Genomic DNA, 57,671 nt, shown 5'->3' with positions numbered 1-57,671 from the left:
CCAGTCCAAGCTGTTGATTAGAAGCTCCGATCGACTTCACATAAGGCGGCAAAACAGGCAACAAACTCGCCAAACTCGCCCAAAACAGCAGCCCCGCCGTAAACATCCCTCCCAGATTACGCTTGGTCTGCGTGCCGAGAGTTGCGATCGTATTCAATGCTCCAGTCCTTGTGATAGCTGCAAGAGTTTAGGATAACAAGTTTGGAGGGATGAAGGGTGAGGGATGAGGGATGAAAGGGTTTGGTTGTAGTTGTTCAGAAATTTACTCCCGATACATCGTGTTATCTTCGGGTTGCTGAACGATGTCATCAAATCACCTCTCAACTCCAGAAGCCTTCAGAAACACAACCAATCAACGATTCATCCCTCATCCCTCATCCCTCATCCCTCATCCCTCATCCCTACTTCCTACTTCCTACTTCCTCGACATGATCGCAGGCATCAACACGCCATCAATCACATGAATCGTTCCGTTGTGGCTGAGAATATCGGTTTGCAAAACTTTTGTGTCGTTGACGGTCACACCATTGTCGTCATGCTCGATCGCCACAATTGATCCTTCCATCGTTTCGGCTTCTTCGATTTGAACCAGGTCATCCGATCGCACGTCTCCAAACAAGATGTGATAGCCCACAATTTGCTTAAGCGTGTGCAAATCAAGTGATTCCAAAGTTCCTTCTGGCAATTTCTCAAACGCTTCGTCCGCGGGCGCTAACACCGTAAAAAACTCATCGCTTTCTAGCAGAGGCGCAAATCCTGTTTTTTCGACGGCTGCAACCAGCGTTTTGAACTTTCCAGCACTTTTAGCAGTCTCTAATAAATTAGGTAAATCAAGCATGGTGTGTTTCGTCCTGTGAATTCCTACTTTGTTAAGAAATAGAAGGAATGGGAGCGATCGCACATCATTCAAAGGAGAGAAGTCCAGATTGAAAGCAAGCCTATTAGCTGTCTTCAGCTACTTTGCAATCATCGATCGTACTGTACATGAGTTTCATTTCAAAATCTTCCTTAGAGATGACTTAATCGCCACACAGATCAAACTTGGCTTTGAGGAGATTCACGCCCAATTTGCTGTTGAAGGTGCCGGACTTCCTCAACTGATAAACCTGTTGAAGATGCAATGAGACTGATATCTACACCTCCTCGTAAAAGATTGCAAGCGATCTCCCTTATCTTTTCGTCTTGAATCGAACGGTAAATCACAGATTCTTGCATGACATCCCTCCGCACTAATCGATAAATTACATCCTTCTCCAATCGTAACCCAGCTAGAATCGCTGAAGCTGCCATCAGATTTGCTTGAGTCGTAGGTTCTTCAATCTGATCCACAATTTGAGTTGCCTGACGCAACATCTCTGCTGGATCAGCACTCTGCCCTAGTGCCGCAAAGGGAAGCAGTCCAGGATACTGAAGAAACCGTGAGACGGGTTGCTCCCACAGTCGAATTACCTGAAAATCGTGACGGGTGCTTTCTAGAGTAAAGCTAGTTTGATAGGCGAGTTCTGAGGCGGTGGACTTTAGATAGATCACCACTTGCTGCATGGTTTTGTCGTCATAGCGCCGATGTCCGCGAACGCGATAATCCAACATCCGAAATGGAATTTTTTTCTTTGGTAATGTTTGAAACTCGATGTGGAGGCTGGATTGATCGGACTGAAGCAGAATCATGGCATCTGCTCGAATGGGTTCGAGGGAGAGTTCAGAAGGTTTCAATTCTGCCATCGCAATAGGTTCTCCTAGCAGCCAACTAGCAAAATCGGTGGAAAAGTGTTCAGCAAGAAATCGGCAGGTGTCATCGTACATGGAGGAGATTTTACACCTGACTATGCCAATTTGATTTTGGAAAGAGTCCAAGTTTGATGGAGGCTCATTACGAGCGATCGCACATCATTCAAAGGAGAGAAGTCCAGTTCCAATTCAAACTACGCCATTTCCTCGGCTGACAGATCTTCCCATCGCTTCCGCAAAAGTTGCCACTCGATTTGGTGCCATTCTTTCTCGTGCATCCAATCTGCGCCTGGATGGGATTTGACTGCTACAAATCCATATCGACGTGCCAAGCGGGTTACTCGCACATTGGCATCGATAGAAAAGCCTACAATCTCTTGCAGCTCTAAATGACAGAAACCAAACTCAATCAAACGACTGGCAACTTCAATAGCATAACGATAACGTCCCCAATATTGGGGTGCTAACTCAATGCCCAATTCTGCTTTTGTCTCATCATCGCCCACCTGACGCAAACCACAGCAGCCAACTAACTCCTGCCGATTTTTGAGAGAAGCGATCGCAAGTTGATAATTACGGCGAGGTTGTTCTTCTGACCACTGAATAAACAGACGAAGTAACGCTCTTGTATAATCAGGTTCTACTTCTGTAGGCGCACAGAATTGTGCATACTGCGGATCAGCATGATAGGCGAGAAAGTTAGGCTCATCTTCTAGAGAAAAGTCACGTAACAGAAACCTTTTGGTGATGATTTCCATATTCAATAGAAAAGTTTATTAAAGAAGTAGATATCCAGGACTACCACTTCCTAATTTAATTATTGTCTCAATTTATTGTCTAACTACTTGAATGAATGCCTCTTTCTTTTAACTGCTGCACAAAGTATTCCTCTAACGAAGGCCGAGCTAAATGAATTGAAATTAACTGCGCCTTCATTAGTCGTAAACTAGCAATAAAATCTTGAGGTTCGCCGCGCAAATGCCCCACCCAGTTGCCTTCTTGAAATTCTAGATTTGCCAATCGCTGCTTGAGAATATCGGGATTTCCGCCTTTGACGACGACTTGGTAAGTATCAGCAGTTCCCAACAGATCTTGGAGTGACCCGATCGAGATCAATTCACCCTGAGCTAAAATCGCCACGCGATCGCACACCTTCTCAACATCCGACAGCACATGACTGTTAAAAAAAATCGTTTTGCCCTGCGCCTTGAGCGACAGAATAATTTCGCGAATTTGGTAGCGTCCGAGCGGATCGAGTCCTGACATTGGCTCATCCAAAAACACCAGTTCAGGATCATTAATCAACGCCTGCGCCATGCCAATTCGTTGCAGCATTCCTTTGGAATATTGACGGAGTTGCTTTTTTTTGGCGGCAGATTGCGCGAGTCCGACCAGATCCAGCAGTTCGGGAATGCGTTTTTTTTGAATCGATCGCGGCACTCCAAACAGTCCCGCCGTAAATTTGAGAATCTCCCATCCCGTCAAATAATCGTAGAAATAAGGATTTTCGGGCAGATAGCCCACTCGTTGTTTGACGGATCGATCGCCCAAAGGCGCGCCCAGCAAGGTGGCTCGTCCCGATGTCGGTCTAACAATCCCCAGCAGCGTTTTTAAGAGCGTGGTTTTTCCAGCCCCATTTTGACCGAGCAATCCAAACGTTTCGCCTTGATAGATTGTCAGACTCACTTTCTTGAGCGATCCGATCTTCTGGTTGAGCCAAAACCCTGTGCGATAGACCTTGCTCAACTCAAACGTCTGAATCACGATCGCCCGATCGTTTTCAGCAGGTTCGCTCAGTAAATCCACAGCAGTATCCATCGTCTCTCGTCTCATTGGCTAGGTGATATTAAAACACTTTATCGGATGTCCTTCTCACTAGATTTTGCAGTCTTTTTTGCAGTCTTCTAAGTTAGGAAACTGAGTTCTGAGCATTTACTCTGGTAGTTGGTTGGGGTCGATGCCCTGCGATCGCAGATAGTTCTCCAATCGCTCTTTCGCCTGACGTTCCTGGTCTGCTCGTTGACGTTCCTGGTCTGCTCGTTGACGTTCCTGGTCTGCCTGCTGGCGCTCTGCCTCTTCGGGCAGCGGAATCAAGTCCCCTTCTGCGGTGAACCAGCGCAACTTTTGGTCGTGAATACCCAGTTCTAATCCCAATTGCTCACTGGGCAGTCTGCCGCTCTCGGTCGGTACAATCGGGACATAAACCCCACCTAATAACTGAAATCCTGCAAATTCCATTGTCTGGGGATGAAACCAGTAATACTCTGGCACCCGCCACACGTCTTGATACAAGTCTTTCTTTTTGCCCCGATCGACCGTGGCCGTCGAACTCGACAATAGCTCAATCACCACATTCGGATACTTGCCGCCTTCTTCCCAGATTGCCCAACTGCGTCGATCGCGCTTCTCTGCTCCCAACACCACAAACACATCGGGGCCGCGAAAGTCTCGCTTTTTGAGCTGCTGTTCGTTGTAGTAGACCGTTAAGTTGCCAGAAATGTAGAAGTCGGAACGATCGCCCCACCAGAATTCTAATAGTCGAATCAGCAGGTCAATTTGGCGGCGGTGAAAGTCGGTTTCCAAGGGCGGCTCATCGCTGTAGAGGTTGGTAGGAGGAAAAGTAACATCGTCGGGCCAATCCATCTCCGCCTGAAGTTCAGGCGTGGTGTCCTCCAAAAGAGGCTGAGACATATCCTCGATAGGCGGTTGGATGGGAGTAGCATCGAGACGAACCATCGCGGTAGGCTCCAATAGCGCTGCTTTTAGTTTAGCGGTTGAGGGATGACGCATTTGTCTGGAATCTAAGTATCCAGTTCTTTGAGCAGTACACCCAGAAATGGCGCGAAAAATGGCGCGAAGTTCCTATCTCATCTCACAGGGGCGATCGTCTACTCTGGCAGTTGGTTGGGGTCGATGCCCTGCGATCGCAAATAGTTCTCCAATCGCTCTTTCGCCTGACGTTCCTGATCTGCTCGTTGTCCTTCTGCCTGTTCGGGCAGCGGAATCAAGTCTCCTTCTGCGGTGAACCAGCGCAACTTTTGGTCGTGAATGCCCAACTCTAATCCCAACTGTTCGCTTGGCAGTCTGCCGCTCTCGGTTGGAGTAATTTCCACATAAGTGCCGCCAAACAACCGAAACCCTGCAAACTCCATTGTCTGGGGATGAAACCAGTAATACTCTGGCACCCGCCACACGTCTTGATACAAGTCTTTCTTTTTGCCCCGATCGACCGTGGCCGTCGAACTCGACAATAGCTCAATCACCACATTCGGATACTTGCCGCCTTCTTCCCAGATTGCCCAACTGCGTCGATCGCGCTTCTCTGCTCCCAACACCACAAACACATCGGGGCCGCGAAAGTCTCGCTTTTTGAGCTGCTGTTCGTTGTAGTAGACCGTTAAGTTGCCAGAAATGTAGAAGTCGGAACGATCGCCCCACCAGAATTCTAATAGTCGAATCAGCAGGTCAATTTGGCGGCGGTGAAAGTCGGTTTCCAAGGGCGGCTCATCGCTGTAGAGGTTGGTAGGAGGAAAAGTAACATCGTCGGGCCAATCCATCTCCGCCTGAAGTTCAGGCGTGGTGTCCTCCAAAAGAGGCTGAGACATATCCTCGATAGGCGGTTGGATAGGAGTAGCATCGAGACGAACCATTGCGGTAGGCTCCAATAGTGCTGCTTTTAGTTTAGCGGTTGAGGTTACTTTAGCCGTTAATCTACAATCCATAAATCTGGATGCGCTGGCTCACTAATTTTGCTTAAACTTTGAGTGTTCCTTTTTTAGCAGTGACACCAATGGATCGATCGAAGTTTGTCGCCTATCTCACAGGGGCAATCGCCCTCTTTTTGGGAATCGGCTATCTCGTTCTCGTACAACTGCTCGATTTTCGCGGTGAAATGCTGCCTGCCCCGATCGTCGAACTAACGCCAATCGTCCACGGTTTCCTCAAAGGGTCGCTTGTACAATTCCTGAGCAACGGACTCAATCTCTAGCGGTCGTGGCTCGTCGTCAAGGTGGGCATCGAGTTGCAGCGGTCGAACCACTTTGGCGATCGCATCTTGCACAAATGATTTGATAAACTCATCCCGCCGATTGAGTTGAAACTGCCGCTGCACCACTTCAGTAATGCCCCCGTCGCCCCAGTCCTGATTTTGTCGAAAGTATTCAATAAAGCTTTTGCCCGCAATTCGCGTCAGATAAGCCGCACTCACACCCTGAATCGCCCGACCGACCAAAAAGCCGCCCACACTCAACTGCAACGCTCTGGAGACTAGCTCGATCGCCCCTCTCACCACACCCAAACTCACCAGCGTCTTTGCGAGAGAAAACGCCAACTCTCGTCCTCGCTCTAGATTAATTTCACAGCCATACACCTTGCCAATCTCGACCACCATCTGAGCATGAACGGCCGCCGTCGCCAACAAATCCACCACAGGTAACGGCGTGACGGCAACCACGCCCGCCCCAACCCACTGGAAGCGATCGACGATTTTGTCCGCCTGTTTTCGTCGTTGCTCATCGATAAGATCTCGTGCATCTTCTCCGAGACGCTGAGACTGCAAGAGGATGTTATCTGCTAACAGATCGTCGCCCTCCGATCGCAAAATCTCCGCCATCCGCCGAATCAACGGCATGATCTCCTGATCCATCTGCACCGTTTCCCCTGTCACCAGTCGGATCGGTTGAGGATTCGCAGCGATCGCCATTACATCCCTAGAAGGAACGATGCCTCGAACTCGCTCCCGCAACCGCGCCAAAATCGCTTCTAAATCCTCTTCAGGAAACAGATCTGCTTTATTCAAGACAATCATCGATCGCTTGCCAATCTCCGCCAACAACTTCAACGGATCGTATTCTGACTGACGCAAATCGTTGTCTAAAACAAACACTAACAAGTCGGCTTCAGCAGCCCAGCGACGGGCTAACTTTTCGCGATCGCTGCCTCCCGCCCCCGCTTCCAAAATTCCGGGTGTGTCAGTGATTAGGATCTCGCGATCGACTCCCTTCAAGGGCAATCGGTAAGTTTCGCCCACTTCGGTCGTCCCCATCGGTGCCCCAACTTTGCCCACTATTCGCCCGATCAGCGCATTCACCACCGACGTTTTGCCCGACGAACCTGTACCAAAAACCACAACTCTGATTTCGCCACGAGCCAGATTTTGTTCGATTTCTCGCGATCGACTCAGCAGTTCTCGCCGCACCACTTCGTCTTGAATCTGCTTTAACTGTCGCCGCACTGCTTTGAGATTTTCTTCTGCCGCCTCTGACTTGACGGGTGAAACGGTGGGAATGGGACGGCGACGCTTCTTTGCCTGTCTCGGTAGCCAAAAAAAGTAATAGACAAACGTACCAATCAAGACCGCCATCAGCACCGTGATCAAGAAGATCAACATCGGTCCCAAAAATGGGTAGTACGACAACTGCCAAGACAATCGAGACAGCGAATCAATCAGCCAAATCATCAGCCCCAAAATGAGCGTCAGACCAATAATCAAAGTCAAAAGACGAGGAAGTGGCATAGCGAAGAGGCGATAGAAATCTTTCTCTATTTTGCGTGATCGATCGCCATCAAAAAGACGCTGAGGAGTGAAATCGATCGTGGTTCAGTTGAAGGATGATTTTCTACGGGCGCTAATTTTTAGCTTCTTCGCTCTGATCAGTAGTTCGATCGCTCCGTTTAACTTAATTGGGTTGGTGAGACTTTAAAAGCTATCTGTTAGTCTTTATGGCAACTTGAAGTTGAAAGCCAAGACACTGAGCAGAAGTTATACTGAACCGAGTTGCTAAATTCGGAAGTATGTTACCTGACTCAAATAACTTTGTGACGATCGCAGATGATGGTCGAATTAATATTTCGGCTCAGTCACTAGCACAAGCCAAGATAGCGATCAAGGCGTTGAAGCTCAAGAAAAAAGAATATGCTTTAGTGAAAAGAGAATTGACTCAACAGCAAAAAGTGATCCGCGCAGAATACACTGACCAAGTGCGTCAACAAGGCTCTAAGGTCAGAGGTGGTGGTAGCATTGGTCGCTTTGTACGAACTGTTCAAACTATAAATCGTGATGCTGATCGCCGCGCTTTAGCTCAACAACTTGCACCTCTAGAAGAACAAAAGAATGTGGTTGATGGAATTATTATGGCAATTGACCAAGCAATTCTTCAACTTGAAAAATACATCATCGAAAACTCTTGAATAAATGCTGCTGTAATTTAATTACTGTATCTAGAGCCAAATTGAACCTCATTGGAAAAGGAAACCCTGAATGGGAAATATCGCGCATTACTTCCAAACCCTTGAGATTGAACCAGAAGCAACTCAAGCTGAAATTAAACAAGCATATAGAGACTTAATTCTAGTTTGGCATCCTGATCGTTTTTGCGACAATCCCAGGCTACAACAAAAAGCAGAAGTCAAAATCAAGAAGATTAATGCTGCCTATGAATTTCTAAAATCTCATCAACCTCAAGTCACTCAGGCTGAGGCAGCACCAGCGCCTAAGCATAAACAGCCTGTTGAACCACGTATAAATTGTGAAAAACTCCAGCAACTACTTGAATTAAAAAAATGGAAGGATGCTGACCTTGAGACAAAGCGACTTCTGCTTGAGTTGATGCATAGAGAAAAAGATGGGTGGTTGCAGCCAGATGATATCAAAAATCTATCTCCACAGTCTCTCCTTGCAATTGATAGATTATGGACTCAACATAGTGATGGCTATTTTGGGTTTAGTGTTCAGAGTAAGATTTGGCATAGTCTAGGTTGTAAGTCATCTCCAGAGGTATCTGTCCAGACAATGAGTGAGAATAGGTTTGGCAAAGCCGTGTACTGGTACGTCAATAATATGTGGTTGTCTCCGTGGGATGCTTTTAATTACGAGGCTCAAAATGTCAAAGGTAGCTTGCCCAGAGAATATATCTTTGCGTTGAGCGGCTGGCGAAGCTATACCAAGGGTTGGACTGGTTACATGCTGTGGAGATTTGACGAGATTTTTCTAAAACTCATCTAAGCTCAAATAATCTGGCAATAAATATCTAATATCTATGGGATTACGATGACTCCACAACTTGAAGCGGCAGTTGCTTTGCAGTTGCGCCTTGCGCTAATCGCTGCCATTCGATCGCTCTCACCCACAGAACGTGAACAACTGCTCCAAATCCTGACTCAAAACGATTCAGCTTCAAATTCTCTAACCCAGCGGTAAAGCAATGCAAACTAAACTTCTAGAACAACTTTCCTCCGGTGATGCTGAAGTGATCTTGGAACGCCTACCCGATCGTATTCGAGCTGCTCTAATCGATCGTGCTGCTGAAATTGAGTACCCGATCGAGGCAGTCATTGAGATGGCGATCGCCAGTTTCCTCGACACAGAAGCATTAGGGTTTGCGGACTGCCAGCCAGGACGTGGACAATAAAATTGTAGGGCAGTCAATTTCAAAGAAGTTGTAGCCATAGGCAAACAAAGTGCGATCACAGCAGTCTGTCGGATCGTTAAATGTATAGGAAGAGAGTAGAAGACAACCCGTTAATAACTTGATTAGAATTACTTCTGAATTCAAATAACCTAGAACTAGATTTTTACGATGACTCCACAACTTGAAGCGGCGGTTGCTTTGCAGTTGCGCCTTGCGCTAATCGCTGCCATCCGATCGCTCTCACCTACAGAACGTTAACAACTCCTCCAGATCCTGACTCAAAACGATTCAGCTTCAGATTCTCTAACCGACCTCAAAACGCTCAATGCTCAATTTCGGCAAGGCACTTCACTCAGCCAGCTACTGGTCACTCAAAACCCTACCACTGTGCATAACCTCAAAGATTTGACTCTTGAATTTTGGTCTGAAGAAGACTCAATTGAAGACTTTCTCACCTTCCTGCGGCAACAGCGTCAAGCAGTAATCTAACCAAACTGGTTAACCGCTTTGCCGGGAATAAATGTTAGTTTAGGACTGGTTGACCTTCCCCTAGAGTTATGTTCTATGACCCCTTTACTACCAGTTGTTCATAGCGATAGAGACATATTGGGAGGAACCCCTGTCTTTGTAGGGACTCGCGTGCCTGTTAAGAACTTGCTTGATTATCTTGAAGCAGGCGATTCTTTAGATCAATTTTTAGATCATTTTCCTAGCGTGAGCCGCCAACAGGCGATCGCAGCCCTAGAGTTAGCAAAAGAGATGCTAATTGCATATGCAAATTCTGCTGGATGAGTGCGTGCCAAGACCTCTCAAGCATGAACTGAGTGATTACGACATTCGCACAGTAGTAGAGATGGGATGGTCGGGTAAGAAAAACGGTGAGTTACTTCAATTGATGAACCAGGAAGGATTCACAGTTTTGCTCACGACAGACCAAAATCTACGATATCAGCAAAATCTACAACAAGCTGGAGTAGCAGTCGTCGTAATGGTTGCCTTAAAAAACCGCTTGCCTGAATTGATACCGTTGATTCCTGACGTTCGCCGAGTGTTGAATACAATTTCAGCAGGTGAAGTCATTGAGGTAATGAACTAAATAATTCTGTTGCAACTGTAAAGCATTGCAAGCTATTTAGAGTTCTCTGCTGAACGAAATTCCTATTCTCACTTGTTTTATACCTATAAAAGTGCAGTTCTGCGGCAGCTTCAACAGCAGACTCATTAAATCAACAGGTAGTTGACTTTAGAATACGAATTTCCTATCTTCTAGAGGTTAACAAGATGTCAGACTCAAATCTGAACGTCCTACCCTAGTTGAGACCAAGCGTATGAGCCTTTTTGACCAAATTTTGAGCGCTGTCAGCAACCCCCAGCAGCAAGCCAGCCCCGATCAGCTAGGCGGCATCCTCAACGTTGCCCAACAACTCGGTAGCGCTCACGGCATCGATCCCTCAATGACCCAAACCGTTCTGTCAGTCGTCGGTGGCTATGTACGATCGTCCCTTCAAGAAAAGCAATCGACAATGGGCGGCGACCAGGTACAGTCACTCGTCAATCAATTTAGTGGATTGGGCGGCAACCCTCAATCCGTGCAGGCGATCTTCTCTCCTGACCAGCAGCAACAAGTCACCAGCGACGTAGCCCAGAGAACCGGACTCAACGCTGGAACGATCCAGGCTATGCTGCCCGTGCTGATTCCGATCGTCCTCAATCTCCTGCAAAGCGGCGCAAACACACAAAACGCGCAAGCCGGAAACCCTGTCCTCAACGCCTTTCTAGACTCAAATCAAGACGGCAATTTGGATGTCGGTGACGTGATGGGTTTGGCTGGCAAGTTTCTCAGCCAGCGCTAACGATCGACCTGTGGGGAATCTTTCGTAACAGGCTTGATTCCCCAGACTGCAACCGACTTTAGTAACGAGCTTTTGTGAACGTCTTAGCAGGTGCCCCATTGCCGCTGCGGGGTTCACGAGGCTTTGCTTTATTGACCTTTAGCTCACGATCTAGCCATTCTGCGCCGTCTAGCTCTGCGATCGCTGCGTCTTCTTGGGCTTCGTCTTCCATTTCGACAAAGGCAAAGCCACGCTTTCTGCCTGTTTCTCGGTCAGTGGGAAGGCTGACTCGACTCACAGTGCCATACTCAGCAAACACTTCCCGAAGATCCTCTTCAGTCGCCTGAAAGGACAGGTTGCCTACGTAAATAGTCACGATTCTCTCCAAACCAGTTGTGAGGGCGAACTCGGTCAGGGCATCGAAGCGGTCAGTCATACCCTCCGGGGCAACTGTAACCGAACTCTTGTTCGCCAACGATTATAACTGAATCTTCCCAAAAATAGAAGCACAGCAAAGGCGTTTAGTCTAGCGATAAAAACAGGAATTCTTATCAGAAATGTGATGAAGTCTTATAAGCTCGCAACGGCTTTGCTGATGAGCAATATGAACTTTGACTTTGAGTCGATCGCTCTCCACAACAGCAGGTTAGACTTCACAAAAATTTATAGCTCTTTCTGTAAATAATTGCTCTAACACAGGTAATCAAAGAAACATGACCGTCCTTTAACCCGCTTACTTCTACAAATTTAGAAATTCTTTAGAATTAGGTGAAACGGTATCTGAGCGGTCGTTCTGGTTAAACAAAAATTAACTTCATCTCAATACTTACGTAGAGTAAGGTCGAGTTTTTGAACGTCTTAACCTGGTCTTTAAGGTCTAGGTGTACCCTGATGAGGTTATCTCTATAACTGTCTAGACTCTATGGATTTTTCCCTGAATGCAACTCGTTTGAGACGGTCTATCCCTGTGCTCGCCCTGGTCTTGGGTCTAGCGTCTTGCACCTCTCAAACTGCTACCACGCCTACCGCAACAGGTAGCCCAGCGGCAGGTGGTGCGAGTCCTGCGGCTCCTGCGGCAGCGGGTGGTGCATCGGTCTCGATTAGTGGAGCAGGCGCAACGGCTCCCAACCCGCTCTATCAGCGGTGGTTTCAAGAATATAACAAGATCAATCCGAATGTGCAGATCAGCTATGACTCTGTAGGAAGTGGCGCAGGGGTGAAGCGATTTCTTGATCAAACTGTTGACTTTGGCGCAACTGATGCCCCCCTCAAAGAAGAAGAGCGCAAGGCACTGCCTGCCGATCGCGGTCAAGCGATTCAACTTCCCACAACCGGTCTGTTTGTTGTATTTGCCTACAACTTAGATGGCGTAGACAACCTCAAGCTTTCTCGTGAATCATTCTGCGGCATCGTGGATGGGACAATCAAAGCCTGGAACGATCCTAAAATCGCTAAAGACAACGCAGGAGTCACCCTACCGAGTGATCCACTCACCTTTATTCACCGCTCCGATGGCAGCGGAACAACTGATATCTTCACCAAACACATTGCCAAAGCCTGCCCCAACTGGAAAGCTGGTTCTGGTAAGACCGTCGAATGGCCGACTGGAACAGGTGCCAAGGGTAACGAAGGAGTCAGCGCTCAGATTCAACAAACCAAGGGCGCGATCGGCTACACCGAATACTCTTACGCCAAAGAAACTAATTTGAAGACTGCAACCCTGGCGAACAAGTCAGGTGCATTTATCACACCGACTCCTGAATCGGCAGCAAAAGCACTCGAAGGGGCGACTGTCCCGGCTGATTTTGCGCTGCAAGTCTCTGATCCTGAAGGTAAAGACGCTTACCCGATGGTCAGCTTGACCTGGGTCTTGCTGTACGAAAATCCCAAAGATCCTGTCCAAGCCAAGGCGTTTTCAGAGTTCTTGCGCTGGGCATTGAAAGACGGTAGACAATACGCAAGCGAACTAGGTTATCTTCCGCTACCAGCGGATCTGGCAACAAAAGTGGTCGCAGCCTTAGATACTATCAAAGTAGCGGCAAAGTAGCGGCTAAATAACTTTTGTCCTTCGCGCTGGTATTGCTCCTCACCTCCACACTGCTTCCCTTTTGGTAGATTTTATGGCTCTGTCAACCAATCCTGCTTCGATGTCTACTGCCCGCTCTGGTTCGTCACGGCTCATTGACAATAGCTTTGTCTGGGTGACTGGCGTTTTTGCAGTTGGGGTCGGCTTAGTGTTGCTGGCGATCGCCTTCAATGTTGGCAAAGAAGCCATCCCAGCGATCCAGAAGTTTGGTTTGGGTTTTTTAGTCACCAGTCGTTGGAGCGTCAACGATGAAGTCTTTGGTGCATTCACCCAAATTTATGGCACGATCGTCACCTCCTTTATCGCCCTTCTGATTGCGATTCCGATCGGCGTTGGCGTGGCGCTATTTCTCAGCGAAGACTACCTGCCCGATCGCATCAAGCAGCCGATCGTGTTTTTGATCGAGTTGTTGGCAGCGATTCCCAGCGTGGTCTACGGGCTGTGGGGCATCTTCGTGCTGATTCCTCTACTCAGACCGTTTGGCATTTGGCTAAACAGCACGTTCGGCTGGTTTCCTCTCTTTAGCACCGCTCCCGCTGGGCCGGGCATTTATGCAGCAGGGATCATTCTATCAATTATGATTCTGCCGATCATCGCTGCAATCTCACGAGATGCTTTGGTCGCTGTGCCATCCGAGTTGCGTCAGGCCGCCTATGGATTAGGGGCGACGCGCTGGGAAGCAATTTTTCAAGTCATCCTTCCGGCCGCGTTTTCAGGGATTGTCGGAGGCATCATGCTGGCACTGGGTCGGGCAATGGGCGAAACAATGGCAGTGACGATGGTCATTGGGAATTCCAACACGGTCAACCCGTCCCTGCTGTCTCAAGGCTCAACCGTTTCCTCGCTGTTGGCCAACCAGTTTGCTGAAGCCAGCGGACTCCAGGTTTCTTCTCTGCTGTATGCCGCTTTGATTTTGTTTGGCTTGACCCTCGTCGTCAACGTTTTGGCAGAACTGATTGTGCGCCGCTTTAGTCTAAAGCTCTAGTCAGTCATGAAGATGCTTTGGTTTGCTGAATTGGATTGAGGAAAAAATTTAAGATGACAAGTCCAGAGTTTACAGGGTCTGTTCCCAGTATGAAGCGATCGCCGACCTCGCCTCGTACCTTATTTGCGTCGGCAATGACCATTCTCACCTTTGTTTGTGCGGCTCTGGCATTGATCCCTCTGGTCGCTGTCATCTCCTATGTTCTGATCAAAGGCACCTCTCGCCTCAACTTTGAAGCCTTTACCCAGTTGCCGCCTGCGCCCGGAAGATCCGGTGGAGGATTTGGCAACGCCCTTGTGGGCACCCTCTACACGGTGGGCATCGCCTCTCTGATCAGCATTCCCTTTGGCATCATGGCGGCAATTTCGCTGTCTGAGTTTTATCGAGATACTCGGCTGGCAAACTGGATCACCTTTCTCACCAACGTTCTCAGCGGCGTTCCGTCGATCGTCGTAGGTGCCTTTGCTTACTCGACCGTGGTGTTGGCAACCAAGAGCTTTTCCTCAGTAGCCGGGGGGATTGCACTGGCGGTGTTGATGTTGCCGACGATCGTTCGGACTGCGACAGAATCCCTAGAAGCGGTGCCCAGAGATTTTCGGCAAGCAGCGATCGGGCTAGGCGCAACTCGCATTCAAACGACTTTATTGGTGGTGCTGCCCGCTGCCATTCCAGCGATTATTACAGGCGTGATGCTGGCGATCGCTCGTGCGGCCGGAGAAACAGCCCCCGTTTTGTTTACGGCCTCTTACAGTGGATATTGGGTCAAGTCTCTCTGGGAGCCGACCGCCACCATGTCGCGATTGGTGTTTGACTTTGCGACAGCCCCCTATCCCAATCAACAAGAACTTGCCTGGACAGGCTCTCTCGTACTGGTCGCATTAGTGTTGATCACTAGCATTCTTTCTCGTTGGATCATCAAACGCAAGTAGCCTCGTCCAGAATGATTGGATTCTAGGCACCTCTCACAGTTTCAATCCTCTATCCCACCTGAATCTATGACCTCCGAACTTCAGAGCGCCCGCAAAACCGAAACGGTGTTTCGCACCGAAAATCTCAACATCTATTACGGCAGCTTTTTGGCGGTGAGAGATGTGTCGATCGAGATCCCCAAAAACCAAATTACCGCTTTTATCGGCCCGTCTGGCTGCGGCAAAAGTACCGTTCTGCGCTGCTTTAATCGGCTGAATGATCTGATCAAGAGCTTTCACATCGACGGCAAGATTTTCTATCATGATTCTGATCTCTACGCTGCGGACATTGATCCGGTAGTCGTCCGAAGACAGATTGGTATGGTGTTCCAAAAGCCCAATCCTTTCCCCAAGACAATTTACGACAACATTACCTTTGGGCCGCGTCTGCTGGGCTTTAAGGGAGACATGGACGAATTGGTGGAGCGCGCACTCAAGCAAGCCGCCCTCTGGGACGACGTGAAGGATAAGCTCAAAGCACTGGGCACTGACCTCTCTGGAGGACAACAGCAGCGTCTCTGTATTGCGCGTGCCGTCGCCGTCCAGCCTGACGTGATTTTGATGGACGAACCCTGTTCTGCGCTCGACCCAATTTCTACCCTCAAAGTTGAAGATTTACTACAAGAACTCAAAGAAAAGTACACGATCCTGATCGTGACTCACAACATGCAGCAAGCCTCTCGCACGGCCGATCGCACCGCTTTCTTTAACGTGATCGCCAACGAGAAAGGACAGCGAACCGGATATATCGAAGAGTACGATCAGACAGAAGTTATCTTTCAGGCTCCCAAGAAAAAGACGACTCAGGACTATGTAAGCGGTCGATTTGGTTAGTAGATCTTAGACCCTAGACCTTAGACCTTGAGTTCTGTCAAATTTGAGGTCTTTTGTCTTTTTGTCCAATGTCTTTTTGTCCCTCCCCGCTTCTTCATATAGACAGAAAAACCAAACGTGACATTTCCCAATGATCCCCTGGTCACCAATCACGGTACGATGAGGAAACTGTAATTTTTGTTCACTGCTGGAGCGGCTTATGAAGCGATATTTGTCCCGCCTGCTGGCTCTGGTGTTGGTAGTGGCGATCGGTCTAGCTGGTTGCAACGCTCCTTCGCCGGGCGGCATGACTGGAAACTACCGAGAAGACACCCTGGCCCTGATTTCCAGCCTCAGATCCGCTTTGGAGCTTCCTCAGGACGCGCCTGACAAAATTGCGATTCAGAAAGAAGCCCGCACCAAGATCAACGATTTTGCCTCTCGCTATCAGCGCGACACGTCTGTGATCAAGCTCAATTCGTTTACCACGATGCGGACTGCGCTAAATTCTCTGGCGGGTCACTACAGCTCTTATCCCAATCGGCCGGTTCCTGAGAAACTCAAAAACCGCGTTGAGCAAGAGTTTCAACAAATTGAGATTTCCTTAAAACGCGGCATCTAAGCACGTTAACGATCGACCGATTGAGCCTTCCACCTGTGAGTTTTCACTGATCGTAGAGCCTTCCCGCGCCCAAATTTTCGGCAACGGTTTCTACAGTTCAGCTAAAACCCCGCAGGTGGAATCTGTTTAGACGCTGGCTTCTGTTTTCATCAGGCGATTGAGCATTGAGGCCGGCCGCTGCTCGTAGTTCCAGGCAAACGCATGACGGAAAGCAGCATCTTGACAAGCTTGCAGTTCCTCAAACCCAATGATGTCGTGAGTCAGCAGACTCTCATATTCAAAGGGCAACCTCACATCATGCAAGCCAGCATTGTCGGTGCAGATGGCGATATCCACTCCCGCATCAAAGCAGCGATCGAACACGTCCTTGAGTTGCTGAATGTCCTGAAGCGTCCCCGTTTTGAGATAAGTTGTAGGACAGACTTCCAGACATTGCCCTCGTCGCGCCACTTCTTTAAGCAGATTGGGATGCAGCAAAGGAATTTGAATGCCATGTCCAATTCGCATCAGATAAGACAGCAGTTCGGGATAGCAGCCGTCTTTGGTTTCGTAGACATGCCCGGTGGTTTTGAGGTTGAGCGATCGCGCATAGGCATACAACTCGACCCACTCATCCAACCGCTCTGCATAGTGACTGTCGCCCCCCGCCACATCAACAGCGCACACATAATCAGACTGAGCCGCCAGATCGACGATCGCTCGATTCACTTCATAAGGCAGGCGCGAGTGCATACAGAGAATTTGGCTGCTGACGATCGGGTACTCAACAACCTGACTAGCTTTGCCCACAATTTCGACAATCTCAGCCATTTGATCAATTCGCTGGGTCTGAGTCAACGTATGATCGGTTCTCAGAAACGGCGTGTAGCGCAACTCTAGATACGCCAGATTCTCAAAGATGTAGGCCCCCCGCATTAAGCGATAAATGAAATAGGGTAAGGCTTTCGCCGTTTGTACCCCTTCTACCAGCGTGTGAAGCTCCAGATATTCGTCTAACGTATTGCGAGGGCGCGTGTAAAAGTCTTCAAATTCAGAATAGTCAGGAAAGCGATCGGCTAACTCTGACTGTTCGCGATGCAAGTACCGCCAAAGCACTCTGGGAACCACTGACCCGCCCAGGTGACGGTGAAGTTCTGCATATAAAGCCACAAGGCACCTCTTCTGATGATGTTCGTAATTCCTCCTATTCTGACGTTTGTCTCAAAAGTTGTCTGGCGCTCCACGATACCAATTGGGTGGCAATAGAGTCTAAACCTGTTTGGATGGGCAGTCGATCGCCGCTCTCTTCATCCTCAGATCAAAAAGCGGCGAAGGAACCTCCTACAATGGACATATTGATTTCAGACACCGCGCACCCGTGTCGCCAGGTAGAGAGGGAGAAAAATTTATGGATTTAGTCGCGCTGCAAGGCGTATTAGATAACGTTTCGTTTGCCGTCCTGTTTGCCACAATGCTGATTTATTGGACGGGCGCGGCATTTCCTCAGATTCCGGTCTTACCTGCTTTGGGGACGGCGGGAATGGCGATCGCCAACCTCTGTATCGCTACCCTTTTGGGCGCACGTTGGCTAGAAGCGGGCTACTTCCCGTTGAGCAACTTATATGAATCTCTGTTTTTCTTGACCTGGGGCATTACGGCCATTCACCTGTTCGCTGAAAATCGCAGCAGTAGCCGTCTGGTTGGGGTCGTGACCGCTCCCGTCGCGATGGCGATCACTGCGTTTGCAGCTTTGACGCTTCCTGATACGATGCAGGCTTCGGCCCCCCTGGTTCCCGCATTAAAGTCTAACTGGCTGATGATGCACGTTAGCGTCATGATGTTGAGCTATGCGACGCTGATGGTCGGGGCGCTGCTGGCGATCGCCTTTCTCATCGTCACTCGTGGTCAAAATGTTGAATTGCGCGGCAGTTCAGTGGGGACGGGTGGCTATCGCGACAAATCTTACCGACTCAATCGGGCGGAGGATTCTCAATCACCCACAATGGCACTGCAAACCGGGGGCACGGCTGTTTTAGAATCTGTTGCGACTCAAGCCGCTCCGCTCTCTCCTCAGCGTCTCAGTTTGGCAGATACGTTGGATAACATCAGCTACCGCGTGATTGGGCTGGGCTTTCCGCTGCTGACGATCGGCATCATCGCTGGTGCAGTTTGGGCAAACGAAGCCTGGGGGTCTTACTGGAGTTGGGACCCTAAAGAAACCTGGGCGATGATCACCTGGCTCGTCTTTGCGGCTTACCTTCACTCGCGCATTACCAAAGGTTGGCAGGGTCGTCGTCCCGCTCTTCTCGCCGCTACCGGATTTGTCGTTGTCTGGGTATGCTATCTGGGTGTTAACCTTCTAGGCAAGGGACTTCATAGCTACGGCTGGTTCCTCTAATCCCGCCTCGACCCTACTCTCCTTTCCACGATTAGAACCCACATGGATAACGGATACTCCCCCCTCAGAGATGATGAAGTGTTGTTTGTCGATCGCGGTCGCGTGTTGATGACCAATCCGACGTTCAAAGTCATCGAGTTTTTGGATGCGCTGGCTCAGGCTATTAGCGATCGCGAAGAAGACTGGTCAGAAGATAAAGAAGATTGGTTTGGTGACGGTCTAGCCTGCGAAGCCTTGCGCTTTGGAACGGGTGGCTGGCAGCGAGGCAGGGTGAGGATTCGATTAGAATTTATTCCTGAAAAAGTGCCCAACAAACTGCCTGAACGATCGTCCGCTTCCCGTCCTTCAGAACAGCCCCTAGAAAGAATTCGCGCCAAGCCGATCGAGACGTTTTACCAAGACCCTGAAGACGATCGCTACTAGATGACTCGCCTCCTCTGGACACCGCTCCACGCTCGACTACACCGCACGCTCAAAGAACGCAGGCTACTCACAAAAAATCAGTCTGTGCTGGTAGCGGTTTCTGGAGGTCAGGACTCGCTCTGTCTCATTAAGTTACTGCTGGATTTGCAGCCCAAATGGAATTGGAATTTGGCGATCGTTCACTGTGACCATCGCTGGCGCTCCGACTCCGAGGAGAATGCGGGCTTTGTGGAGAGACTGGCGCGATCGTGGCAACTTCCGTTCTTTCTGCAAACGGCGGAGCAAATTCCAAAGAGTGAGGCAGACGCGAGAGAATGGCGCTATCAGTGCTTTCAAGTGATCGCCCGTGAGAATTATGCTGCGATCGTCACCGGACATACTGCCAGCGATCGAGCCGAAACTCTGCTCTACAATTTGATTCGAGGCAGCGGTGCGGATGGGTTACAGGCATTGAGTTGGAAGCGAACCATCTCCCCCACGCTCAACCTTGTCCGTCCGCTGCTAGACACAACGCGCGCTGAAACTGCCCAATTTTGTCAAAATTCCCACCTTCAAATTTGGCAAGACAAAACCAATCAAGACTTAACCTACGCCCGAAATCGGATTCGTCAAGAGCTATTGCCTTATCTGCAAACCCACTTCAATCCGCAAGCAGAGCAAAATATTGCCCAAACTGCCGAACTCCTCACCGCCGAGGTTGAATATCTAGAAAAAACAGCCGCTGACCTGAGAGAAAAAGCTACGAATTCGTCAGGGCTAAATCGATCGCGCCTTCGATCCATTCCCCTCGCGCTACAGCGTCGCATCATTCGCCAACATCTTCAACAAACGCTGACAATTAACCCAAACTTTGAGCAAATTGAGAAATTCGCCGCACTGATCACGGCTCCCAATCGATCGCGTACTGATCCCTTTCCGGGCGGCGCGATCGCTGAAGTCCAAGACGACTGGATCGTGGTCAAAACTTAAGCAGCGATTATTACTCCCTCCAGAGCGTGTAGCATCTGCACAGAATGATGAGTCTTGAAGTCGTGACTGTCGCCTAGCCCCAAACTCCATCCCACCAAAAAGTTCTCATCTATTCTGGCGAAGATGGTTATTTTGTAGCTGAGGTGCCAAGTTTACAAGGCTCGCTCCATTTCAGAACTGTTTAACTGGTGGCAACTTAGCTGGTGGCAAACGCTGGTTTGTTGGTGAGGTTGGTGACAATTTGCTGGATTTCAGCGATCGCGCCATTCTGATTATTTTTTGCCTCGTGGACTTGGGCGATCGTTCCGTGTAGTCCTTCGATCTGATATCTCAAACCATCCACCGCATCCTGAATCGGTTGCAGCATCTCTTGGTAGAGATTGACTTTACCCATCATTTCCGCGGCAGTCGCTCTCTGGAATTTCAGCGTTTCTTCCAGGTGTTTTAGCTCGCTGCGGGTAGCTTCTTGCTCGGTCGATCGACCGTTCACCATCTGCTGGGTTTCCTGGATGCGACTGCGAATTTGCTCAAGCTCACGCTCGATCGTTTGTAGCTCATCTGCCTGTTGCTGCCGCAAGAAATCGAGCTGCTCAAACACCTGGCTCAAATCAAAGTTACCCTCGGCTGCTTCTGGGTCACTCTTGCCCTGTCTGCGAGCTAACACCGATCGATGCTGCCGCAAGGTTCCTTCCTTCTCCCTGAGACTGCGACGCTGACCCACCAAAGTTTCATTGAGAAATTGATAAGCGTCTTGTTCGTCAGCGAGTTCGGCTTCCAGAGCGATGCGCTCGTAGTCTCCAGCCTGCCCGATTTTAACTTTGAGTTCCTCAATTTCTCTCTGCTTAAACTCTAACTCTTCTTCTTGTCCGTTGACGAACCCAGAAGACATCTCAAAGTCGCGCAAAAATTCTTGAATCCGCCCTTGAAGCTCCTCGATCGACATCCTCTCCAACGCGCCGACATCGACAGAACTAATGTTTGCATCCATGCCTTCTGCAAGACGAAAAAGCTGCTGGTGCAAGTCTTCATGGTTTTGAATTTGCAGCCTTAATTTCTGAGCGTACTCTTCTTTAACCTGCAAAACTGCCTGCTGAAGTTTTACCTCGGCTTTCGCCTGCTCTAAAGCATCTTGTGCCTGATGCCACTCTTGCCAGCGACGATCGAGATCCTGAGCGCTGTGCTCGATCGCATCTTGAGACTGCTGAAGGGACGATCGCTGCTGCTCCAAATTTTGCCAGTGGTGGCTGAGAATAGCCTGCTTTTGGGTGACCAACTGTGCCACCTGATTAGCCTGTTCCTGCATTGCTTCTGACGAGAAAGCCTCGCCGTTCAAGCGATTTAGCAGATGTTGAATCGCCTGCGCCTGCTCATCATCCAAAATAGAGGCCGACTGCATTTCTGTCTGCCGCTCTTCAAACTGGCGCTTTTGCCCCTGTAGCTGCTCCCACGCGCCCTGCATCTCCTGACGATTGCGCTCTAGCTCCTCGTTTTGGCGCGTCACCTCATCGCGAGTGATCTCAAACTGCTGGCGCTGCTGCTCAAGCTGCTCAAAGTCTGCCTCAAGCTGCTCAAGCTGCTCACGACGGGCTTCCATCTCCATTTCTCGCCGATTTAACTCTTGACTCTGGTAGGTAAGAGACTGCTTCCATTGCTCGATCTCTTCTTCCTGAGTCTTAAATTTCTCTTGCAGACGAGAAAAGTTTTGCAAGATGCTAACCAGTGGCCGACCCGCTTCCTGGACACGCTGCACCTGCTTGCTGGCAGTCAAGTCCACTAACAAAAGCGTCCCAGAGGTAAAGCGACTGGCTTCCTCAGATTGAATCGATTCTTCACCAACAGCGCTCCAATTCTGCTCAGTACGCTGACAAGCAAGCAACTTGAGTTCAGACTTACCGCCGCCGATAATTCCGCCCTTTTTTTGAATGACTTCTGCTAGATACAGCACGCTGATAGCCCTCTTCCGTGTCTACGCCCAATCCTAAGATGTAAGTTGCCCCAATGAGACAAGTCCATCTCTATTCTTTTTTGCTTTGACAAATCTTCTGACAAATCTGGTGAACTGCGAAGGTTAATTCTGCTCAACTCACGTCTGCTTAAGCTGAATGTACTGATGTTGTTTGAACGGTTTCATCTGGCTAATGAGTGAATCATACTGAGAACGATCGAGCTTCGTCACACCCTAAATCCCTTATCTGTCCTTGAGTTTTAGGCTGCCCTAAGCACTCAAGCTGCATCAGTTTAATCAAACACCAGAGTCAGAAAAACCTCTGATTTACGCTTCATTGGGCAAACAGGCAGGCTCTAGCACAAGATGCTATCTCACTTGGATGCAGAAGTCACGTCATTCAATAAATTGCAGAGCGTTCCGCTTTGAGTGAGTTCCCTGCTCTATAATCTAGCACTGCCATCCGCGATCGCTCTGCCTTATCTTAGACAATAAAGCTTCCCGCAAAAGATGGAATCTTAACGTGGCGTGTTACTCCAGTTGAGTTAGTAGATACAATGTTTGCACACCAGACACTAGCTTGCTGTAAAAAGATTTGCCAGAGAAAAAATTGCTGTTTGAGCAAGCGAGACTTTGAAGTATTTGCGACCGCACCTTTGAAGTCACGCCGTTCTCTCTGACCCTAAAACTTGAAAGGATCGCCACACCCAAGGGCAGAATTGAACTGAGCGCACCGATCGTAGCCGAGGAGAGGGTTGATGCAGGGACAGTTGAGTGAAATAGACATCCGCAGCATCCTGCAACTGATCGAACTCGGTCAGCGCACAGGCGAGCTTTTTGTCGAAGCGTATCCTTCATATCTATCTGTGCAAGAGTCTCGTGTTCCAAAATCCTTGAGCGGTCAGTCGTGGTTCGTCTTTTTTCTCAACGGTCAAATCGTCTACGCTGGAGAAACCGAAGGCAATCTGTCTCGACTACGCGACTATCTACATCGTTACAAAGCAGAAGATTCGCTAGAAGGGGTGGCTCTGCCGTCGATCGCCGCTTTTAATGCTCCAGAATACGGCTACCTGTGGGCACTGCTCGAAAATCACATTCTCACCCCAGCCCAAGGGCGCACCATCATTGAGAGTATGGTTCACGAAACTTTGTTTGACCTACTGAGTTTGCATCAAGGCTCGTTTATTTTTGAGATTGGCACCCCCTTGTCACCGCAGTTGATGACGATGGAAATCGCCCCACTTATGGCTAAGACCATCAAGCAAGTGCAGGAATGGAAGCAGCTTCATACTCATTTACACTCACCGGATCAGTGTCCGATCGTGGCCAATTCGGCGGCTCTCAAAGAAGCCCTACCCGAAGCCACGTTTAGCACACTCGATCGCTACGCAGACGGCAAGACCTCACTTCGACAAATCGCCCGCTATCTGAATCGCGATATTTTCACGGTGGCCAGAGCGATTTATCCCTACGTGCAAAAAGGCTGGCTACACCTCGCTCAACCCTACACCGAGGAAACGGCAACCTCAAAAATTCGACTCCGAGACTTGGGGCTGTGGCAGCCGACCAAAACCCCCAGAGTCGTGTGTATCGAAGACAGTGCTACTGTTCGCAAGACCGTCGAGTATATTTTGAACCAGCACGGTTACCAAGTGACGGCGATCGATAACCCCCTCAAAGCCCTCAGCCTCGTCTTTCAACTCAAGCCAGACCTGATTCTCTGCGACATCGCCATGCCCGAACTGGACGGTTACGAAATTTGTGCCATGCTTCGCAAATCGACCGCCTTTCGGCAAACTCCGATCGTCATGCTCACAGGTAAAGATGGATTTATCGATCGCGTCAAAGCTCGAATGGTCGGCTCGACAGATTACTTAACAAAACCCTTTGGAGAAAGTGAGCTATTAATGTTGCTAGAGAAATATGTCGGTTTGGGGCAGCCAGACCAACTCAAGCCAGACACGTTGTTAGCAGATGCCCTCGCGGATGGATTAGAAAGTAACCGCACCTAAACCCGCTATTTTTAACGAGAGTCTGATTATTTCAATGATTGAGGGTACTTTAGTTAATACATGGTTTAAGGTAAACAGCGTGGGTTTTTCCCGTCAATGGTTAAGCCAGCAAGCAGGTAGGGGGTTATGAGTACAGTTCTGGTCGTCGAAGACAGCGTTACTCAACGGGAAATGATTACGGATCTCCTCAAGGGGAGTGGGCTGAGTGTCACCGTCGCCAGTGATGGGGTCGAAGCGTTAGAGCAGATTCAGGGTCACTGTCCTGACCTGGTAGTGCTGGATATTGTCATGCCCCGCATGAATGGATACGAGGTCTGCCGCAGACTTAAAGCTGATCCAAAAACGCAAAAGGTTCCTGTTGTGATGTGTTCTTCAAAAGGTGAGGAGTTCGATCGCTATTGGGGGATGAAGCAAGGGGCAGATGCGTACATCGCAAAACCGTTTCAGCCGACTGAGCTGGTGGGGACGGTCAAACAACTGTTGAGAGGCTAGGAATTGATGTAATGGTAGGGAATCCAGATTTTTTAACAGGGCGGGGGCAAGACCAGGCACCTGAGTTCCAAGAGCTAGAAAGCCCTGAAGGTGAGTTGCATTTGCGGTTCTATATCTCTTCGGGGAATGAATTCGCGCTGCCTGCAACTGGGATTCGAGAGGTGCTTTCGCCATCGCCCGATCGGATTACCCCAGTTCCCAATGTTTCTCCGCTGCTGTTGGGGACGCTCAATGTGCGCGGTCGCGTCGTTTGGGTGGCAGATTTAGGACAATTTCTGGGAGATTCTGTACCCCTCAACACAGACAAGCCCGAAATATCAGTGATAGCCGTGGAAGACCAAGACATTATGTTGGGGCTGGCAGTTGAGCGAATCGTTGGCATGGAATGGCTAGACGTTGAGCATGTCCAGATGCCCACAGCCATCCCAGACAGCGTTGCCCCGTTTCTACGCGGAGAGTGGGTGTTAGACGACTCAGAGAAGCAATTCTTAAGACTGCTCGACCAGGTAGCCATTCTACGATCGGCACGGTGGGCAGCATAATGAATGATCTAAATCTGGTAACACTCTGTACAATCAATGCCATGAAGCGACATTTAACGGAGCGATCGAGAAGCACTTTTGCCTTCCCGACAAGCATTGATCTCAATCAAGTGTATTATTCTCACTTTACACCGACTGCTCACTTTTTTCTAAGTTTAAGATCAGACAATCAGAGCAGATCTTCTAGCGCACACACGCACTTGCAGGAGAAGGCACATGGCACGCGGGACTGATTTCGCCCAAGAATATCAACAGGCTGAAAGAGCCTACATGCAGGGCAAGTATGATGAAGCTGCTGGAATTGTCGATCGCCTAGTCAACGAGTACCCACAAGACCCCAGCGCTCGACTCTTGCGAGGTCACATCTATTGCTATGGTTTGCAGCAGTATGACATTGCTCAGGAGCAGTATCAGACCGTTCTCAACCTGACTTCTGATGCAGAATTTGTAGACTACGCCAATAGCGGGCTTGCTTATGCCAGTCAGTTTGCTGGAGAATCTGACGGGGGAATTGGCAACACCGAAGACTTGTCGCTAGAAAGCAGTCCTGACGACCTTGGTTTTAGCCACCAACCCGTAACGCAGCAGCAGCCTGATCTAGACTTTCCGGCGGATGATTTTTTGCTGGACGACATGGCTCTGGAGGTCAATGAGCCTGCTGCTTCACGTCGAATTGATGCCTATGCCGACCCGTTTGAAATGAACGACTCCAACGGGGGGGCACACGACCCCAATGCGGCGACCTTTGCAGCAGACCAGTTTGCGTTTGATGAGCCGATCGAGCCTCGCAACTCTGGATTTGCCGCCAACAGCCTGGATGAATTTCCAGCTGCGATGGACGACTTCGACAGCGTTTTCTCCAACTCAGACTTTACCGACAGCAACGACTACCCACCCGCAGAGTTAGACGATCCCGATCGTTTCCCTGCATTCCCGACTGAGCCAGAGTTACCCACCAACAATCACGAAGATACAGTCCGCCCCAGCTTCAATAATCGCGTCATGGGCGAAGATACGCTGTTTATGGGTGGCCCCGATCTCTATCAGTCAGATGCTGAGTTTGCACCACCGCCTGAGCAAACTCAGTTTGATGCGCTCTACAACAGTTCTGCTCCGCCGCCTGATATGAATTCCTCATCCTCTAGCAGTCAAAGCAGCGTCGATTTTCTGGATGACTTTGAAGACTTTGACGATCTGGGCAATTTATCCGACTTTGACTTATCTGAGGACTCTGCGGGGTTTACCAGTCCCTCGGTCGGGAGTGCCTTTGGGCTGACGGGCAATAGCATGGCCACCGCCTCCGATCGCTCCTCCGCGATTGAGTTTAACGACGATCGCTCGACCATTCGAGAAGACGAACTGTTCAGCATCTCCAGTGCCTCTGAGCAAGTTCCCACCTTTACCCAGCTAGACAATCCGCCAGAAGAAGCGACCCCGACGATCGAGCAGGGAATGCTGGCTCCCCTCGAAAACTCGACCCTTCCAACCAAGCAGCTAATTGTGGCTGGGGTCGCTGGAATCGCTTCAGCAGTCGCCGTTGCTCTGGTCAGCTTTGTTTCTTCTAACCTAGCGGCCCAGCAAAAAAGCCCTGAAGTCGTTTCAGAGGTTCGCAATGTAGGCTGGTTGATGACCGGAGCTGCCCTGCTTGCCGGGACAGGAGCCAGTTTTGCGGTTGGGCAAGTGGTTGCAAAGCAGATGAAGCGATCGACCGATGACCTGCAAGCTCAGTTTGATGCGGTTTGTCAGGGTAACCTGAGCGCTCGTGCCACCGTTCATTCTGCTGACGAACTGGGTCAATTGTCTTCCAGCTTTAACCAGATGTCACGGGTGATTTTGACGACGACGAGCGAAGCGCAGCGCAAGGCCGAGGAGCAAGAGCAGGCCAAAGAAGACCTCCAGCGTCAGGTGATTCGTCTCCTGGACGACGTGGAAGGCGCGGCAAGAGGCGATTTGACCGTGCAGGCCGAAGTGACAGCAGACGTATTGGGAGCGGTGGCTGACTCCTTTAACCTGACAATTCAAAACCTGCGAGAAATTGTGCAGCAGGTTAAGACGGCGGCTCGTCAAGTCAGCACAGGCTCGACCGAAAACGAAATGTTTGCCCGCAGCTTGTCTTCTGACGCACTCCGTCAGGCTGAGGAACTTGCAGTGACCCTCAATTCAGTCCAGGTGATGACTGACTCGATTCAACGGGTAGCCGAAAGTGCTCGTGAGGCTGAGGAAGTTGCCCGTTCTGCATCGGCAACTGCTCTCAAGGGAGGGGAAGCCGTAGAGCGGACGGTAGCCGGGATTTTAGAAATTCGCGAAACGGTGGCTGAGACAACCCGCAAGGTCAAGCGTCTCGCCGAATCGTCTCAAGAAATTTCTAAGATTGTCGCCTTGATTTCTCAAATCGCCTCTCGAACCAACCTGCTGGCTCTCAACGCCAGTATCGAAGCAGCAAGGGCTGGAGAAGCTGGAAGAGGATTTGCGATCGTCGCCGATGAAGTCCGTCAACTCGCCGATCGCGCCGCCAAAGCCTCCAAAGAAATTGAGCAAATTGTGCTGCAAATTCAGAGTGAAACTGGCTCGGTCATGACTGCAATGGAGGAAGGCACCCAGCAGGTGATCGAAGGAACTCGACTGGCAGAACAAGCCAAGCGATCGCTCGAAGACATTATTCAGGTGTCTAATCGCATCGATACGCTGGTTCGCTCAATCACAGCAGACACGGTAGAACAAACCGAAACCTCGCGCGCGGTGGCTCAGGTGATGCAGTCCGTCGAACTCACTGCCCAAGAAACTTCTCAAGAGGCCCAACGAGTCTCTGGTTCACTGCAAAATCTGGTGGGTGTTGCACGAAACTTGTTGACTTCGGTAGAACGGTTCCGCGTGGAGACTGTCGAGCGCAAATAGCTAAAATTTTCTAAAGACCGCGGACAGCAGGCAGGGTTCATTAAAGCATCTACTCAGGACAGGCACCACGATCGACGATTCACTCATCACTTCAGATAAGTTACACATCTTCTCAAAGACTTAATCCCAGCCAAGCGTCTTGCCGGAGATCACTCTATTAAGGAAAGGGACATTGCGATGCAGCCGGAACAACAGCAGCGAATCATGGGCTACTTCATTGAGGAGGCCAAAGACCACCTTAATACGATTGAGCAGGGTTTGCTGAATCTGCAAGGCACGATCGACGACCCAGAAATGGTCAACGAAGTCTTTCGGGCAGCTCACTCAGTCAAGGGCGGGGCTGCCATGTTGGGGTTGAGCAGCATTCAGAAAACGTCTCACCGCCTGGAAGATTTCTTTAAGATCCTCAAGGAAACTCCTGGCATCCGACCCGACCAAAAGCTAGAATCGCTGCTGCTACAGGTTTTTGATACCCTTCAGGAGCTACTAGAGCAGCTACAGGGCCCCTTTGGTTTGACCGAAGAGGCAGCCAATGCAACGATGACGGGAGTCGAGCCTGTCTTTGAAGAACTCAAACAGCACATGACCGTGCTAGAAGGGCAAGGAGCGGCCGTTGTGGCCGCGAATTCGAGGGGCAAAGCTGCACCCGTACCTCAGCCTATCAACGCATCGCAAGACAGTGCTCTACTGCTAATCTTCCAAAACGACGTGCCTGCTCAACTGCGAGAAATGCTGCAACTATTTCGTCAGGCAGAGGCGCTTTCAGATGGGCGCGATCGACTCCAAGAAGTCTGTCGTGGCTTGAAAGGACTGGGAGAAGCCTTTGATCTGACCCAATGGTGTGAATTGGTTGAAACAGCCAGTCGGGCGATCGCCGATTCCAATAATTCCTACCGATCCCTGGCTCCGATCATCATTAAAGACCTCAAGCAAGGACAGGAATCCATTCTTGCCGGGCGAGCAGCCGACGTTGGGCCGAGTGAACAACTGCAAGCGCTGGTTCCTGTGGAAGTGCTACCCGACTTGGCAGTAGATGGCGACCTGGCAGACTTCTTTGCAATCGCGGACGAGCCTGACCCGACTGAGCCACTCGACCTGAGCGGATTCGACCTTGCAACATCCGACCCTGGGCTAGACTCACTAGATTTGAGCGATTTGGAGTTGAGTGATCTGAGCTTTGAGACTGCTTTATTTGAGTCTGAAAACAGTCTAGCTGGGGAAAACGAGCGAGTTGGGGCGATCGATCTCAACAAGATTTCTGCTGAAGCAGACCGCAATGGCCCTGAAGTTGGCATGGCAGAACTCAACAGTCTAGCTGATCTGTTTGAAGGTGAAATGCCCGATCTAGGTTCCACCTGGCAAGAAGAAGAAGTCATCAACCAGACGACCTCAACGTCTAGCCTGGATGGACTATTTGACGCAGAAGACAGCAGCGATTTCTCAGACTTGTTGTTTGAAGCATCCAACTCTATCTCTACGGATAGCACGGTTGATTTCAATGGCTTGTCGGGGGGTAGTCTACCAGGCGACGCTTCCGGGGCTGTGGAGGCAGAAGCTGACGATTTTGGCTTACCTGACTTTGATGCCAACCTTTCTGAACTGCCAGACGCTTCTATCCCAGGGTTAACGGCTGCTGACCCCTTTGCTGACCTCAACTTGGAAGACCTGGCAGACCTTGACACCGCATCTGTGGATAGTCTGTTCGATCGCACTGCTGAGTCCTCAAATGCCCCACTGGATGACCTGGGCGAACTGTTCGCAGGGTTGGATGAAACCGACCTAAACTTTACGCAGTTTTCAACCGCCTCGACAGATGCCCTGGATGCACGATCGTCAGCGTCTCCGTTTGAGGGTTTTGACCTTGATGCCAGTCTGGAGACTGCAACCGTCCCCGAATCTCTCGCTGACGAACCTTGGGGCGATCTGGGTGACTCTCTCTCAGCGTCCGAGGCAGAACAAGCGCAAACTGGATCAGGTGACTCGACAGAAGACGCTCTGTTTGACCTGGCCGACTTGACCGATACAACCCCAAGCCTTTTGGATGAGCCAATTCAATCACCCGAATCTATTTTGTCGATCGAAGAAGTGGGTGACCCTTGGGGAGAACTGGAAGCCTCTGCAACCTCAAGATTGGAGACCGATCTAAACCTTGAATTGCCTGATCTCATGTTTTCAGAGGAGTCTGTTGAGCCTCTGGATGATCTGTTTGCCGAGACTGACAACCCAGCAGACCCCATCTCAGCGGATGCCGCCCTGTTTGGCTTTGAATCTTCGTTAGAGAGCGAAGATCGCAGCTTTGACGATCTCCTCAACCAGGATTTGTCTCAACCGATTGAGTTTGCTGAACTGGGAGAAACCTTAGCGATCGATCCTTCCGTGGTCTCTACGCCATCCGACGAATCATTAGAGCGGCTGGATTCTTCTTTCGACCTCTCCTCAAGTGAGCAATCTGATCCTGACGAGCTTTTAGAAACTGAGTCTAGTCAAAATGACCTGAACCTGGAGCTAGACTCCCTTGAGGCAGACTTCCTGAACCTGGAAGAGACTGAAGAAAGTTTGGATAGTCTCCTGGAAAACGTCACCTCAACAGACTTAGAAACAAACTCCACGTCAGGTTTTGAGGCAAATTTAGGAGATATGGCTGGACTCTTTGAGTCTGAAAACTCCCTAAATTTTGACCTGAGCGAGACTGCGGACGTTGAGCTAGACAACCTGTTTGAGGAACCCACTGATCTATTAAATCTATTTGCTGAAGAGGCAACTCTGAGCCTTGACCTGCTAGAGGAATCGAAGGTTGCAGAAGTTGAAGTTGAAGAGTTGATCGCTGCTTCAAGTCCTGACGATTTTGATCTCGACTTTGGCGACAGTGAAACTTCCACAGACGATCTGGATAGCCTTCTAGATTTGAATGCTGACGACGAACCAGCTTTTGACCTGGATCAAGCATTCTCAAGCAGTGCGACAACGGATGACCTGAATGGGTTCACACCACAAACCCCAGAATTGGCTGCCCTCTTGAGCGAAGATCTGACGCTAGAACTGGAAGAAACCCCAACGTCTGAAGCTGCCTTCAGCCTAGAAGACGAACTGTTTGGCTTCTCCACAACTGAAGAACCTGCCCTTGGTCTGGATGAGGCATTCTCAAGCAGTGCGGACACCCCTGACCTCGATGATTTACTCAACCTGGACTCGCTAGAAACTTCAGAATCTAGTGTTCTCTCAAGCGAAGACCTGACGCTAGAACCGGAAGAAACCCCAACGTCTGAAGCGAGTCTGAATTTAGAGGACGAATTGTTTGGCTTCTCCACAATTGAGGACACCGAAACCCCTGACAGCCTAAACGGACTTGCCCCGCAGGAAGAAGCGATCGAGGAATCTCTAGACTTTTTCCTCACCGATTCGCTTGACCTTGAGACGGCTTCTCTGTTTGAAGAAAACGAACCCGTCACAGACGATTGCTCCAATAGTCTTGACTTCGCCGCAGAGGGTGAATCTGAGCCAGCGATCTCTTCGAGTTACATCCAGGGGGTCGCCGATTCTGATGACTTTGATTTGTCCTTTGCTGACCTCGACACGCCCACTTCAGAGACAGCCGACGACGCGCTGTTTGAGGGGTTAAACCTGGATGACGATGAAGAACCCGCCCAACCGATCGCCGATTCAGAGTTTGGCCTCGATTTTGGTCTTGCAGAGTCTCCAGATGACATCCTTCTAAACGAGCTAGACCTGCCTGAAGTTACCGACTCTGATGCAGCCTCTGATTTTGACCTGGCATTCTCTGATCTGGAAGCTGAGAGCGATTTAGATGATTTAGCGAGTGTTGACCCCTCTAATTCTTCAGAAGGTGGTGGATTTGACCCTCTGTTGGGTGCAGGAATTGCGGCAGCATCCCTGGGAGCGGGCTTGTTTGCAGCCTCTCGCGGAGACGATCGCTCATCGGTTGAACGTAGTGTTGAGAACGAAGATGACGATCTCGACCTGCTCTTTGGCAGCGACTCTCCTGACCTTGCAGACAGCCCTTCCCAACTTGACGACTTGGATGACTTGCTGGGAACGGACTCACCCTCAACCTTCACCAGAGCCAACGAATTTAGCGATCTCGACGCACTGTTTGGCGAAGACTCCACAGAAACCCTATCCGACCCTTCAAGCAATCTTCTACAAGAACCCGCCGATCAAGCAGCCTCCGATGAATTTGACAATCTAAGTAGTCTGCTTGGTGAAGAACCTAACTTCTCACAACAAGCCCCAATCGGTGAAAACTTCGACGATCTAGAGTCCTTATTAGCAGACGCTCCCGGAGCCGACTCTCAAAATGCTTTCTCTACCGGGGACGCAGACACTGAGTTTGACGATCTAGAGAAGATGCTGGAGGATGCCGATAAAACGATGGGAGGTACTCCGTCTGTCAAGAGTCTGGGTGTCACTCAAACAGGACGTAGAGCCAACCGTCCCGGAAAAGTCTTCAGCGAACAGACAATGCGGGTGCCCGTCAAACATCTGGACAACCTCAGCAACCTGGTCGGGGAACTTGTCGTTAATCGCAACAGCCTTGAACAAGATCAGGAAAGACTGCGACAGTCGCTAGACAACCTGCTTTATCAAGTTCAGCAACTCAGCGACGTGGGACAACGGATGCAAGACCTGTACGAGCGATCGCTCCTCGAAAGTTCTTTGCTGGCCAGCCGTCAACACCACCGGACTCCTACTAACTTGGGCAGCTTGGCACGGGACAACCACGCCACTTCTACGAGCAGCAACTCAATGGAGTACGATCCTCTAGAAATGGATCGCTTCACAGGCTTTCACTCGCTCTCGCAGGAGATGATCGAGCTAATTGTCCGAGTCCGGGAGTCTGCGTCTGACATTGAGTTCATCGTGGATGAAACGGATCAAGTGACGCGAATGTTCCGGCAGGTGACGACCCAACTTCAGGAAGGGCTGACGCGATCGCGCATGGTGCCCTTTGCTCAGACAGCCGATCGAATGCCTCGTGCCGTCCGAGATATTGCCATGAAGTGTGGCAAACAAGCAGAACTTGTGATCGAGGGTCGTGACACGCTGATCGACAAAATGATCCTGGAGCATTTGTACGATCCGATGACTCATCTGGTTAACAATGCGATCACCCACGGGATTGAAACTCCAGATGTGCGGCGGGCAACAGGTAAGTCTCCAACAGGTCGCATTACCATTCGCGCTTTTCATCAAGGGAACCAGACAGTGATTTCGGTTTCAGATGATGGGGCAGGGGTGGATGTCGATCGCGTCAAGGCAAAGGCGATCGAGAAAGGCTTGGTCACGCCCGCCGAAGCCAGAACGATGACTCGCTTAGACATTTACGATCTGCTCTTTCATCCAGGGTTTACTACCAAAGATCAGGCAGACGACTTTTCGGGTCGTGGGGTCGGCATGGATGTGGTTCGCACCAGCTTGAGTGAGATTCGAGGCGCAATTACAACCGATTCTGCGTCTACGAAAGGAACGACGTTTACGATTCGCTTGCCTCTGACGCTGAGTATTTCTAAGGCGCTGTGCTGTATTAGCGATCGAGCGCGGATTGCTTTTCCGATGGATGGGGTCGAAGATATGTTCGACGTTCCCAAGGAGCGGATTCAGACCAACGCCGAGGGGCAAGCCTGTCTGTCTTGGCGCGATGCGCTACTACCCTTGCGACCTCTCACTGAGCTGCTAGGATACAATCGCCACTTGAGTCGAGGCAACGTCTACGGCGGCAATCAGGAAGACGATATGGTTTCAGTCGTCGTGCTGCGGAGTGCGGGCAACTTTTTGGCGCTGCAAGTCGATCAGGTGTTGGGCGAGCAAGAAATTGTAATCAAACAGCTAGAAGGCCCCGTTCCCAAACCAGTGGGTGTAGCAGGTGCGACCGTGCTGGGAGATGGGCGAATCATGCCGATCGCCGATGTGTTAGAACTGATCGACCTCTCAATGGGTCGGATTCGTCGCGACGTTGGCACAATGTGGGATCAGGGCGCATCTCAGAATCCTAACGAAACGCTCACCGTCAAAACTGAGCCAACCGTATTGATTGTGGACGACTCGATCACAGTGCGCGAACTGCTTTCAATGACCTTCAACAAAGTGGGGTATCGAGTTGAGCAAGCTCGCGATGGTCAAGAAGCCTGGGAAAAACTGCGGGCGGGGCTGCCTTGCGATATTGTCTTCTGTGACATTGAGATGCCTCGGATGGATGGGTTAGAGTTGCTGTCTCGCATTCAAAAAGATCCCAATCTCAGCAACTTGCCGATCGCCATGCTGACTTCTCGTGGAGCCGATCGTCACAGACAAATGGCGGTTTCTCTTGGCGCAAGTGGCTACTTCACAAAGCCTTATCTAGAGGAGGCCCTTCTGGATGCCGCTCAGAGAATGCTGAAGGGTGAGGTCTTGATTGCGGGTGGTGGGAATTAGAGGGATGAGGGAGAACTTCGATGATCTGTTCCCCCTCTGGGGGTAATCCGCTGCGCGAGGAGGGAGAAGGGATGAAAAAATCCGTTGATTCTTGAGTCCCAAAGTCCCTTAGTTTGTTTTGACTGATGATAGAGGGTAGAAAGCTCAACGTTACAAGGTGACTCGATCGCGCAATTTCTCAAGCAGTTTGGGGCCGACTCCGGAGACGCGATCGAGGTCGTCTAGTGAAGAAAAGGCTTTTTGTTGGCGAGCGGCGATGATGCGGGTTGCAAGTCCGGGCCCAACTCCAGGTAAGGCTTCAAGTTCTGCTTGTGTGGCGGTGTTGAGGTTGACCTGTTGACCAGAAGAAGCCGAGGGTTTGGGAGTCGGAATGGATTCCTTGCGGGTAGCTTGAAGCGACCCCTTGCGGCTAACTCGAAGAGATCGTCCCTTGTCTTGTCCCTTGTCTTGTCCCTTGTCTTGTCCCTTGTCTTGAACAGAGGCAGTTGGTGGAGGAAGCGCAGCAGCAAGTTGAGGACACTTTTGGCGCTGTTCTTTGATCTTGCGACGAACGGCAGGCGGAACACCCAACACGGCATCCCCGTAGAGTCGCTCAAATTCTCGCTGAAAATGGGCAGCAACCAAAGGACTGGAAATGACTAGCAGCGTTTCATCATTGCCCTGATTAGCGGCAGTTGTCCAGTTGTGGGAGCCTGTGATCACGGTTTCTCCATCGACGATGCCAAATTTGTGATGGAGCAGATCGCCCGGAGGAAGCCGAGGAATGCCAACCGTGGAGATCGGATCTGACCAGGGACGATTATTGGGTTCAGATTTGCAGTCGTCACTAAGAGCAACGCCCAACATATCCAGACCTTCGCTATAGGAACGGTAGATAAAACCAGGATCGATCAGGGCGCGAATTTGCCGTCCTTGCTGATGTTGAGGTTCGAGTAAATTGACCAACGGCTGATCAGAAAATACAAAAAGCGCCAGGTCGATCGACTGTTTTGCCTGACTCAAGGCTTTGCCGATCAATCCGTTGGTCGTTTGCGTCCAGGGAATGGAGGCGGAGGAAGGGGAAAACTGCACCTCGATCGTCACCTCGCCCACATTTACCTGTTGAGAAGGACGATGAGGTTTTTTCGTCCCAAAACGGCTGTCTTGTTTGCCTCCGGCCCCATCGCCCCACATCAGGTTAAATTCTTGGGTAAACAGCGCGGCTAATTCTGGACTGTCAATTTTGAGCAAATTGTTAGCATTGCCTCGACTGCTAGGGGACTTGAGATCGCCATGAACGTCTGACAATGTGAAGTTAGCCGACGTGACAATCAGCGATCGCCCATCCACAATCACAAATTTATGGTGCATCAAGTGGCTACCACGGGAGCCGTCAGCGGTGTCGTCAATGCGAGGAATTTTGGCGTTATCCAGCATCACCAGGGCATCGCGTTGATTGATTTCGGTGGGGCTGAGTTGTCCGTCGCCGTCTTGATCGATCAGTTTGCGAGATTCATTGAGGCGATCACGCTCCCGTTCGACCAGTTTCTCGATTTCGTCAGGCGTAAAGCTGCTAAACGGACGCGAATAAGTGTTTTCTAAAATGACGCGCACTTTGACCCCTGCTTTTTGGCGATCGCTCAACGCCTGAGCAATTTTGGGCAATCGAAATTCTTGTACGGCCACATCAACGCTGGTCTGGGCAGACGCGATCGCATCCACTATGATCTGTTCGAGGTCGTCGCCCGATCGAGTCTGCTGGCGATAAGATTCCGTATACTCTGCCGCTGGGTTGTGGTTGGTATAAACCTGAACGGCGGTTTCTTGAGGAAGCGAAGCGGGGCGAGAAGGCTGGGGTTGGGCTTGCTGACAGGCGGCTAAACATAGCGCTAGCGCAGTTCCAGTCAGCGTAAATTTGAGAAAAGGAAGAGGTTGCACCGCAGATTAAGAGAAAGCTTTGCCTCGGTAGAATTCCCAAATGCGCTACTCTATCTCCGTCTCTTTCTTCCCAAGTTGAGACTTTTGTCAGGTTTCACCCGCTTTGAGCCGTCTAAGCTGAAAATAGAAAGGGCAGTCCGCAATTTTCTCGCTGACCGAATCGTATGCAAATTTATCTCGACTACAGTGCTACCACCCCGACGCGACCAGAAGCGATCGCCCTGATGCAGCAAGTTCTCACCGAGCAGTGGGGCAACCCTTCGAGCCTACACGCCTGGGGACAGCGAGCCGCCACTCTACTAGAACGGGCCAGAGTCCAGGTGGCGCGGTTGGTCAATGCTCCGTCGGAGGCGATCGTCTTTACGTCGGGGGGCACTGAGTCGGATAACTTGGCGGTTATGGGGGTCGCCCAGCAGTACACCAGTCCGCAGCATGTGATCATTTCCAGCGTTGAGCATTCTGCGATCGTTGAGCCAGTCCGGTTACTCGAACAGTGGGGCTGGCAGGTAACAAGGCTTGCGGTCAATGCAGCGGGACAGGTGCGTTTGCAGGATCTTCAAGCGGCACTGCAACCGAATACGGTGTTGGTGTCAGTTATTTACGGTCAGAGCGAAGTGGGAACCATTCAGCCGATCGCTGCTCTAGGTGAGATCGTGCGCGCTCATGGTGCTTTGTTTCATACCGATGCCGTTCAAGTGGCGGGTCGGCTGCCGTTGGATGTGCAAAAGCTGCCCGTCGATTTGCTGTCACTGTCTAGCCACAAGCTTTATGGGCCGCAGGGAGCCGGGGCGCTGTACATTCGTCCGGGGGTTGAATTGGTGCCGCTGTTGGGTGGAGGCGGTCAGGAATCAAAAGTACGATCGGGCACTCAGGCGCTTCCTGTAATTGCGGGGTTTGGTCTCGCAGCAGAATTGATGGCTGAAGAAATGGCGATCGAGACTCCGCGCTTAATCCAACTTCGAGAACGGCTGTTTGATCGGTTGTCAGAGGTGGCGGGGTTGGTGCCGACGGGCGATCGCTGGAATCGGTTGCCTCACCATGCCAGCTTTTGTCTGGAGTACGCAGATGGAGAAATCCTCAGCGGCAAAACGCTGGTGCGCCAGATGAATTTAGCCGGAATCGGCATCAGTGCGGGGTCTGCCTGTCATAGCGGCAAGCTGGTTCCCAGTCCGATTTTGACAGCAATGGGATACGGCGATCGTTTAGCAAAATCAGGAATTCGCTTAACGTTTGGACGCGACACCACAGAAGAAGATATCGACTGGACAGCAATGGTTCTCAAGCAGATTCTCTGTCGTCTGTCTCCAGAGCCTGTTTTAACCAAAGTTTGAGCCATTAAATCTGAAAGTTATTCTCAGGCTCGAAAATTAGACCACTCCTCATTCTGGCTGGCGGTTCAAACCGCGCCTACAAGAACGAAGCCTGCCTTCGCAGACTAGAAAAATGTCTTAACCTGTGAAGCCAGCAGCATCCGTCAGTTTTATTAATCCTTTCGGCATTGCTGATTGGAGAGATGAATCTGTGGGAAGTGTCCATCTTTTCGCCCCCTAAATCCCCCAATTTTGGGGGACTTTGAACCTTGGGGTTCCCGCCGCTTTGGGGCACACCCCCTGATTCAGCAACGCCATCTTTTCTTAACTAATGGCTCCAGCGGGTTCTAGCCCCAGTTCTGCAAGCAGACGATCGCAGTCAAAATATTCTTTGATCATCTGGCAAACGTACTGATATTTGATCGGCTCATGTAACCGAACCTGACCAAAGGCGCGATCGACAATTTCCACCGTCGTCAAGGTATCGAGGTCAACAGACAGAATGGGAATTTCTAGATCTTCAGCCCGACTGATAATCGCTTTGGAGGGAGGAATGTGTCCCGTTAGAATCAGACATTGAGTAGAGGTTTCTAAAGCGGCAAGCTGCAAATCAGTGCGATCGCCCCCCGTGACCACCGCCATATTTTGTCGCGCCCGAAAGTATTTGAGTGCAGAGTTGACATTCATTGCGCCGATCGTCAGGCTTTCGACCATTAGATCAAGGCGATCGGGACGACACAACACCTCGGCTTTGAGTTGTTTGACCAATTCACCCACGCTGACACTGCGAAGAAGCTTACTGCTGGGCAAAATTCCAAACAGTTTGATGTCGTGTTTTTCAAGAAACGGTCGGACTAGCGTCTCGATCGTCTCAACTTGGTCAGACGGCACATCATTGATCACCACGCCGATCAGATGGTTTTGTAGCTGCTCTTTGGCGGCAATCAGCCCATCTAATAGCAAGAGCGAGTGAAACCGCGCCACCAGCAAGACCGACGCTTGAATTGTGTGTGTAATCTGGTGTAGAGACAAATCAAACAGCTTGCCCTCCTCCAGCGTTCCTGACCCTTCGAGAATCACGAGATCGCCGCTCTGCTGTTGGCTTTGTTCAAAAAGCTGTTGACGATAATCTGTCGTGTCTTCTCCCAAAAGCCGCTTTTGCACCGTGTCGTTGTCTAAAGTCAGCAGCGTTGATTGAAGGCGATCGTCTGCAAGCCCTAACGTCTGGGCGACAAACTGCATGTCTCCATCATTGTCATCCATCTGAGATTGACCCCAGCCGCCTGCTAGAGGCTTACCATAGGCAATATCTAACCCTTTGGCTTTGAGTTGATGAGCGATTCCTAAAATGGTCGCCGACTTGCCGCTATAGGCTTCGAGCGATCCAATCAACAGATACTTTGGGGACTTGGGCACGTCCTCACTCCGGTTAAGTGCTTGATTTGGGCGATTGTCTAGGTCAAGAAACTGCAAATTGCGCGTTTCTGCTGTTGAGTGTCTGACCTGGTTACTATTCTAGGGGGATGTAGATACCTCTAGCGGTAAAAAATAGTCACAACGCAGTTTAATTTCAGCGATCGAACGTTTGTGAAGCAGTCATCGTGCGATTGGTCACAATACAGATCGGTAGGATTCTAAGAAGTGCGAGATAATTAACCCAGAAAATCCGATCAAAAATCCGATCAATATCAAGGCAGTTTTTGGATCACGCTTCACTCAAAAATGGTTGCCTTTGACCGCTCACAACGATCGCTAAACTTCTGCAACTGGATTAATCCCGCCATGAGCAAACCCGTTGTCATTTGTGTAGATGACGATTCGACGATTTTGGAAAGTCTCAAGATCGAGTTAAAGCAGCTATTAGGCAAAGATTGTCTCGTCGAGACCGCAGAAGGGGGTGAGGAAGCGCTAGAGCTATTTGATGACCTTCAGCGAGACAAATGTGAAGTGGCTCTGGTTTTGGCGGACTACATTATGCCCGGTCTCAAAGGAGATGAATTGCTCAAGCGGGTTCATGAATGTTCACCTAAGACGTTGAATATCATGATTAGCGGACAAGCGGATCTAGAAGCCGTGAGCAAAACGATTCGAGAAGCCAAGCTCTATCGATATATCAGCAAGCCGTGGCAGCCCGAAGATTTGAATATGGTTGTGTTGGAGGCGATTCAAAGCTATCTCAAAGATCGCAAACTAGAGATGCAGTCTCTTCAGCTACAACACGCGCACACAGAACTGACGCAGCTTTACCAAAAAGTCGAACAACTCAACGTTAATTTAGAACATCAAGTTCAGGAACGCACGCTGCAACTTCAGCAAAAAATGCAGGAGTTAGAAACGCTCAGTCAGGTCAAGGAAGATTTTCTCTATGCAGTTTCTCACGATTTGAGAACGCCGCTGATGGGGATGTTGTTGGTGTTAAAAAAGCTGCAAACTAAGCCTGGAGAAGTCCTTCCACTCCCGCGGCCTGTCTTGAATCGGATGACTGAGAGTAGCGATCGCCAGCTACAAATGCTCGATTCTCTATTAGAAGCCCATTCCAGCGACCTAGTGGGACTGAGCCTGCACCGTCAGTCGATCGACTTAAAAAAACTGGTATCTGCGATCGTTCAAGAACTCGAACCCTGGATCAGTGAACATGGGGCAACGCTGGTTGATCGCTGTCAGGTCAAAATTCCGCTAGTCCAGGCTGACCCAACCCAACTCAGGCGCGTCTACGAAAATCTGATTGTCAACGCGATCAAACACAATCCCCCTGGCATCTGTCTGACGCTGAATATCGAACTAGAGCCTTTGGAAGTGCGCTGTACGATTCAAGATGATGGAATTGGCATGACCAAAGCGGACTGTGACGGGCTGTTTGATCGCTATGTGCAGGGCAATCGGTCTCCAGAAAATCGGTCTCGTCGATCGCTAGGTCTGGGGTTGGGGCTATATCTTTGTCGGCAGATTATCACGGCCCACGGGGGACAAATTGGGGTGAGCAGCCAGATTGATCAGGGAGCGACGTTTTGGTTTACGTTGCCGATCGGGGCAGGGATGGGGGAGAACTTTGTTCCGCTGGGCGTGAGGGATGAGGGATGAGGGATGAGGGATGAGGGATGAGGGATGAGGGATGAGGGATGAGAAGGGTTGAGTTGGGCGTTTTGCTTTAGGTTCTTATTTGCCCTATGAGTTCTAAAATTTCGCTTCAGGTTGCGATCGTGGTGCCGCTGGTGATTCAGATGGTGGGGGCGGTGGGGGCAGTGGGATATTTTTCGTTTCGCAATGGGCAGCGGGCGATCGATGATTTGGCGCATCAGTTGATGGATAACGTCAGCGATCGCATTACTCAACAACTGACTCACCATTTGGAAACGCCACGGGTGATTAATCAGTTAAACACGGACACGATCGCGCTGGGGCAAGCCGATCCGCAAGATGTCAGCAGTCTGACTCGATCGTTTTGGAAGCAACGGTTTTTGTTTGACTCGATGAGTGTCTCGGCCCTGTATTTTGGCAGCACTCAAGGCGATTTTGTGGGATTAGGATTTCAGTCGAACGGCAATTGGGAAGTGGGACGATCGGATCGCTCTACAAATCGTCGATTTCAAAGCTATGCGATCGATGCTGAGGGCAATCCTACAACGCTGCTGGCGACCAAGAAGCCCTACGACCCGCGCCAGCGCCCCTGGTATCAAGCCGCAGTCACTGCAAAACAGCCGATCTGGAGTCCGATTTATCTTGATTTTGCAGAACAACGACCCAAAATTACGCTGGCTCAACCGCTGTATAAATCAGGCAAACTGCGCGGTGTGATTGGCACTGACTTTGTGTTGTCGCATGTGGGCGAGTTTCTCAAGCGACTGGAAGTAGGGCGAACGGGCAAAACCTTTGTCATAGAAAGATCTGGCGCATTGGTGGCGAGTTCGGCTGATCGTCAAACGCTGCTGGATGGGCAAAAAAAACGACTGGCTGCTTCTGAAAGTGACGATCGCTTGATTCGATCGACGGCTCAACATTTGCAACAACAGTTTGGCACCGTGGCGGACATCGATAGCAGTCAACAACTCAGTTTTCGGCTTGATGATCAGCGTCAATTGGTGAAGGTTGCTCCGTTTGCCGATCGCTTTGGCTTAGATTGGCTGATTGTCGTCGTCGTGCCGGAGTCTGATTTTATGGCAACCATCAACGCCAATACTCAGAAAACGCTCTGGCTCTGTTTGATTGCGTTGGGCATTGCGATCGGGTTGGGAATTTTGGCGGCGCGATCGCTGACTCGTCCCATTCTCAGATTGGTTGCGTCGAGCCAAAAAATTGCTCAGGGTGAATTTGACAAACCGATCAAAATTGGCGGCATTCAAGAACTCAACGTGCTGGCCACTTCTTTTAACCACATGAGCGGTGAGATTCAACAATCTCGGTTACGGCTAGAAGACTACGCCCGATCGCTCGAACAGAAAGTCTACGATCGCACACAAGCCTTAGAAAAAGAAGTCCAGGAACGCCAGCAAGCTGAGGAAATCGCTAACCAGTCCAATGCTGAAATGCAGGCGTTGTTTAAGGCGATGGATCAATTGATTTTTGTATACGATCGCCACGGCCGCCATCTCAAAATTCCCTCAACGGGTCGCAAAACGCTGATGTATCGCCCGTCAGGAATTCGGCTAGGCAAAGCGCTGCATGAGATCTTTCCGTCTGAGATTGCCGATCGCTTTTCGGGCTACATTCTGCAAACCCTGGAGACACAAACGACGCTGGATGTCGAGTACAAACTGACCATCAACGGGCAAGAAATTTGGTCAGATGCCAGCATTTCTCCCATTGACGAAAACTCTGTCGTCTGGGTGGCGCGTAATGTCACCGATCGCAAGCTTGCCGAACAAGAACTCAAACAGGCAAAACTGACCGCCGATGCCGCGAGTCGAGCCAAAAGCGAATTTTTGGCCAACATGAGTCACGAACTGCGATCGCCCCTCAACGCCATTTTAGGATTTGCCCAACTGATGCAGCGCAGTACTCGATCGCCCGACGAGCTAGAAAATCTAGACATCATCACCCGCAGCGGCGAACATTTGTTGGCGTTAATCAACAGCGTCCTCGACCTCTCCAAAATCGAAGCCGGACAAACCACCCTCACCCCCACCGACTTTGATCTCGACTACTTTTTAGACGATCTGAGCGCCATGTTTCATCTACGAGCCGTGCAAAAAAATCTGCGGATGGTCGTCGATCGTGCCCCCAACACTCCCCGCTTTCTCCGAGCTGACCAAACCAAACTCCGCCAAATCCTCATCAACCTCCTCAGCAACGCCATCAAATTCACCACCCACGGCACCATCACCCTAAGCGTTAGCTCACCTCTTCACTGCTCACGCCTCACGCCTCACGCCTCACTCTCCTTCGAGGTCAAAGACACCGGGGCGGGCATTCCTCCTATCGAACTCGACACCATCTTTCAGGCCTTTGTCCAGACCGAAATTGGCAAAGCGGCGAGAGAAGGCACCGGATTAGGACTGTCTATTAGCCAAAAATTTGTGCAGCTAATGGGCGGCGAGATCACCGTACAGTCTGAGGTCAACAAGGGCACCTGCTTTGCGTTTCACATTCCTGTCTCTGTGGTGGAAGCGGCCCAGGTCAAATCACAACAGCCGCCGCAGCGAGTCGTCGCCCTTCAAGCTAATCAACCGTTATACCGAATTCTGGTGGTAGATGATGCAGTGATCAACCGTCGGCTATTGGTCAAACTGCTAGTTCCCCTGGGGTTTGAGGTCAGAGAAGCCAGCGATGGACAAGCCGCGATCGCCCTCTCTCACCAATGGGAACCCCACCTGATCTGGATGGATATGCGAATGCCAATTTTAGACGGCTATGAAGCCACCAGACAGATCAAATCAACCACCCAAGGACAAGCGATCGCCATCATTGCACTCACGGCCAGCGTGTTAGAAGAAGAGCGATCGGTGATCCTTTCGGCGGGATGTGATGATTTCGTTCGCAAACCCTTTCGAGAATCTGACATCTTCGCCATCATGCAAAAACATCTCGGTGTGGAATATATCTATGCAGATACCGTTTCTGATCAGGTTTATCACTCCATCCAAGAAGTGTTGACGATCGAGAGTTTTAGTCTACTTCCGTCAGAATGGATTTTGGATCTCAAACAAGCTTTGTTAAACGTTGACTTAGAGTTAGCTGCAAGAGCGATCGACCAGATCAAAACGCAGAATCCTGACTTAGCCTTTGCCATTCAAGCTTGTATTGACCGATTTGATTATGAGCAGGTATTAGGAGTGATTCCATGACTGATTCTCTTCCCAATCTTTTGGTCGTTGATGACACCCCTGATAACCTGCGTCTCTTAGTTGGACTGTTGACTCAGCAAGGGTATAAAGTGCGTCCTGTCACCAGTGGAAAGCTAGCTCTGACGGCGGCTCATGGGTTTCCGCCTGATCTAATTTTGCTCGACATCAATATGCCCGACATGGACGGATACGAAGTGTGTCGGCGATTAAAGCAGAGCGATCGGACTCGTGAGATTCCGGTTATTTTTTTGAGTGCGTTGACGGATGTATTTGATAAAGTCAAAGCCTTCTCGGTGGGTGGAGTTGATTACATCACAAAGCCGTTTCAAGTCGAAGAAGTGATCGCAAGAATTCGCACTCATTTGGCACTGCGATCGCTCCAATCTAACCTACAACAAAAAAATCAAGACTTAGCAGAAACACTAGAAGAATTACGGTCTACACAGGCCCAGTTAATTCAGTCCGAAAAGATGGCCGCTTTGGGTCAATTGGTTGCAGGTGTTGCTCACGAATTAAACACGCCTTTGGGAGCGATTCGATCGTCAGCCGACAATATGACCCATGTTCTCAAACAAGATCTACCAGAACTGCCACAATTTCTACAAACCCTTTGCCCAGAGCGACAGCAAGACTTTTTTGCTCTAATTGCCCAATCATCAGAAGTCAACGCTCCCCTATCGACGCGAGAAAAACGTCAATGTAAGCGATCGCTGATCGAGCAATTACAAACTCACAATATTGACAACGCTGACGTGATTGCTGACACACTGACTGACATGGGACTTTACACCCCGCTACCTAGATTTCTAGAACTGCTACAAGACGCTCACAGCCCAGAAATTTTGAATGTCGCCGATCGACTAACCTGTTTACAAAGAAGCATTCGCACTCTGGTAAGTGCTAGCGATCGAGCCGCCAAAGTAGTGATTGCGCTCAAAAGTTACGCTCATCAGCAGTCACAAAGTTATCTTGTCGAAGCAGACATTCTTGAAGGCATCGAAACCGCTCTGACGCTCTATCACAGCCAAATCAAAACTGGAGTTGAGGTGATTCGTCACTATGCCGATTTGCCGCCAATTCTCTGTTACCCCGATGAACTTAACCAAGTCTGGACGAATTTGATTCAAAACGCGCTGCAAGCGATGAACTATCGAGGAACACTGGTGATATCGGTTGGTGTGTGCGATCGTGAACTCAAAGTAAGCATCTGCGACAACGGGCCGGGGATTCCTTTGGACATACAAAACAGACTATTTGAACCCTTTTTTACCACCAAACCGAGAGGCGAAGGCAACGGACTGGGATTAAGTATTGTCAAAAAGATTATCGAAAAACACGAAGGAACGTTAGAAGTAGACAGCCATCCGGGTCAGACAATTTTTACGGTATCCATACCGATTCGAGGAGAGGCTTCTGTTTAATATGTATCAATTGCCTCGATCAGTTCGTCTATGGGGAATGGCTTGTCACTTGTCAGCGATCGTTTGTGCCCCGTGTAATTGTGTGTTGATTCCTTTCGTCAGTTTGATTGTGCCTTATCTAGTCTGGATGGGCGGTCGTGACCAGCATCCTTTTGTCGATGATCAAGGGAGAGAGTCGCTCAACTTTCAGATTTCAATGGCTATCTATACAATTTCTATTGGCATTCTATTCATTTTTCTATTTTTAATGACCTGTGGAATTATATTGACTTCGCCGAGTTCTAGTAATTCTATATGGACTGTTTTTAACTGGCTATTGGTGCTGCTCATCTCTATAGTCGCGTTGTTCGGATTCTTTCAAATCGCGGTGATTGTTTTAGCTGCGGTCAAAGCCTACAATGGTCAGTCTTATCGATATCCATTCACGCTGCGATTTTTGCAATAGGACGTTGGACATTGGACGTTGGACATTGGACATTGGACAAAGACCGAAGACTTTAAATGCTGCTCCGTCTCTTGTCTAACGTCTCCTGTCTAAAGTCCCCTGATATTAAACCCTAACCTCAAGCTTTTTTCTTATGGTTTTTTCTTCACAGTCTCCAATTGGTGTAGCGATCGTGGGTACGGGCTTCGGTCAAAAAGTTCATATTCCCGGCTTTCAAGAACATCCGCGCACAGAAATTGTCGCTGTCTATCATCGCGATTTGCAGAAAGCTCAAGAGATTGCCAAAACTCACAATATTCCTCACGCCTGCACGACTGTAGAAGAAATCGTCTCCCTGCCAAATGTCCACGCTGTCAGCATTTCAACGCCGCCGTTCTTACACTTTGAGATGGCCAAAACAGTGCTGAATGCTAGAAAACATTTGCTTTTAGAAAAACCCACAGCCCTCTGCGTTTCAGAAGCCAAACAGCTACAAACTCTGGCGCTCCAGCAAGGTGTTGTGACCACGATGAACTTTGAGTTTCGCTTTGTCCCCGCGTGGCAGCGACTAGCCGAATTGCTTTCAGAAAACTACGTCGGGCAAAAACGCTTGATCAAAATTGACTGGCTCGTATCGAGTCGAGCCGATGCCTCCCGTCCGTGGAACTGGTATGCTCGCAAAGAGCAAGGCGGCGGAGCACTGGGCGCGATCGGTTCCCATGCGTTCGATTACATTAACTGGCTGTTTGGCTCCGTCGATCGATTGTCCGCCCGCTTACACGTCACCATTCCCCAACGCCCCGATCCGCAAACTGGCGTGTTAAAACCCGTCGATGCCGATGACGTAGGCACCATCATGCTCGAACTGGCCGATAGCACGCCCTGCCAATTTTGTCTAAGTGCCGCCACCTATCAAGGACGGGGCCACTGGGTCGAAGTCTACGGCGATCGAGGCACTCTAATTCTCGGCAGCGACAACCCAAAAGACTACGTTCACGGCTTCAAACTTTGGGGCAGTCAAACGGGCGAAGCCTTGTCAGAATTAGAAATTCCCAAACGGCTGGCTTTTTCCCAAGTTTACGCAGACGGCAGAATTGCCCCCTTCATTCGAGTCGTCGATCAGTTTGTACGAGGCATCGATCGCCACGAATCCCTCTCCCCCTCTCTACAAGAAGGCATCGCCTCACAGCAACTCATGGATCTGTGCCACGAATCCAACGAAACCGGAACTTGGGTGAATGTACCCGATCGCTAACTTTCACAGAAGACAGAAGCGTTAAGCTGCATTCCCGTCTGAAGTCCAAAGTCCAGAATCTAACGTCCAGAATCCACACCTCATCCCCTGCAATGCCCGACCTGATTTACAAATATCCCCCTCTCTACCCTGGCATCTTGCTCAAACGCTACAAGCGATTTTTTGCCGACATTGAGTTAGCTTCGGGCGAAGTGATTACCGCCCACTGTCCCAATACCGGCCCAATGACGGGTGTGTGTATTCCCGGTAACCCCGTCCAAGTGTCTCGCAGCGACAACCCCACTCGAAAACTGGCTTATACCTGGGAAACGATCGCCGTCAGCGACAATGGCTCCCCCGTCTGGACAGGCATCAACACCGCCCTCCCCAATCGAGTCATCAAACTGGCGCTAGAGAAATATTTGTTTCCTGAATTGGGAAAGTACAGCACGATCGCCTCCGAAGTCCCCTACGGTCAAGAAAAAAGCCGCATCGATTTCAGGCTCACAGGCGGCGAATTAGAGCGCCCTCTCTACCTCGAAGTCAAAAACACGACCTGGACAAACCAGACGATCGCTGCGAGAGATTTGCAAGGAGTCGCCCTCTTTCCAGACACCGTGACCACCCGTGGACAAAAACACCTGCGCGAACTGGCTGCCCTGCTACCTCAACACCGAGCCGTGATGCTCTACTTTATCAATCGAGGCGACTGTGACCAATTTTCGCCCGGAGACACAGCCGATCCGCTGTATGGTCAATTATTGCGCGAAGCGACCCCTTGCGGGTAACTCGAAGAGATCGCCCTCGGTTTAGAAGTGCTGCCCTGTCGATTTGAGGTAACTACTGAGGGACTTAGCTACCTGGGATTGGCGAAGCTCGTGGTTTAGACGGAGAAAGCGATCGTTCTTAATTGTTCTTATATGAAGATTCTGCAAAGCAACCGTGTTCTAACGAGCATTGAGAGAATGTTGAGTCAGGAAAATTTCCGGCTCACACAGGACTTTTGTGCTTAAATGAGCCTTAGCATTTGTCCAAAGAAATTCTGTCGTTCACAACTCCTACTTCTTGTGCATTTACAGAAATTCACCCGTTTTCTCCTGAAAAATCTATGTCGAGGAGTGAAGGAATGAATCACCTCAAATCGTTGCGGACTCTGGCTAGCTCTACCTTTGTAAAGCGACTGCTCATCATCACACTCGGTATTGCAACCGCGATTACCGTTAGCTTGAGTCAGACTGTCGCAGCCGTAGAGCCAGGCTCAACCGAGATCGCAACGGGCACTTGGCAAGGGGCTTCCTTCCCAGTCGAAAACTTTCAGGGCTACACCTCTCCTTTTGGCTACCGTCAATCGCCCGATGGCTCCTACAATCAGGAATTTCACCGAGGGCTAGATATGGCGGCTCCCGAAGGCAGCTACATTCGCAGTTGGTGGACGGGTCGAGTTGTTGAAGTGTCTGATCACTCCGCTTGTGGCACGTCTATTGTGATCGAGTCGGGCAACTGGGAACACGTCTACTGTCACATGCAAGGTCACGTCGAGAAAGATGGAAACGGGCAATATTTGAGCGATCGCTCCGGTGGTCTGCAAATCTACGAAGGTCAAGCCATCCCCGCAGGTGCCCGAATTGGTCGCGTCGGCATGACAGGTCGCACAACCGGCCCACACCTTCATTGGGGTCTCAAGTATTCCAGACAATGGGTTGACCCTGCCTTGGTGCTGAGAGCCATGTACGCAGAACAATCAGGTGGACGATCGGTGTCTAGTAGACCTGCCAACTAGAGAAACAGAATATTTAGGGTGTTCATTGGGTAGTTAATTCGGGTTAGTCAATTCGATGAAGCTTTTTCCGCTGTGATATTTTGCCCTTGTCCCTCAGTGATAGGAAATTCAGGGGCGGGTTGGATTGATAACCGCAGCGCAAGATTTCACTGAATTCACATTAGACTAAATAATCTCAATAATAAAAGTTCCTCCGTGTCTACCCTAAATCTTGGGCTACGGAGGAACTTTTTCTGCATTTAGCTTTAGTACCGCTCCCTTAAGAGTCTTTAGCAATGGCAACAGAATCTTTGACTCCAGACATCGCTGGCTGTGGAGTTTCGCGGTAGTCTGCCACAATCTTGAGAAACTCTTCACCGTCGATCGTCTCTTGTTCTAGCAGCAGATCGACCAGGCGATCGACCAGAGGACGATTTTCTCTGATAATGCGGCGGGCTTCGGCATGACAGCGGACGGCGATTTCGCGCACCTGGTGATCGATCTGAACGGCGACATCTTCAGAATATTCATTGCGTGGGGTAAAGCCGCGACCCAAAAAGACTTCGTTGTTACCACCGCCTTCGAGGGCGACTAATCCCAGGTCAGACATGCCGTAACGAGTCACCATTTCTCGCGCTAAGTCTGCAATGTAGCGCAAATCGCCGCTGGCTCCAACCGTCACCTCTGATTCGCCAAACACTTCTTCTTCGGCGGCCCGACCTCCCATCGCGATCGTCAGCCGATCCAGCATCCACGCCCGACTATAAAGCCCACTATCAATCATGTCTTCGTCGATCGCAGGTTGAGCAAAGCCGCCAATCCCCCCAGAGCGCGGAATGATGGTGACTTTGTTGAGTCCAGAAGTTTTGAGAACAGTCATCAGTAAGGCGTGACCAACTTCGTGGTAGGCAATCAGGCGCTTTTTCTTGCTGTCGAGCAGCGGCGTTAGGGTCAGACCAATGGTGAGACGGTCGATCGCGTCATCTATTTCGAGCGGAGTGACGGCATCTTTGCGGCGACGGGCCGTGAGAATGGCCGCTTCGTTGAGCAGGTTGGCAAGCTCGGCCCCCGAAAAGCCAGGAGTCCGACGGGCTACGGCTTCTAGAGAAACTTCGGGAGCCAGTTTTTTGTTGCGAGCGTGGACTTCTAAAATTCGCAACCGACCCTTGAAGCTGGGCAGATCGACCGTGACTTGACGATCGAAGCGTCCCGGACGCAACAAGGCAGAATCTAACACATCCGGTCGGTTGGTCGCAGCAATGATGATGATTCCTGTATTGCCCTCAAAGCCGTCCATCTCAGTCAGCAACTGGTTGAGGGTTTGTTCTCGCTCGTCGTTACCGCCGCCAATTCCAGTGCCGCGCTGCCGTCCTACTGCGTCGATTTCATCAATAAAGATGATACAGGGAGCGTTTTCTTTGGCTTTTTTGAACAAGTCACGGACGCGAGAAGCTCCGACACCGACAAACATTTCCACAAATTCAGATCCAGAGATCGAGAAGAAAGGCACGCCAGCCTCACCCGCGATCGCTTTTGCCAGCAGTGTTTTCCCCGTTCCAGGCGGCCCAATCAGCAAAACGCCCTTGGGAATCCGCGCACCGACAGCCGTAAAGCGTTCTGGCTTTTTGAGAAAAGTGACGACTTCTTGCAGTTCTTCTTTCGCTTCCTCAATGCCCGCCACGTCATCAAACATCACGCCTGTTTTGGCTTCCATCTGAAACCGAGCGCGAGACTTGCCAAAACTCATCGCTTGCCCTGGGCCACCGGGCGCATTGGTAGACCGTCGCAAAATCAGCAACAGCCCCGCAATCAACAGCACAAACAACAGCAGGTTGGCGACCAGCCCCATGACGACGCTATTATCTGCCGTTGGCTGAGAATCAAAGCTCACCTTGTTTGCCTTGAGCCGTTCAATCAATTCGGGGTTGCGATCGAGCAGCGGCACTTCGATCATTGGCTCATTTTTCTTTTGTTTGTCTAGCTGGACTCTGGCGACCCGTTGCGCTTCGTCTAGTTCGACCTTGGCCACTTCTCCAGCATCAATTTTTTGTAGCAGTTGGCTATAGGTCAGCGACTCCCGGTTTTGAGCGATCGCCGGATTGCCGATGATGCTCTGTGCCACAATAAAGCCAATCATCACCATGCGCGTGACGGATGAGCTTCTCCGAAGAGGATTCCGACTTGTCACTGCCTTAGTCCGACCTTTCATCATTTCCACTTGCCTTTTGTCTGCTGGAATGCTCTACCAAGTCTAGCTTAACGTTTCTAGTGAGGAGTGAGGCGTGAGGGGTGAGGCGTGAAATGAAGTCACGACTTTTCTTAGCTGTAATCAGTTTGTAATCAGTTTGTATATTTGACGATCAGTAGACAGTTTCGTTGTCCCTGACGATCGTAGGTGACGCGATCAGCGAGTCGTCGGAGTAGAAACCAGCCGTAGCCGCCTTCTCTGAGGGTGCCGGGTTCGGGTTCTTCGAGGTGGGTAGGGTCAAAGGGTTGTCCCCAGTCCCAGATGCGAATTTCGGTGCGATCGTCGTGTTGGGCGACTTCGATTTCGATCGACGTTTCGGAAGACAGCCCACAATGAGCATGACGAACCGCATTCGTGAATCCTTCGGCAAGGGCCAGATTCAACCGATAAAGCTGACTATCACGCCAGGTCAATTGAGAATTATGCTGGTGCCAAAACTGCTCAAACCACCTCTGCACATGATTGAGGACGGTGAGGTCACTGTTAACCGTTAGATGGTCTTGGTAAGACATGCTCAAACTCAATCAAGAATTGTCAAGTAAAGTCATCAAGAACAAAACGGCTGGTTCCTATCTGATAGGTTTTTGCAGAGAGAAACCAGAGATCTATAGCCAAAATTGCAGGAATTCCTAAGTTTGAATCAGGTCAGAAACATTACGGCTGATAGGTCTGACGCTGCAATTCTAGCAAGTCTTGAATCCCCTTCTCAGCGAAGTTCATAATTTGATCTAACTGCGTCCGACTAAAGCTCCCCGACTCGGCGGTGCCTTGCACTTCGATCACGTTAAGCGACTCGTTCATCACCACATTGCAATCCACTTCGGCTGTCACATCTTCGGTGTAGTCCAGGTCAAGAAACGGTTCCCCTTCGAGTAAGCCAACCGAGACGGCAGCCACTTGATGAATAATCGGCGATCGCTCCAGTTCTCCCTGTTTGAGTAGCTGGTCGATCGCGTCTTGCAGGGCAACAAATCCGCCTGTAATGGCAGTTGTGCGCGTCCCGGCATCGGCTTGCAGCACATCGGCATCGATCGTCAGGGTACGTTCTCCTAGAGCTTCCATATCCAAGGTTGAACGCAAACTTCGCCCAATCAAGCGCTGAATTTCTTGAGTCCGGCCAGACAGTTTGAGAAACTCTCGTTCCTGACGTTCGGGCGTGGCACCGGGCAACATCCGATATTCTGCGGTCAACCAACCCTGACCTTTGCCCACCAAAAATCGCGGCACCCTGGGCTGAATCGTCACCGTACACAGCACTTGAGTTTCTCCACACTTTGCCAACACCGACCCCGCCGCAAACTTGGTAAACCTGCGCTCAAACAAAACGGGACGCAGTTGATCGGGTCGTCGGCCATCGGGACGCTGCCATGTCATAGAGAAGCCTCAAAAAGTCAGATCTGGAAGAAGATCGAATCTTTATTTCACCCTTTGCCCTTCCCCCTTCGCGTCATCTCCCTATTTTCTTCAGAATTTCTCTGCGATCGCCATTGGTCTTTAGAATAAATAGAGTGCCGTAAGTAGTGGGAGAAACGCTATGACTGCCTCTTTTGCGTCGGATCAAACCGTCGAGCTGGCTCCGAGCTACAACATTCCGATCGTGCTGGTGTTGGCGGCGATTGCGATTGTGTGGGTTCAGGTCTGGGTGGCGCTGGCGATCGGACTGTTTGGGCTGTTTTTGATGATTCAGGCGGTGACGCTGCGCCTAAAATTTACGCCGACGGATCTCGACATCTTTAGAGGTGATAAGCTGATTCGTCGATTCCCTTATCGAGATTGGCAAAATTGGGAGATTTTTTGGTCTCCCGTCCCGATTCTCTTCTACTTCAAAGAAGTCAACAGTATCCACTTTCTGCCGATTATTTTTGATCCCAAAACCCTTCGCCCTGTTTTAGAGCAACGATTTCCTAAAAGTTCTGTTTCCTGACTTTCCCTACTCCCTGGTCTGCTATGAATTCTGATGAGTTTCCGCCCCAAATGCCAGACGATGAAGATTCTGCAATCGACGCTGCCGAAAATTTACAGCCTTTGCCTGATTTGGGATTGGTGAGCAAGCCAGCCGAGCCAGACGCTTCTCAGGAAACCAGCGCACTGCAAACGGCTGAGTTAGAAAGAGAAATTGCGGCGCTGCGATCGACCCGTGACCAACTGCAAGCCCAAATCTCAGAGGCACAGTCTGTTTTGAGCAAGCTGGTTAAAGATGGGCTGAGTGATCTAGAACGCCGTCGCCAAACGTTGCAGGTCTCGGTCGATCAGCTAGAACGCCGTCAAGAACGAATTCGCAACGAGATGCGGACGACGTTTGCTGGCTCATCTCAAGAAATCGCCATTCGCGTCCAGAGCTTCAAAGACTATCTGGTGGGCAGTTTACAGGATCTTGCCTTGGCCGCAGAACAGTTAGAATTGCAGATTCCAGAAGCACCCGAACAAGTCATTCCGGCAGTTGAGAAGAAGAGCGATCCTTTCGAGTCATCGTCAAGAGGGCGTTCCTCTACTCCCAAATTTGCTGACCAGAGTTTTCAAGATCAGACGCAAAAGATTCGCAGTTTGATCGATCAGTTTCGCAATCAGCCCGACTACTATGGCCCCGTCTGGAAGCTACGCCGCACCTTTGAGCCAATTCACGCCGAGCGAGTGTCTAACTGGTTTTTGACTCAGGGTGGTCGAGGAGCCGTTCGGACAATGGGTTCGCGGCTACAAAACATTCTGGTGGCTTCAGCAGCGATTTCGATTTTGTACAACCTCTATGGCGATCGCCTTCGTACCTTAATTCTCGCCAACTCTCCAGAGCGATTGGGCGAATGGCGACGCGGGCTACAAGATTGTCTCGGTGTGTCGCGCAGTGATTTTGGCAGCGATCGCGGCCTCACCCTGTTTGAGACTCCCGAACCGTTGGCATTGAAAGCCGATCGCTTTGTCAAAGACGGTCTACTGCCCTTGATCGTGATCGACGAAACCGAAGAACTGATCAGCCTCGCAATGCTGCAATTTCCGATGTGGATCGCCTTTGCGCCCAGTCCTCAACAGATGCAACAGACCTATCTTTACTAAACGTGAAAGAAAAGGTGAAAGAACGAATTGGTCATCCATGAGTTTTAATTCATAAGCTCCAAACTGGTTGATGCTAGTAAGAGATAAACCTGCATTCTTCCACCAAGCTTCTCATCCCTCATCCTTCATCCCTCATCCCTCCCATGCTTCCCTGGTACATCAACAACGGACTGCTGCTCATTCTCGCTTATCTGCTGGGTTCGACTCCGACAGGCTACTGGGTCGGGCGAGTGGCTAAAGGCATTGACATTCGGCAAGAAGGATCAGGGTCAACGGGGGCGACGAATGTTTTGCGAACTGTGGGAAAACTTCCGGCAGCCTTTGTTTTACTGGTCGATATTGGCAAGGGAGCGCTGGCGATCGCCGCCGTTCAATTCGCTTTCACGCACCTCCCCGGATGGTTGTACTACACCAAGATCGTCGATGTAAATCTCGCCAACTGGCAGCCCTGGATCGTGACGCTGGCGGGACTTCTGGCACTCTTGGGTCATAGTAAATCGGTGTGGCTCAACTTCACAGGTGGCAAGTCAGTCGCAACGAGTTTGGGCGTGTTGTTGGCGATGGATTGGCGAGTTGGGTTGAGTACGCTGGGCGTGTTTGCGTTGAGTTTGGCAATCACTCGAATTGTATCGATTAGCTCGATCGCAGGTGCCCTAGCCGTTATGGTGATGATGGTTGTGTTGGGTCAGCCATTAGCTTATGGGTTGTTTGCGATCGCGGGTGGTTTCTATGTCATCTGGCGACATCGCACCAACATTCAACGTCTGTTAGCCGGGACAGAACCTCGATTAGGGGAAAAGATTTCTCAACCGTCAGAAGGCGATGTGGGACTAGAGAATTAAAACACTCTGCTAGTCAAAAAGTTGACGATACAGAATGTAAGGTTGACTATAAAGAGAGCAAAGGTTGACACTCAGGAGAAATAAGCGCTAGTGGTAAAGGCTCGTAAGCGCGGTGAACAGATTCGTCAGTTTATCTTGATGAATGTAGAAGATCATCCAGAGGATGTTGCCACTTTAACCTCTCAAGAATTTGGCATTACTAGACAAGCCGTTAACAAACATATTCAACTTTTAGTTAAGCAAAACGCGATCGTGGTTAAAGGTTCTAAGATGCTGAACAATGCCATTGATCACTCATCCGGTACAGAAGTGAGTATTCAAGTCAAGAAAACAGCAGTTGATACTGAAATCATCATCTGTGACGATGGAGAAGGAATTTTTAAGAAGATTCAGAGAGCGTTACACCTCAATGATGAGCGTCATGCAGTACTTGAACTAGCCAAGGGTAAACTGACAACTGACCCAGAGCGGCATAGTGGTCAAGGCATCTTTTTTACATCACGAATGTTTGACGAGTTTAATATCTTCTCTGGCAATGTCTATTTTTCTCACGAATTCAATGAATCAGAAGATTGGATTTTAGAGCGACGTAATCTCATCCCTGGAACGATCGTTTCCATGAAGCTCAATAACAACACGTCGAGAAGTTCAAAACAAGTATTTGATAACTTCTCATCAGGTGACGATTATGCATTTACAAAAACAGTCGTTCCTGTGCGTCTAGCTCAATATGGAGATGAAAGATTAGTATCACGATCTCAAGCCAAAAGGCTAGTAACAGGAGTTGATAAGTTCAAAGTGGTTATTTTTGATTTCTCTGATGTGGAAGCGATCGGACAAGCATTTGCAGATGAAGTTTTTCGCGTGTTTAAGAGACAACATCCAGAGATGGAGATCATGAGTCTAAACACCAACAAAGAAGTTGCACAAATGATTAGCAGAGCAGAGAGCGCTTCTACAATGTAGCGACCCTATTTACTCGTTGTCATTCATCTCAACTAATCAAACATCTCGCGCAACAGCATAGCGTTCGGTAGAATGTTAGATTATGTTATTCAAGGTTTATTGAATTTTTGGCATTGCTGAAGGATGGTATGAATTTGCCTCCCAATCCTGCAATTCGAGGGGACTTCCGGACTTTCAATCTCGACGATTTAGACCGGATTCAGCAATGCCAAGTTTTTTACACCACAGTGAATGCACTCCTTAGTCCAGCGGTAACTAACTGGTCACAAGGTTCTGGCTCAACGTCAGACACTTCTGCTAAAACTGACGTGAATTCGATGAAATCTTTCGCTGCGGTTGTGAATCCAGGCAACCCCCTAAATCCCCCACGAGTGAGGGACTTTGAACCCAAGATCTTGTCTGAAAGTCCCCCAATTTTGGGGGGTTGGGGGGCAGAAGCGCTGAAGAACGAAGCAAAAAAACCTCATCGAATTCACGTTAAAACTGCATCATAGTTTGCTCGGCTACCTCGTTGTGACAATTCCTCTAAATCGCGATCGATTGATGCAGCAATCTTCTCTGCAACTGTTGTTGAGATGAATTGATCAATAGAAATACCATCCCGTTCTGCAAGCTCTTGCAAACTCTTATAGAGAGAGTCGCTCCCGAAAAGGCGATCGCTCCCCTCTCTACCCACCGACCAACACTTCTAACTCAGCTTTTTCTGCGGCTTGAATGGCATCCAATCCTTGCCAAACTTGATTGAGAAGGGTGTCTAAATTGGCGCGGGTGACGGCCGAGATCGTAAAAACTGTAGCTTGAGTCAACTGTTGAAATTCAGTGAGGAGTGCCTGCAAGTCTTCGTCGTCTACTGCGTCAATTTTGTTGAGGGCGAGAATTTGAGGGCGATCGCTTAATCCTCGTCCGTAGGCTTTGAGTTCTTGTTGGATAGTTTGGTAGTCGGCGATCGCCGTTTCAGAAGTCGCGTCTACTAAATGCAAGAGCAACCGAGTTCGCTCAATGTGTCGCAAAAAGTCGTGACCCAAACCTGCGCCCGTGTGCGCCCCTTCAATCAGTCCAGGAATGTCCGCAAATACCGTTCCGTCTCCCGTGGGCTTTCTGACGACACCCAGATTGGGAACCAGCGTCGTGAAGGGATAATCAGCAATTTTGGGACGAGCCGCAGACAGCGCAGAAATGAGCGTCGATTTTCCGGCGTTGGGCAAGCCAATAATGCCAACTTCTGCCAGCAGTTTTAACTCTAGTCTCAAGAAGCGGTTTTCGCCGGGCTGTCCTGGGAAGGCATTTTCGGGGGCGCGGTTGCGGTTGCTCAAAAAACAATGATTGCCCAATCCGCCTCGTCCCCCTTGCGCGATTAGCAGCGTTTCGCCTGGGTTGGTCAAGTCACCGATGATACGATCGCATTCGGCATCATAAATCACGGTGCCACAGGGAACTTCAATCATCAAATCATCGCCCGATGCGCCTGTTTTATTGTTGCTGCCGCCCCGCTGACCATTTTCTGCCTTAAACAAACGGCTATAGCGGAAGTCCAGTAGGGTTTGCAGGTTTGCTTCCGCCTTAAAAATGATCGAACCGCCTCGTCCACCGTTGCCACCCGACGGGCCACCCGCAGGCACATACTTTTCGCGACGAAAGGCGACAATCCCATCGCCTCCATCCCCCGCCTGCACTTGAATTTCTGCCTGATCGAT

At 50.1% G+C, this 57,671-nt stretch carries 50 protein-coding genes (2 of these 50 cut by a window edge); 33 read left to right on the top strand and 17 right to left on the bottom strand.

What is annotated here, in order from left to right:
• The 7 genes from ACKFKF_RS02515 to ACKFKF_RS02485 form a co-directional block, all read right to left on the bottom strand.
• Window positions 1-157, bottom strand: partial view of an MFS transporter gene (locus tag ACKFKF_RS02515; RefSeq protein WP_446866235.1) — the beginning only. 1,097 nt of this gene lie to the left of the window's left edge; the window shows 157 of its 1,254 coding nt (coding positions 1-157); its start codon is at window positions 155-157; the stop codon falls past the left edge of the window.
• Window positions 158-415: 258 nt separating this feature from the next.
• Window positions 416-838 (bottom strand): fasciclin domain-containing protein, encoded by a 423-nt coding sequence (locus ACKFKF_RS02510; protein WP_446866234.1) that lies wholly within the window; start codon window positions 836-838, stop codon window positions 416-418.
• Between the two features lie 197 nt (window positions 839-1,035).
• On the bottom strand, window positions 1,036-1,803 hold the full coding sequence (locus ACKFKF_RS02505; RefSeq protein WP_446866233.1) for an Rpn family recombination-promoting nuclease/putative transposase: 768 nt from the start codon (window positions 1,801-1,803) through the stop codon (window positions 1,036-1,038).
• A gap of 119 nt (window positions 1,804-1,922) precedes the next feature.
• Entirely contained in the window at window positions 1,923-2,486 is a 564-nt protein-coding gene (locus ACKFKF_RS02500; protein ID WP_446858531.1) for a GNAT family N-acetyltransferase, read from the bottom strand.
• A 79-nt stretch (window positions 2,487-2,565) separates the two neighbouring features.
• Entirely contained in the window at window positions 2,566-3,546 is a 981-nt protein-coding gene (locus ACKFKF_RS02495) for an ABC transporter ATP-binding protein (RefSeq protein ID WP_446866232.1), read from the bottom strand.
• 114 nt (window positions 3,547-3,660) lie between these two features.
• Window positions 3,661-4,518 (bottom strand): Uma2 family endonuclease, encoded by an 858-nt coding sequence (locus ACKFKF_RS02490; RefSeq protein ID WP_446866231.1) that lies wholly within the window; start codon window positions 4,516-4,518, stop codon window positions 3,661-3,663.
• Between the two features lie 98 nt (window positions 4,519-4,616).
• The gene (locus tag ACKFKF_RS02485) at window positions 4,617-5,450 is read right to left on the bottom strand and encodes a Uma2 family endonuclease (protein ID WP_446866230.1); all 834 of its coding nucleotides are present in this window, start codon (window positions 5,448-5,450) and stop codon (window positions 4,617-4,619) included.
• A 59-nt stretch (window positions 5,451-5,509) separates the two neighbouring features.
• Here ACKFKF_RS02485 and ACKFKF_RS02480 point away from each other — a divergent pair, with 59 nt between their 5' ends.
• On the top strand, window positions 5,510-5,716 hold the full coding sequence (locus ACKFKF_RS02480; RefSeq protein WP_446866229.1) for a hypothetical protein: 207 nt from the start codon (window positions 5,510-5,512) through the stop codon (window positions 5,714-5,716).
• On the opposite strand, the gene ACKFKF_RS02475 is transcribed toward ACKFKF_RS02480, so the two are convergent.
• A complete protein-coding gene (locus tag ACKFKF_RS02475; protein ID WP_446866228.1) occupies window positions 5,645-7,243 on the bottom strand; it encodes a YcjF family protein in 1,599 nt (532 codons plus the stop codon). The two genes, ACKFKF_RS02480 and ACKFKF_RS02475, sit on opposite strands and share 72 nt — an antisense overlap.
• A 302-nt stretch (window positions 7,244-7,545) precedes the next feature.
• On the opposite strand from ACKFKF_RS02475, the gene ACKFKF_RS02470 reads away from it, so the two are divergent.
• The 7 genes from ACKFKF_RS02470 (at window position 7,546) to ACKFKF_RS02440 (ending at window position 10,990) form a co-directional block, all read left to right on the top strand.
• Window positions 7,546-7,917 carry a hypothetical protein gene (locus ACKFKF_RS02470; RefSeq protein WP_446866227.1) on the top strand — a complete coding sequence of 124 codons (372 nt, stop codon included), beginning with the start codon at window positions 7,546-7,548 and terminating at the stop codon, window positions 7,915-7,917.
• Window positions 7,918-7,987: 70 nt separating this feature from the next.
• Window positions 7,988-8,731 carry a GUN4 domain-containing protein gene (locus ACKFKF_RS02465; protein ID WP_446866226.1) on the top strand — a complete coding sequence of 248 codons (744 nt, stop codon included), beginning with the start codon at window positions 7,988-7,990 and terminating at the stop codon, window positions 8,729-8,731.
• A 45-nt stretch (window positions 8,732-8,776) separates the two neighbouring features.
• On the top strand, window positions 8,777-8,926 hold the full coding sequence (locus ACKFKF_RS02460) for a hypothetical protein (protein ID WP_446866225.1): 150 nt from the start codon (window positions 8,777-8,779) through the stop codon (window positions 8,924-8,926).
• A gap of 4 nt (window positions 8,927-8,930) precedes the next feature.
• Entirely contained in the window at window positions 8,931-9,137 is a 207-nt protein-coding gene (locus ACKFKF_RS02455) for a hypothetical protein (RefSeq protein WP_446866224.1), read from the top strand.
• A gap of 564 nt (window positions 9,138-9,701) precedes the next feature.
• A complete protein-coding gene (locus ACKFKF_RS02450) occupies window positions 9,702-9,929 on the top strand; it encodes a DUF433 domain-containing protein (protein WP_446866223.1) in 228 nt (75 codons plus the stop codon).
• Between the two features lie 4 nt (window positions 9,930-9,933).
• Entirely contained in the window at window positions 9,934-10,233 is a 300-nt protein-coding gene (locus ACKFKF_RS02445) for a hypothetical protein (protein WP_446866222.1), read from the top strand.
• A 232-nt stretch (window positions 10,234-10,465) separates the two neighbouring features.
• On the top strand, window positions 10,466-10,990 hold the full coding sequence (locus tag ACKFKF_RS02440) for a DUF937 domain-containing protein (RefSeq protein WP_446858522.1): 525 nt from the start codon (window positions 10,466-10,468) through the stop codon (window positions 10,988-10,990).
• 58 nt (window positions 10,991-11,048) lie between these two features.
• Here the strand turns inward: ACKFKF_RS02440 and ACKFKF_RS02435 are convergent, their stop codons facing one another.
• On the bottom strand, window positions 11,049-11,345 hold the full coding sequence (locus ACKFKF_RS02435) for an RNA recognition motif domain-containing protein (RefSeq protein WP_446858521.1): 297 nt from the start codon (window positions 11,343-11,345) through the stop codon (window positions 11,049-11,051).
• 546 nt (window positions 11,346-11,891) lie between these two features.
• Between ACKFKF_RS02435 and pstS the strand changes: the two genes are divergently transcribed.
• From pstS to psb27, 5 genes are all read left to right on the top strand, one after another.
• Complete coding sequence (gene pstS, locus ACKFKF_RS02430; protein ID WP_446866221.1) at window positions 11,892-13,016, top strand: phosphate ABC transporter substrate-binding protein PstS; 1,125 nt, start codon at window positions 11,892-11,894, stop codon at window positions 13,014-13,016.
• 73 nt (window positions 13,017-13,089) lie between these two features.
• Window positions 13,090-14,040, top strand: coding sequence for a phosphate ABC transporter permease subunit PstC (pstC, locus tag ACKFKF_RS02425; RefSeq protein WP_446866220.1), 951 nt, complete (start codon window positions 13,090-13,092; stop codon window positions 14,038-14,040).
• A gap of 53 nt (window positions 14,041-14,093) precedes the next feature.
• The gene (pstA, locus tag ACKFKF_RS02420; RefSeq protein ID WP_446866219.1) at window positions 14,094-14,969 is read left to right on the top strand and encodes a phosphate ABC transporter permease PstA; all 876 of its coding nucleotides are present in this window, start codon (window positions 14,094-14,096) and stop codon (window positions 14,967-14,969) included.
• A 66-nt stretch (window positions 14,970-15,035) separates the two neighbouring features.
• The gene (gene pstB / locus ACKFKF_RS02415) at window positions 15,036-15,842 is read left to right on the top strand and encodes a phosphate ABC transporter ATP-binding protein PstB (RefSeq protein ID WP_446866218.1); all 807 of its coding nucleotides are present in this window, start codon (window positions 15,036-15,038) and stop codon (window positions 15,840-15,842) included.
• A gap of 199 nt (window positions 15,843-16,041) precedes the next feature.
• Complete coding sequence (gene psb27, locus ACKFKF_RS02410; protein WP_446866217.1) at window positions 16,042-16,443, top strand: photosystem II protein Psb27; 402 nt, start codon at window positions 16,042-16,044, stop codon at window positions 16,441-16,443.
• A gap of 126 nt (window positions 16,444-16,569) precedes the next feature.
• Here the strand turns inward: psb27 and ACKFKF_RS02405 are convergent, their stop codons facing one another.
• On the bottom strand, window positions 16,570-17,592 hold the full coding sequence (locus ACKFKF_RS02405) for an adenosine deaminase (RefSeq protein WP_446866216.1): 1,023 nt from the start codon (window positions 17,590-17,592) through the stop codon (window positions 16,570-16,572).
• Window positions 17,593-17,830: 238 nt separating this feature from the next.
• Between ACKFKF_RS02405 and ccsB the strand changes: the two genes are divergently transcribed.
• Genes ccsB through tilS form a run of 3 tightly spaced genes read left to right on the top strand, consistent with a single transcriptional unit; the run spans window position 17,831 to window position 20,212 of the window.
• On the top strand, window positions 17,831-18,820 hold the full coding sequence (ccsB, locus tag ACKFKF_RS02400; protein ID WP_446866215.1) for a c-type cytochrome biogenesis protein CcsB: 990 nt from the start codon (window positions 17,831-17,833) through the stop codon (window positions 18,818-18,820).
• A gap of 42 nt (window positions 18,821-18,862) precedes the next feature.
• Window positions 18,863-19,243 carry a KGK domain-containing protein gene (locus ACKFKF_RS02395; RefSeq protein WP_446858513.1) on the top strand — a complete coding sequence of 127 codons (381 nt, stop codon included), beginning with the start codon at window positions 18,863-18,865 and terminating at the stop codon, window positions 19,241-19,243.
• Window positions 19,244-20,212, top strand: coding sequence for a tRNA lysidine(34) synthetase TilS (gene tilS, locus ACKFKF_RS02390; RefSeq protein ID WP_446866214.1), 969 nt, complete (start codon window positions 19,244-19,246; stop codon window positions 20,210-20,212).
• 196 nt (window positions 20,213-20,408) lie between these two features.
• On the opposite strand, the gene hmpF is transcribed toward tilS, so the two are convergent.
• Entirely contained in the window at window positions 20,409-22,157 is a 1,749-nt protein-coding gene (hmpF, locus tag ACKFKF_RS02385) for a pilus motility taxis protein HmpF (protein ID WP_446866212.1), read from the bottom strand.
• Between the two features lie 758 nt (window positions 22,158-22,915).
• Between hmpF and ACKFKF_RS02380 the strand changes: the two genes are divergently transcribed.
• From ACKFKF_RS02380 to ACKFKF_RS02360, 5 genes are all read left to right on the top strand, one after another.
• The gene (locus ACKFKF_RS02380; protein WP_446866210.1) at window positions 22,916-24,169 is read left to right on the top strand and encodes a response regulator; all 1,254 of its coding nucleotides are present in this window, start codon (window positions 22,916-22,918) and stop codon (window positions 24,167-24,169) included.
• A gap of 126 nt (window positions 24,170-24,295) precedes the next feature.
• Complete coding sequence (locus ACKFKF_RS02375) at window positions 24,296-24,661, top strand: response regulator transcription factor (RefSeq protein WP_446858509.1); 366 nt, start codon at window positions 24,296-24,298, stop codon at window positions 24,659-24,661.
• Between the two features lie 11 nt (window positions 24,662-24,672).
• The gene (locus ACKFKF_RS02370) at window positions 24,673-25,203 is read left to right on the top strand and encodes a chemotaxis protein CheW (protein WP_446858508.1); all 531 of its coding nucleotides are present in this window, start codon (window positions 24,673-24,675) and stop codon (window positions 25,201-25,203) included.
• Between the two features lie 216 nt (window positions 25,204-25,419).
• Entirely contained in the window at window positions 25,420-28,098 is a 2,679-nt protein-coding gene (locus ACKFKF_RS02365; protein ID WP_446858507.1) for a methyl-accepting chemotaxis protein, read from the top strand.
• A 177-nt stretch (window positions 28,099-28,275) separates the two neighbouring features.
• Complete coding sequence (locus ACKFKF_RS02360; protein WP_446866209.1) at window positions 28,276-34,527, top strand: response regulator; 6,252 nt, start codon at window positions 28,276-28,278, stop codon at window positions 34,525-34,527.
• Window positions 34,528-34,677: 150 nt separating this feature from the next.
• Here the strand turns inward: ACKFKF_RS02360 and ACKFKF_RS02355 are convergent, their stop codons facing one another.
• The gene (locus ACKFKF_RS02355) at window positions 34,678-36,444 is read right to left on the bottom strand and encodes a phospholipase D-like domain-containing protein (RefSeq protein WP_446866208.1); all 1,767 of its coding nucleotides are present in this window, start codon (window positions 36,442-36,444) and stop codon (window positions 34,678-34,680) included.
• Between the two features lie 164 nt (window positions 36,445-36,608).
• Here ACKFKF_RS02355 and ACKFKF_RS02350 point away from each other — a divergent pair, with 164 nt between their 5' ends.
• Window positions 36,609-37,775 carry a cysteine desulfurase family protein gene (locus tag ACKFKF_RS02350; protein ID WP_446866207.1) on the top strand — a complete coding sequence of 389 codons (1,167 nt, stop codon included), beginning with the start codon at window positions 36,609-36,611 and terminating at the stop codon, window positions 37,773-37,775.
• Between the two features lie 303 nt (window positions 37,776-38,078).
• Here the strand turns inward: ACKFKF_RS02350 and ACKFKF_RS02345 are convergent, their stop codons facing one another.
• On the bottom strand, window positions 38,079-39,170 hold the full coding sequence (locus tag ACKFKF_RS02345) for a phosphotransacetylase family protein (RefSeq protein ID WP_446866205.1): 1,092 nt from the start codon (window positions 39,168-39,170) through the stop codon (window positions 38,079-38,081).
• Between the two features lie 306 nt (window positions 39,171-39,476).
• Here ACKFKF_RS02345 and ACKFKF_RS02340 point away from each other — a divergent pair, with 306 nt between their 5' ends.
• The 7 genes from ACKFKF_RS02340 (at window position 39,477) to ACKFKF_RS02310 (ending at window position 48,894) form a co-directional block, all read left to right on the top strand.
• A complete protein-coding gene (locus ACKFKF_RS02340; RefSeq protein ID WP_446866204.1) occupies window positions 39,477-40,835 on the top strand; it encodes an ATP-binding protein in 1,359 nt (452 codons plus the stop codon).
• 86 nt (window positions 40,836-40,921) lie between these two features.
• Complete coding sequence (locus tag ACKFKF_RS02335; protein WP_446866203.1) at window positions 40,922-44,035, top strand: ATP-binding protein; 3,114 nt, start codon at window positions 40,922-40,924, stop codon at window positions 44,033-44,035.
• Complete coding sequence (locus ACKFKF_RS02330) at window positions 44,032-45,456, top strand: response regulator (RefSeq protein ID WP_446866202.1); 1,425 nt, start codon at window positions 44,032-44,034, stop codon at window positions 45,454-45,456. The genes ACKFKF_RS02335 and ACKFKF_RS02330 overlap by 4 nt, the downstream gene beginning before the upstream one ends.
• A 1-nt stretch (window position 45,457) precedes the next feature.
• Window positions 45,458-45,901, top strand: a complete 444-nt coding sequence (locus tag ACKFKF_RS02325) for a DUF4870 domain-containing protein (protein ID WP_446866201.1) — start codon at window positions 45,458-45,460, stop codon at window positions 45,899-45,901.
• A 133-nt stretch (window positions 45,902-46,034) separates the two neighbouring features.
• A complete protein-coding gene (locus ACKFKF_RS02320; RefSeq protein ID WP_446866200.1) occupies window positions 46,035-47,135 on the top strand; it encodes a Gfo/Idh/MocA family protein in 1,101 nt (366 codons plus the stop codon).
• Between the two features lie 92 nt (window positions 47,136-47,227).
• Window positions 47,228-47,902, top strand: a complete 675-nt coding sequence (sfsA, locus tag ACKFKF_RS02315; RefSeq protein WP_446866198.1) for a DNA/RNA nuclease SfsA — start codon at window positions 47,228-47,230, stop codon at window positions 47,900-47,902.
• A gap of 338 nt (window positions 47,903-48,240) precedes the next feature.
• A complete protein-coding gene (locus ACKFKF_RS02310; protein WP_446866197.1) occupies window positions 48,241-48,894 on the top strand; it encodes a M23 family metallopeptidase in 654 nt (217 codons plus the stop codon).
• A 259-nt stretch (window positions 48,895-49,153) separates the two neighbouring features.
• On the opposite strand, the gene ftsH is transcribed toward ACKFKF_RS02310, so the two are convergent.
• The 3 genes from ftsH to rph all read right to left on the bottom strand — a co-directional run bounded on the left by ftsH (window position 49,154) and on the right by rph (window position 52,495).
• Complete coding sequence (gene ftsH / locus ACKFKF_RS02305; RefSeq protein ID WP_446866285.1) at window positions 49,154-51,016, bottom strand: ATP-dependent zinc metalloprotease FtsH; 1,863 nt, start codon at window positions 51,014-51,016, stop codon at window positions 49,154-49,156.
• 197 nt (window positions 51,017-51,213) lie between these two features.
• Complete coding sequence (locus ACKFKF_RS02300) at window positions 51,214-51,633, bottom strand: ATP-binding protein (RefSeq protein ID WP_446858495.1); 420 nt, start codon at window positions 51,631-51,633, stop codon at window positions 51,214-51,216.
• 142 nt (window positions 51,634-51,775) lie between these two features.
• Window positions 51,776-52,495, bottom strand: coding sequence for a ribonuclease PH (gene rph / locus ACKFKF_RS02295; protein ID WP_446866196.1), 720 nt, complete (start codon window positions 52,493-52,495; stop codon window positions 51,776-51,778).
• A gap of 160 nt (window positions 52,496-52,655) precedes the next feature.
• On the opposite strand from rph, the gene ACKFKF_RS02290 reads away from it, so the two are divergent.
• The 4 genes from ACKFKF_RS02290 (at window position 52,656) to ACKFKF_RS02275 (ending at window position 55,977) form a co-directional block, all read left to right on the top strand.
• On the top strand, window positions 52,656-53,045 hold the full coding sequence (locus tag ACKFKF_RS02290) for a DUF3119 family protein (RefSeq protein ID WP_446866195.1): 390 nt from the start codon (window positions 52,656-52,658) through the stop codon (window positions 53,043-53,045).
• 23 nt (window positions 53,046-53,068) lie between these two features.
• Window positions 53,069-54,169 (top strand): DUF3086 domain-containing protein, encoded by a 1,101-nt coding sequence (locus ACKFKF_RS02285; protein ID WP_446866194.1) that lies wholly within the window; start codon window positions 53,069-53,071, stop codon window positions 54,167-54,169.
• Between the two features lie 143 nt (window positions 54,170-54,312).
• Window positions 54,313-55,011 carry a glycerol-3-phosphate 1-O-acyltransferase PlsY gene (gene plsY / locus ACKFKF_RS02280; RefSeq protein WP_446866193.1) on the top strand — a complete coding sequence of 233 codons (699 nt, stop codon included), beginning with the start codon at window positions 54,313-54,315 and terminating at the stop codon, window positions 55,009-55,011.
• Window positions 55,012-55,101: 90 nt separating this feature from the next.
• Window positions 55,102-55,977: an STAS-like domain-containing protein gene (locus ACKFKF_RS02275; protein WP_446866192.1), complete on the top strand. Its 876-nt coding sequence runs from the start codon at window positions 55,102-55,104 to the stop codon at window positions 55,975-55,977.
• A gap of 668 nt (window positions 55,978-56,645) precedes the next feature.
• Here ACKFKF_RS02275 and obgE read toward each other — a convergent pair.
• Window positions 56,646-57,671: the 3' portion of a GTPase ObgE gene (gene obgE / locus ACKFKF_RS02270; protein ID WP_446858489.1), read on the bottom strand. Its footprint extends 9 nt past the window's final position; the window shows 1,026 of its 1,035 coding nt (coding positions 10-1,035); its start codon lies off the right edge, out of view; its stop codon occupies window positions 56,646-56,648.

Source organism: Phormidesmis sp. 146-12 (assembly GCF_052939495.1).
This window is presented reverse-complemented; position numbering and strand designations above follow the sequence as displayed.

Coding starts and splice junctions, on each gene's coding strand:
- ACKFKF_RS02510 (WP_446866234.1), bottom strand. CDS start 838: ATGCTTGATTTACCTAATTTATTAGAGACTGCTAAAAGTGCTGGAAAG.
- ACKFKF_RS02365 (WP_446858507.1), top strand. CDS start 25,420: ATGGCACGCGGGACTGATTTCGCCCAAGAATATCAACAGGCTGAAAGA.
- ACKFKF_RS02475 (WP_446866228.1), bottom strand. CDS start 7,243: ATGCCACTTCCTCGTCTTTTGACTTTGATTATTGGTCTGACGCTCATT.
- psb27 (WP_446866217.1), top strand. CDS start 16,042: ATGAAGCGATATTTGTCCCGCCTGCTGGCTCTGGTGTTGGTAGTGGCG.
- ACKFKF_RS02500 (WP_446858531.1), bottom strand. CDS start 2,486: ATGGAAATCATCACCAAAAGGTTTCTGTTACGTGACTTTTCTCTAGAA.
- pstB (WP_446866218.1), top strand. CDS start 15,036: ATGACCTCCGAACTTCAGAGCGCCCGCAAAACCGAAACGGTGTTTCGC.
- ACKFKF_RS02505 (WP_446866233.1), bottom strand. CDS start 1,803: ATGTACGATGACACCTGCCGATTTCTTGCTGAACACTTTTCCACCGAT.
- ACKFKF_RS02340 (WP_446866204.1), top strand. CDS start 39,477: ATGGTTGCCTTTGACCGCTCACAACGATCGCTAAACTTCTGCAACTGG.
- ACKFKF_RS02325 (WP_446866201.1), top strand. CDS start 45,458: ATGTATCAATTGCCTCGATCAGTTCGTCTATGGGGAATGGCTTGTCAC.
- ACKFKF_RS02465 (WP_446866226.1), top strand. CDS start 7,988: ATGGGAAATATCGCGCATTACTTCCAAACCCTTGAGATTGAACCAGAA.
- ACKFKF_RS02440 (WP_446858522.1), top strand. CDS start 10,466: ATGAGCCTTTTTGACCAAATTTTGAGCGCTGTCAGCAACCCCCAGCAG.
- ACKFKF_RS02490 (WP_446866231.1), bottom strand. CDS start 4,518: ATGCGTCATCCCTCAACCGCTAAACTAAAAGCAGCGCTATTGGAGCCT.
- ACKFKF_RS02290 (WP_446866195.1), top strand. CDS start 52,656: ATGACTGCCTCTTTTGCGTCGGATCAAACCGTCGAGCTGGCTCCGAGC.
- plsY (WP_446866193.1), top strand. CDS start 54,313: ATGCTTCCCTGGTACATCAACAACGGACTGCTGCTCATTCTCGCTTAT.
- ACKFKF_RS02495 (WP_446866232.1), bottom strand. CDS start 3,546: ATGGATACTGCTGTGGATTTACTGAGCGAACCTGCTGAAAACGATCGG.
- rph (WP_446866196.1), bottom strand. CDS start 52,495: ATGACATGGCAGCGTCCCGATGGCCGACGACCCGATCAACTGCGTCCC.
- ACKFKF_RS02370 (WP_446858508.1), top strand. CDS start 24,673: ATGGTAGGGAATCCAGATTTTTTAACAGGGCGGGGGCAAGACCAGGCA.
- ACKFKF_RS02450 (WP_446866223.1), top strand. CDS start 9,702: ATGACCCCTTTACTACCAGTTGTTCATAGCGATAGAGACATATTGGGA.
- ACKFKF_RS02395 (WP_446858513.1), top strand. CDS start 18,863: ATGGATAACGGATACTCCCCCCTCAGAGATGATGAAGTGTTGTTTGTC.
- pstA (WP_446866219.1), top strand. CDS start 14,094: ATGACAAGTCCAGAGTTTACAGGGTCTGTTCCCAGTATGAAGCGATCG.
- ACKFKF_RS02320 (WP_446866200.1), top strand. CDS start 46,035: ATGGTTTTTTCTTCACAGTCTCCAATTGGTGTAGCGATCGTGGGTACG.
- ACKFKF_RS02300 (WP_446858495.1), bottom strand. CDS start 51,633: ATGTCTTACCAAGACCATCTAACGGTTAACAGTGACCTCACCGTCCTC.
- tilS (WP_446866214.1), top strand. CDS start 19,244: ATGACTCGCCTCCTCTGGACACCGCTCCACGCTCGACTACACCGCACG.
- ACKFKF_RS02375 (WP_446858509.1), top strand. CDS start 24,296: ATGAGTACAGTTCTGGTCGTCGAAGACAGCGTTACTCAACGGGAAATG.
- ACKFKF_RS02310 (WP_446866197.1), top strand. CDS start 48,241: ATGAATCACCTCAAATCGTTGCGGACTCTGGCTAGCTCTACCTTTGTA.
- ACKFKF_RS02485 (WP_446866230.1), bottom strand. CDS start 5,450: ATGGATTGTAGATTAACGGCTAAAGTAACCTCAACCGCTAAACTAAAA.
- ACKFKF_RS02360 (WP_446866209.1), top strand. CDS start 28,276: ATGCAGCCGGAACAACAGCAGCGAATCATGGGCTACTTCATTGAGGAG.
- ACKFKF_RS02455 (WP_446866224.1), top strand. CDS start 8,931: ATGCAAACTAAACTTCTAGAACAACTTTCCTCCGGTGATGCTGAAGTG.
- pstS (WP_446866221.1), top strand. CDS start 11,892: ATGGATTTTTCCCTGAATGCAACTCGTTTGAGACGGTCTATCCCTGTG.
- sfsA (WP_446866198.1), top strand. CDS start 47,228: ATGCCCGACCTGATTTACAAATATCCCCCTCTCTACCCTGGCATCTTG.
- ftsH (WP_446866285.1), bottom strand. CDS start 51,016: ATGGTGATGATTGGCTTTATTGTGGCACAGAGCATCATCGGCAATCCG.
- ACKFKF_RS02330 (WP_446866202.1), top strand. CDS start 44,032: ATGACTGATTCTCTTCCCAATCTTTTGGTCGTTGATGACACCCCTGAT.
- ACKFKF_RS02335 (WP_446866203.1), top strand. CDS start 40,922: ATGAGTTCTAAAATTTCGCTTCAGGTTGCGATCGTGGTGCCGCTGGTG.
- ACKFKF_RS02380 (WP_446866210.1), top strand. CDS start 22,916: ATGCAGGGACAGTTGAGTGAAATAGACATCCGCAGCATCCTGCAACTG.
- ACKFKF_RS02285 (WP_446866194.1), top strand. CDS start 53,069: ATGAATTCTGATGAGTTTCCGCCCCAAATGCCAGACGATGAAGATTCT.
- ACKFKF_RS02350 (WP_446866207.1), top strand. CDS start 36,609: ATGCAAATTTATCTCGACTACAGTGCTACCACCCCGACGCGACCAGAA.
- ACKFKF_RS02460 (WP_446866225.1), top strand. CDS start 8,777: ATGACTCCACAACTTGAAGCGGCAGTTGCTTTGCAGTTGCGCCTTGCG.
- ccsB (WP_446866215.1), top strand. CDS start 17,831: ATGGATTTAGTCGCGCTGCAAGGCGTATTAGATAACGTTTCGTTTGCC.
- pstC (WP_446866220.1), top strand. CDS start 13,090: ATGGCTCTGTCAACCAATCCTGCTTCGATGTCTACTGCCCGCTCTGGT.